Source organism: uncultured Mailhella sp., assembly GCF_944324995.1.
GTDB lineage: Bacteria > Desulfobacterota > Desulfovibrionia > Desulfovibrionales > Desulfovibrionaceae > Mailhella.
Map to the genome: position 1 here is coordinate 57,672 of NZ_CALUYL010000007.1, position 44,148 is coordinate 101,819.

Sequence of the window (44,148 nt, forward strand, 5' to 3'; positions counted from 1 at the left end):
CGGCCTGCCGTTCGCCCAGATCTGTCAGGACCTGAACTTCAATCTGGAGCCCATGTTCTACATTTTCTATCAGGGCACGGCGCAGCTGTGGTTCCCGTATGAAACGGCCGTGTATCTGGTGGCCTTTTCTCTCGGACTCATCCGTGTGAAGGACTTTGTCACCATCATGACCATCAAGTTCGTCATCAACGTGGCGTTTCTCGCTACTGCGGGCATGGCCTGGTGGACGGTCATAGGCATACTGTAGGAGGTAGTATGGCTGTTGTAGCGTTTTTCGGTCTCGGCAGCATGGGCCTGCCCATGGCGATCAATCTTCTGAACGCCGGTCATGAGGTGCGCGTCATGGTGCATCGCAATGCCGCCGGACCGGAAGAGGCCGCGAGGCACGGAGCCGTCATGAAGTCTTCCGTGAAAGACATGGTTTCGGGGGCGGATTTCGTCGTCAGCGTGGTTCCCGACGACAGGGCCGTGCTCGATATTTATGAAAACGAGGAATTCAGACAGTCCGTGAAGCGCGGATGCCTCGTGCTGGAGATGAGCTCCTGCACGCCCGGAGCCGTGCGCAGGGTTGAAGAACTGTGCCGCCCGCTGGGCGTGCGCGTTCTGGACGCGCCCATTACCGGAGCAAGACCGAAGGCCGTGGCCGGAACGCTGGTGGTGCTCGGCGCAGGCAAGGACGAGGACTTCGACGACGCCGCTCCCGTGCTTTCCGCCATGACGGAAAAGGTGTTCCGGCTGGGAGCCGTAGGCACGGGCAAGACCATCAAGGCCATGACCAATCTGCTGGGGGCCGTGAATCTGGCGGCCGTCGGGGAATTCTATCGTTTCGCGCGGGCGCTCGGGCTGGACATGCAGACCCTTGCGGAAGTGACGAAGGAAAGCGCCGGAGGCTCCACACAGTTTTCCCGCAATTTCGGACGCATGGTGCAGGGAGACTACGCGCCGGTCTTTACCCTCGGCCTCATGCTCAAGGACATGGAAATAGCCATGACATGCGCTTCGGAACATCCTGACCTGCACATGCCGCTTGCCGAATGCGCCACGGCGCTGTTCCGCAGCGCCTCGAACTATGCCGACGAAGACTGCAGCGGTATTGCCCGCGTCGATGCCCTGAAAGGATAACGACGCCGAGGCGCTTTGCGCCGCCTGCCGCCCGTCTCCATCTTATTCAGAGACGACGCGAGGCATTGCGAAGACCAAAGATCTCCTGCCGCAAGCACGATGGCTGCTGCGACGGGAGATCTTTTTGCGTCTTCGGGAGAGCGCGACGGAGGCCGTGCGCAAGGCGCGGGGCTGAACGCGAATCAGAGAGAAACGCTTCCAGATCCGTGAAGCGGCAGCCTGCCGCATCACACAGAACAGTGTTTTTTCGTAAGTGACGCCTCATGCTCCATCAGCGAAGGCTGCCGGACAGCACATCCATTACCCTGAGGCATGAGTCAGAATCACCCGCTGAGAAGGCGGTTGTCTGTTTCGGTCGCTTCCGCTTTAATATTTATTTAAAAAATTGCATATCTGCATAGGAACACCGTCTTCCATAATATGGAAATCATATTTTTGATAAAAAAAAGCATTCTTGCTTTCTTCCGGCATAACTTCCAGATAAAGATAATCCTGATATTTAGTTTTGATGCGTTTCATCATCTCACCCGCTATGCCCATACCCTGATGACTGGGACGCACAAGAACGTAATGGATATAGGCCACCATCTCGCTGTCATCAAGTACCCGTATGAGTCCAACGAGCTGACCGTTATCCCACGCGGTCAAGACCGTGGAAGAATTCATGAGCGCCTTATGAAGTCGAGAGGGATACTCGCCCGAGACCCAACCTACGGAAAGAAACAACGACTGGACGTCATTCTTAGAAAAATTTTTCTCTTCAGTGTACACGACAGCCATATCTTCATGCCCCGCCTTTAGGATTTCGATAGTCGCAACGCTGACACTGGGACAGCGCATAGGAAGTGTCCGTGAGATGATAGGCTCCAGCCCACTGGCAAATGCTTTGCAGTATGGGGATGACTGTGCGCCCTTTATCCGTAAGGCAATATTCCACCCGGGGAGGCACCTCCATATATTGCCTGCGTTCCACGATGCCGTCTTCCTGAAGTTCCTTCAACGCAGAAGCCAAGACAGCATCCGTGATATTGACCATCTCCTTACGCATCTCACTATAACGAAGCGTTTTATCCGCCAGCACGCAGATAATCCTGGACTTCCATTTCCCTCCAAAAATATCAAGGCCGTATTCCAACGGACAACGAATATCTTTAGGCAACTTGTGTTCGTACATGTTCAGCTCCTTGTCATGTCATAGGCACAGTAGAAAAGAAAAAGACCCAGCACCGCATTGATGGAACGGTAATGGATCTGATGCCGGCTCTGCATCCTGACGCCAAAGAACGCCCCGCAGGAACGTAGATGCGCTGCCGAGAACGACTACGGCTACGCGTGCAAAAAACAGTCCAGAAGCGGTGGAAAACATGGGAACAACATACGTAGCCGGAACAGTCAGCCCATCGAGATATATCTTCACATCGACCAGTGCAGCAAAGCCCTGTGAAAACCTTCGATTGCGTACTATTCGTTTCTGATGAAAGGCGACTGCGAAGCGCCCCCAGGCCAGCAGACACATGTACGCCCATCCTGCTGCATAATGAAGAACGGCGAGTGCAGGCTCAAGGCTCATCTCAAAAAACTGCACGAGCAGGATGCAACGCAACTGCACCAGAGCATAGCCGAAACCTATGCCCCAGAGCAACGGTTTCGCCTTATCTCAACCCAAAACCGCTGCCGCGTTGAACGCCAGCAGAACCTGGATCAACTCCAAGCAGACGGATACAGGATTTCTCTGTACCGCATACTTGGCAACAGAAGAGGAATAATCAGTCCTTACCAATCCTGGGACGGAGGTGAATGGCCTGTTTATGACATAGCCTCACACATCGGCCACAGCCACAGCAAATCTGTTCATCTACGACACTTTTCCAACCAGGCTTCATGGCGATGGCTTTCAGGGGACAACAGAGTATGCAGGCACCACACCCTACACATGTTTCCGTATCGATATATGCTGTACTCATTTTGTGCGTGGGGAAACCGAGGGATGCTGAAAAAGAGACATCTCCCGGTTTCCAAATAGCGGCTATCGGACTACCTCGGATCAGAGAACTTTCTTGTTGTCTGCCCCGGGGGTGGCAACGATAACCTTTTCAGGCACAATCTTCACCGCGCCCTTGGCTGTCACCGCACCGTGGAACATATCTTCGACCATGACCTTGAAGGCATCGACCACAGGACCTTCGCTCAGGTAGCTGGCCGTGCCCTTGATCTGATAGCCTTCCAGACTCTGGGGATCATATGCGGAGATGGCGATTTTCCCATTTTCGCAGATGTTCTTCAGCGTGGTCTCAAGGAACACGTCACCAACGACGAGGGTGCCGTCGTCCAACACATCCTTGAAAGCGACGGGAACCACATTCGGACAACCATCACCAAAGGTTGCCAAGTCCCACATATGTTCTTTCAGCATCTTCTTGACGGATTCGTTCAACATAAAAACCTCCTTATATTTTTGATTAAAAATGTATAGAAAATAAACTCAGCAGAAACAATATATAAATAAATTTATTAGTAACTAATAAATTTCATAGTAAAATACAAAAATATACTTAAAATGTAAAAAACTAATTAATATAATTTTATTAAATACCAATCACAAAGAACTTTCGCAGACATCTAATCCATGTACCAGCGAAAAAGTGCATTTTTCTGTTTACTGACAATAAAATATGGGATTATATACGTAAATCAACGTATATGGAGCATAACATTATAGCTTTTCTCATAAGAGGTTTCGACGGGGCACGGTGCTCAAATATTTCAGCAATGCCGACGTAGAGCCCGGACAAAGGAAATTGCTGGATGGCGAGAGTCATCGTGAACGGCAGGCAGACAGCCTGCAAAATGCTTCCGGCAGGGAAACTCATGGCCCGGAATGGCGGGCCGCAAAAGAATGGGAGAAAGAGCAAAAAAGGCTCGCACGGGAAGGGATGACGATCCCCACGGCATCAGAACTGCTTATGGCGCGGGGAGATAGTTGCCTTGCCCCTGTTCAGCGAACCATGAGCCGACAGCTCATGTGGAAAAGAAGCTGGCGACGAAGGACTTTTTCGCCTGCTGCGGCAAAAAGGGCATCCATGACATTGCGGAAATCACTTCGGCGAGAGCCTATGAGTTTCTTTCCAGAATCAAGGATGCGCGCGGGGCGAACGTCGCCAGCAGGTACCACAAGAATCTGCCGTCTGCATGGAACTGGGGGTTCAGACTTCTTTGAGGGATTTTTATGCAGGCGACGTTGCCGCCTTGAAGCCGAAGCCCTCTGCCGCAAGGCACGGCGAGCGCCATGTTTCCCGACGGAACGTGATGCCATCAAGGTGTTTCAGCAGGCGGAAAGGCAGGCCCTGCTCATGCTGCTGCCCCTGTACTTCACGGGAGGACGCAGAAGCGAAATCTTCCGGCTGACGTGGAGCGATGTGGACATTCAGAAAGAAAAAATCAGGCTGACCGAAACAAATCAGGCCATGGCATGGAACGGGTGCGCCGATTCCGAATGCGCCCGGAACTGGTCAAGGCGCTCAAGTGGGCGGCGGGACGCCCGCCCCTGCACGGTGGACAATGTGTTCATGCAGCTTCAGAACGACACGTTTCCGGGGCAACCGTTCACCCAGCGCATTCACTTCATGGAGATCCTCTGCCGGAAGGCCCATGTGAAGCCCTTCGGTTTTCACGCCATCCGGCACAAGAGCGCAGCCATCACGTTCGTGAGTTCAGGTCTGAATGCCGCCCAGGTTCTCATGAACATTATCGGGCGACCACCACGAATCGCCATACGAAAAGCGAGAGGCTGTACACGGACCAGAGAGAAACGCTTCCGGCTCTGGGAGACCGCAGCCTGCCGCATCACACAGAACAGTGTTTTTCGTAAGTGACGCCTCATGCTCCATCAGCGGGGGCTGCCGAACAGCACATCCATGACACTGAGGAATTAACAAAAAAAAACGCCTTGTGATCACTCACAAGGCGTTGATTTCATTTGGCGTCCCCAGGCGGATTTGAACCGCCGTTGACGGCGTGAAAGGCCGCTGTCCTGGGCCGGCTAGACGATGGGGACACGGTGTTTACCGTGGCTGGGCTACAAGGACTCGAACCTTGATTATCGGAGCCAGAATCCGACGTCCTGCCAATTGAACGATAGCCCATCGGTGAGAAAGAGAACTACCAGAATCGCCGGAGAAGTCAAGCGATTATTTCCGGAAATTTTAATTTTTTTTGTTTTTTCTGCTAACCGAGCCGTCTATGCGAGGAAAAACGTATGATAATCAAATGACATATCCACCATACGGCAATAACGGACACCAGCCCGATGAGCCATCCGACCACCACGTCGAACGGATAGTTCTTGCCCACGTACACCTGCGAAAAGCCCACGCAGAACGGCAGAAGGTACACCCAGGGGTTGGAACGGTAGAACAGCAGGGAAAGCACCACGGCCACGGCCATGCAGGCCGCAGACGGCGAAGACGGCATGGAGCCGCCGAGACCGGCGGTTTCGGTGGTGTTTTCGTCTATGACCAGCCACTGATCGGTTGCCGCATCATAATAATTGGTGTCCATGAGCACCTGACAGGGACGCTCACGGTCGATGGAAGACTTGAGCGCACTGGTGGTAAGGTCGGTCACGCCCACGGAAAGGCCCATGAGCAGCACAAGCATGAGCACGCGCCCCACCGGCTCCAGAGAACTGCGCCAGCAGTGCACGGCGTAGGCGATCACGCACACGAGCGCGCCCACCCACATGAGCCACACCTGAGAAAACAGGGGCATGAAGAAATTGAACACCGCATTATGAGCCGACACGTTGATGAGTTCAAACAGCGACTGATCGATAATCTGAAACATGGGAGCCTCTTGTATTCAGCAATAGTTCCTCAAAGTCACGGAAAGCCTGCCGGCAGCCGATACGCCGCAGGCGTTGGCGGGACGGTCCCGCAAAGTTCTGCCTACTCTATGCCGCCCCCGGCGTTTCCGTCAATCGTGTCGGCAGAGAGACGGTTCTGTTCCCACTGCCAGCGGGCGAGTCCGTTGAATATGTTCTTGCGCCGCACCTTGCTGCCCGCGCACATGGCGTCGAGCACGTCCATCATGTCGGCGCGCCGGGTCTTGCCCGCCGACGGGCAGGGATTAGAAAAGACCGGCAGTTCCCACTGCCTCGCCGCGCGCACGATTTCCGCCTTGGAGAGCAGCATGAGCGGGCGGATGACCTGAAGCGCGCCGCCGAAAAACGGCTCGTTCATGCTCATGCCCGCGACCTTGCCGGTCTGCACCAGATTCATGAGAAAATTGGTCACCAGATCGTCGTTGTTGTGCCCGAAGGCCAGATGGGTGAGGTGATATTCGCGGCACAGGGCGAAGAGACGCTTTCTGCGCAGCCTGGCGCAGTAGAAGCAGGCGGAGTTGCGCAGATTTTCGTCCGAGTGACCGCGGGGGCCGTAATCCGTGACTTCGAGATGCCCGGCAATGCCCTCCCTGGCCAGCCATTCGGCAAGCGGCGCGTGATTGGTCGGATCAAAGCCGGGATTGAGATGCAGCGCCATAATTTCAAAAGGAAAAGGCACGATGCGCTGCCTGATCTGCAGCACCTTGAGCAGCACGAAACTGTCCACGCCGCCCGATACGGCCACGCCCACGCGCGCGCCCGGATGCAGCATGCCCGTGGACTGCATGGCCTTGCCTGCGGCCTTCACGCACACCTGCTGCGCGTAACTGAGCTTGCTTATACGGCTCACCCCTGATCTCCTGTGCCGGGCTCTCCGCCCGCCTGTCTTGTGTTGCCGCGCGAAAACGCCGCGCAAATCTCGAAGGCCCACAGGGATACGCCAGACATCGCCTGCGGCCGACTCATGACGCACGGGCGGCCCTTCCCCTCGGAAAAAGCCGCCTCGACGCTCATGCGCGACGCCTTTGCGCATCGCCCGATATTTTTACTGAAGCATGTCCCTGTCGTCGTCCCACACGGCGCTCAGCAACGTGCGCACGCCGAATCCCGTTTCGCCCTTGGCGTTGATCGGGCTCTCGCCGTTGTCCGCAGCGGCCATGTCGATGTGCGCCCAGCACACTCCCTCGCGCACGAACTGCTGAAGAAACACGGCGGCGTTGATGGCTCCGCCTTCGCGACGGCCGGAATTTGCCATGTCGGCGCAGGAACTCTTGAGGCCCTCAAGTCCCATGGCCGTCCAGAGGGGCAGACGCCAGTTGCGTTCGCCAAGCGCCATGCCGGCCTTGTGCAGCAGATCGGCCAGATCGTCGTCCGAAGCGAAGAGTCCGGCCGAATCGGGGCCGAGCGCCACGGCGCAGGCTCCGGTGAGCGTGGCGATGTCCACCAGACGGAAGGGCTCGTATTTTTCCTGCGCCCAGGCCAGGGCGTCGGCGAGCACCAGTCGGCCTTCCGCGTCGGTGTTCACGATTTCCACGGACTTGCCGTTTTTGGCGACCACGATGTCGCCGGGGCGGGTGGCGTGTCCGCCGGGCATGTTCTCCGCGCAGGCCATGATGCCCACCACGGGACGCTTCGGCTCCAGCGAAGGCGCAAGCTGACCGAGAGCCTCCATGACGCCGAGCACCGCCGCCGCGCCGGACATGTCGCCCTTCATTTCCTCCATGCCCTTGGCGGGCTTGAGGCTGATGCCGCCGGAATCAAAGCAGAGGCCCTTGCCCACGAGCACCACGGGCTTCTGTCCTTCCGAACCGCGGGGCGCGTACTCCACCACCACCATGCGGGGCTCTTCGACCGAACCGCGGGCCACGGCCAGATAGGCGTTCATGCCTTCGGCGGCAAGTGCGTCGGGACCGAGCACGAGCGCCTTCATGCCGTACTTCGACGCCACGGCTTCGGCCTTCTGCGCAAAGGCCGAGGGAGTCATGACGTTGGCCGGATCGTTGGCCGCGTCGCGCGCAAGCATGACGCCCCGCGCTTCCGCCTCGGCCATTCTCGCCTGGGCGCGCACGTCGTTCTCCACGTATTCGCCTTCCAGCATCAGGGCCAGCCAGCGGGGATCGGCGTGCGGGCTCTTCTCGCTCTTCCAGCGGTCGTAGCGGTACAGCGCAAGATACGCGGCAATCACGGCCTCGCGCACCAGCGCATCGAAGCTCACGCCCAGCTTTTCGGCCACGCGGGCCAGCGAGGCGCCGTCAAGCCCCACGGTGGCGAGATCGTAGTCGCGGCAGCGGCGAACGGCCTTGCCCACGGCATAGCGGAACGCGGTCATGTCCGCCTTGTCGGCCTTGCCGAGTCCCACGCCGAGCACACGGGAAATCTCCATGGCCTGCGGCCCGTAGAACATGACGGACTCATCCCTGCCGCCGTGAAAATCGCGCCACGCGGGCGCGATGCTGAGCCAGACAGCACTCTGCGCAAGCGCAGCGCAGGCTTCTTCCACGCCTTCGCCTTCAAAAACAAACGTGACGACCACATCCGCCTTCCACTGGGAAGGACCGCCGGTCTGAAAACGAATATCCATACGTCACCTCAATCATCACTGTCGTTTCTTTTGCGGCGTGCCGCAACGCGGCTGCCGCTGCACACGCGGGCCGGGCCGCCCTTTCACCGAAGCGCCCCTGCCGACGGAAGCCGACGCACGCTGCATCCGTACTTCCGAAACCTCACGAAACATCGTCAAAACGCCCCGCACTCCGGGCCTGCGCGGCGAGGATTCGCCTTCCGCAGGGCCCGCCGCCAGAGGCGCACATCATCTGCGTTTTGTGCCCGTCTCCAGTCCCACGGCGCGGCGAAGCGCCGACACCTCGGCCTCAGAGAGCGGACGCACTCTTCCCGGAGCCAGACTTCCCAGTTCCAGCGGGCCTTCCTGCACTCTTTTCAGGCGCAGCACGGTGAAATCCACATCGCGGCACATGCGGCGAATCTGCCGGTTCAGGCCCTGATGCAGCACCATTTCCAAAAGCACGCCCCGCAGCGACGAAGGCAGCACCCGCACTTCCACGGGCGCGAGCCTGTCGCCTTCGGCAAGCGTCATGCCGCGGCGCATGAGAGAAAGCGCTTCCGCCACCGAGGCCTCGCCCCGTTCCGGACGCACAAGCACATGGTACACCTTGGAAAGATGCCAGCGCGGATGGGTCAGGCGGTGCGCCAGTTCTCCGTCGTCGGTGAGCAGAAGCAGCCCCTCGGAAAAAAAGTCGAGACGCCCCACGGGAAACAGCCGACGACGCCGCCACGGCTCGGGCACGAGATCGAGCACGGTTTCGCGTCCTTCCGGATCGCTCGCCGTGGACACGATGCGCACGGGCTTGTTGAGCATGAGCCAGCAGGGCTGCCGACTCTCCTCCTTCAGCCTCACGGGACGCCCGTCCACCGACACCTCGTCGCCGGGCTGCACCCGCACGCCGGGGCTGTCCGCCACAACGCCGTTCACGCGAACTCTTCCGGCAAAAACAAGCTCGTCGGCACTGCGGCGCGAGCATACTCCCGCGTCCGCGAGCGCCTTGTTCAGTCTGATGCCTTCCGCCACTCTCTCCTCCTGCGGGGCTCCGCCCCGAAAAAAGTCATCTTTCTCCACTGGCACATCGGGATAATGTGGGCTATCATACCATCCGTCAAGACCATTCGCCGCAGCGGATCCCTTTTTCCTTTTAATAAAGAAACAAGGCCAGAACCGAACTCATGCATCTGCCCCCAGCCCTTACTTCCGCGCTGTTCTCCCATCTGTACACCGCCATCTGCGCCACTCTCCGCATTCGCGAGGAAAACCGCGCGGAAGTGGACGCCGTTCACGCCAGCGGAGAACGACTCATCTTCTGCCTCTGGCACGATGAGCTGTTTTCCCTCATTCCCATGGCGCGTCAGCTTCGCGTGGTGTCCATCGTCAGTCCCAGCAGCGACGGCGACATGCTTGCCCGCATTCTTGCCTCCAACAACGTGGGAGCCGTGCGCGGCTCCAGCACCCGCGGCGGCGTGCGCGCGCTGCTCAGCCTCGCCCGCATGATGAAGCACGAACAGGTTCACGCCTGCATTACCGTGGACGGCCCCGCCGGTCCGCGCCACAAAAGCAAGGAAGGTCCGCTTTTTCTGGCCAACCGCACCAATGCGCGCATCATGCCGGTGCGCATCTACGTCAAACACGCCCTGCGCTGCCCCACCTGGGATAAATTTCAGATTCCGCTGCCCTTTTCGCGCGTGATCATACGTTTCGGCCGCGCGTGGGGAGAAGGCACGAAGGAAGTGCCGGACATCGAACACACCACGCTGGCGCGCGCCAGAGAACGTCTGGACAGGGAGCTCCACGAACTGGCCGTGGGACTCATTCCGGGAGTCACGGCATGACGGGCGGAGAGCGTCTGCGTTTTCACCTGCTCTGCGGAGCGGGCCATGTGCTGCGTCTTTTCGGCTTTCCCGGCACGGCCGTGCTCGGCAATCTCACGGGCCGCCTCATCTGGCGCTTTCTGCCTTCGCGCCGCAATCTTGCCGTGAACAACATCATGAAGCATCTCGGCATGTCCCGGGAAGAGGCGGAACAGACGGCCAAAGCCAGCTTCTGCCACACCGGCCGCGCCTTTCTGGAAATTCTTCTCACCGGCAAATTCGGCATGAATTCGCCGAGGCTGCGCATAGCCTCGCCCGAGCTTATGCAGAAACTGCGCGAATGCGACCGCCCCATTGTGGCGGCCACCGCGCATTTCGGCTCCTGGGAACTGCTCGCCTCCATGCTCGGACAGCTCTATGCGCCGCCGAGACCGCGCATGGTGGTGGTGCGCCGATACCGCGACGAAGCCGTGCAGGCCTTCATCGCCTCCTGCCGCGAGGCCACCGGGGCCGACATGATTGGTCACCGCAACGCGGCCATGAGCGTCATACGCGCGCTGCACAAAAAGGGCATCGTCGCCTTTCTCGTGGATCACAACACCTCGCCTTCGGAAGCGGAATTTCTGCCCTTTCTCAACGAAACCGCGGCCGTGAACATGGGCCCCGCGCTGCTGGCCGTGCGGGCCAAGGCGCTGGTGTGGCCCGTGGTGCTCGTGAGGGAGAAGGATCATTACGTCTTTCATCTCAAGGAGCCGCTCGACACCGCCACGCTGGAAGGCAGCCGCGACGAGCAGGTGAAGGCCGCCGCGCTGTTCTACACGCAGGCCATCGAGAGCTTCATACGCGAACGGCCGGAGCAGTGGTTCTGGATGCACGACCGCTGGAAGACCAAGGAAAAAACATCCGCCGCTTCTCACGACTCCGCGGCCGGACAGGCATAACCGAACGGCGTTCCGAATACGGAACGCCGTTTTTCATGCCCTGCGCCCGCCTGAGCGATGCGCGGAGCCCCACAAGAACGCCCCCGACCTCGCCCTGCTCACAACAAAAACAAAGTTGCGCCCCTGGCCGTTGCCTGCTGCTCCGCAAAACGCAATTTTCCCCCGGACTCGTTCTGCCGCGCAGAAGAAAGCTCAAGTCATGCCTGTCCTGCGCACAGTCTTGTGCCGTCCGCAAGGCGTTCCGGCTGCGGCCCGGGGTTCCTCTCACCAGCCGCCGCCGAGCGCCACGCAGACCTGCGCCACGGCGGAAAGCTGCGCCGCGCGGCCTGCGGCAAGCTGCATCTGCGACGCGTACAGCGTGCGCTCCGCTTCCAGCACGTCGAGGTAGGGAGAATACCCGGACTCATAGCGCACTCTGGCCAGCTCCGCGGCCTTTTCCATGCGCGCGGCGGCATCGGCAAGACTTTTCACGCTGTCCGCCGAGCCCTTCTGCGCGGCGAGCGCGGAACGGATGTCGCTGAACGCCTGCTGCACGGAAAGTTCGTAGGCCGCGGCCGCAGCCCGCACGGCGGCCTCCGCCTGACGCACGCCGCTCACGGTGCGGCCGAACGTGAATATCGGCAGCGACACGCCGCCGCCGAAATTCCATGTGCCCGCCGCGCCGGAAAACAGCCCGTCCAGCTCCGTGCTCGACGTGCCCAGGCTGCCCGTCAGGCTGATGGACGGAAAAAACGCGGCCCGCGCCTCGCCCACCTGAAAATGCGCGGCGCGAAGCGAGGCTTCGGCGGAACGGATGTCCGGCCTGCGGGTCAGAAGTTCCGAAGGCAGCCCCACGGGAAGCTGCGGCGCGGCGGGGAGCTCGGCAAGCGGCGTTCCCCTCTTCGCCCTGCCGGAAAAAATTTCTTCCGGCGTCGCGCCGGTAAGCAGCAGAAGCGCGCCCTCGGCCTGTTCCAGACGGGTTTTCGCCTGCGCCAGACTGTCCTTCAAGGAATCCACCTGCGTGCGCACGTTGAGGATGTCGAGCTCGCTGATGGCTCCTGCGGCGTACTGCTTTTCATAAAGCGCGGCGGAACTCTCCCGAACCTTCAGCGTGCGCTCGGTCAGATCCCGCTGCTCGCGGTAGTTCAGCATGTCGAAATAGGCCGAGCACACCTGCCCCGCCAGAGAAAGCTCCATGGCCTGCGCCGCGTCTTCCGCCGAAAGCAGATTCTCCCGCGCCGCGTCCGCCGCGTTGCGGTATCTGCCCCAGATGTCGAGCTCCCACGCGGCCTGCACCGCGCCGCTCCACAGAGAATCCACACGCGAGGGCGCAGACACGCTCCTTGCGCCCTGCCCGTCCAGAGCGTCCACGCGATTCTCCAGCGCCCCGAGCTCGCGCACAAGTCCGTAGGAAGCCGACGTGTCCAGACTCGCCCTGGCCCGCTCGCCGCTCCCCTGCGCCGAAATCTGCGGAAAAAGCCCGGCCCGGGCCACCCCGAGCGCGGCGCGGGCGCTGTCCACCCGGGCCAGACTCTGCTCCAGATTCCTGTTCTGTGCGAGCGCCCGAGACACAAGATCGTTCAGCGCCTCGTCGTTGAAGCGCCGCCACCACTCCCGCGAAAGCTCGCCCGGCTCGGGTTTCGACTCGTCCCGCCCCCAGGAGGACGGCAGATCCTGTTCCGGCCGATGATACTCCGGCGCAAAGGAACATCCCGAAAAGAACAACGCCGCCATCAGCAGCGAAAGCATGATCCGCATGACGTTTCCTCCCTGGCGGGCGCGGTCCGCCTGTGAATCGTTCCTCAACACGGGGGACGCGACCTGCGCCGCCATCCCCGCTCTCCGACAGAATCGGCCGCCGAAGCCGACGTTTCCGGCGCGCCTCACCGGGCCTCCGATTTGAACATGCCGGAAATCTTTTCCGAAATGCGCATGACCAGCACGAAGAAATACGGCACGAGCAGCGGAGCCAGCACCGTGGCCGCCAGCATGCCGCACACCACGCTCACGCCGATGGATACGCGGCTTGCCGCACCCGCGCCGGAACTGAAGGCCAGAGGCAGACAGCCCAGAATGAAGGCGATGGACGTCATGATGATGGGCCGGAAACGGAGTTTTGCGGCCTCCACTGCGGCCTCTTCCAGGTCGCGCCCCTGATCGCGCAGCTCCACCGCGAACTCGATGATGAGAATGGCGTTCTTGCAGGCCAGGCCGAGCAGCGTGATGATGGCCACCTGCGTGTAGATGTCGTTGCTGAGTCCCACGAGCCAGTTGCCCAGAATGGCGCCGAACACCGCAAAGGGCACGGCCGAAATCACGGCCAGCGGCAGCGTCCAGCGTTCATACTGCGCAGCAAGAATGAGAAAGATCATGAGCAGGCTCAGGCCGAGCACGCCGAAATCCGTGCCGCCGGTTTCCACTTCCTGATACGTCACGCCAGACCAGGCGTAGGAATAGCCCTGCGGGAGCGAGGCCGCCGCCTTTTCCAGCGCCGCGATGGCCTGCCCGGAACTTGCGCCCGATGCGGGATTGCCCGTGATCTTGGCGGACAGAAGTCCGTTGAAGTGCGAAACCGTGGACGGCCCGCTGCTGGTTTTCACCGTCACCAGCGAGGTGAGCGGAATCTGACTGCCGTCCGACGCGGTCACGTAGAGCGAACGCATGCTGTCCGGCAGGCTGCGGTACGGGGCGTCGGCCTGCATCATGACCTTGAAGGTGCGGCCCGACAGGTTGAAGTCGTTGATGTAGGTGGAACCGAGGGTTGCGCCGAGCATGTTGTACACCTGCCCGCAGTCCGCGCCGGACATGACGGCCTTTTCCCTGTCCAGATGCACGAAAAGGCGCGGCGAATCCACGCTGAAGGCGCTGTTCACGCCCGCAAGTTCCGGCATTTTCGAGGCTTCCGCGGCAAAGCGGTCGGCCACGGCGGCAAGCTGCGCCGGCGTGCCCGAGGTGGTTTGAATTTCCATGTCGAAACCGCCGGTATTGCTCATGCCCATGATGGGCGGCGGATTGAAGGGCAGCACCAGACCGCGGCTCTCGCGCAGACCGAGCGCGTAGATTTCGCGCAGCGTGTCGGCAACGCCGAGTCCCGGCTTTTCGCGCTCGTTCCAGGGCTTCAGCTGAATGAACAGCGTGCCCGCGCTCGCATCCAGCGTGCTGTTCACAAGATCGTAGCCGGACAGACTCAAAACGTGCGCCACGGCGGGCAGCTTCCGCACGGCCTCGCTCACGCTGGTGACAAGCTCGCGCGTTTTGGGCAGCGCCGAACCTTCGGGCAGGGAAATGGTACACATGAGCGAGCCCTGATCCTCTTCCGGCACCAGCGTGGTGGGCACCCGCGTGAACAGCCACGCCGTGCCGAGACAAAGCACCACAAGAATGCTGCAGGAAATCAGCCCGTGCCTCAGAAAGAACAGCACAAGATGCGAAAATCCCTCGGTGACGGCGTCAAAGAAGCGGTTGAACCAGCGAAACGGCGCCCACGGCTCCCGGCGTTCCTTTTTCAGAAGCTGGAGGCACAGCGCGGGCGTGAGCGTGAGGGCCACCACGCCGGAAATCACCACGGCAATGGCGATGGTCACGGCGAACTGCCGGTACATGACGCCCGCCAGACCGCCGAGAAATCCCACGGGAATGAACACCGAACAGAGCACGAACACGATGGCGACCACGGCCGAGGTCACTTCGTTCATGGCCACGGCCGTGGCTCCCGCCACGTCGAGCCCCTCGGTGCGCAGCACGCGCTCCACGTTTTCCAGCACCACGATGGCGTCGTCCACCACCATGCCGATGGCCAGAACCAGCGCAAAGAGCGTGAGCGTGTTGATGGAGAAATCCAGAAGATACACGCCCGCAAACGTGCCCACCAGCGCGATGGGCACGGCCAGACAGGGAATGAGCGTGGCCCGCCAGTCCTGCAGAAAAAGATACACCACGGCGAACACGAGCAGCATGGCTTCCAGCAGCGTGCGCACCACCTCTTCCACGGAAAGGCGCACGAAAATGGTGGTGTCGTAGGGAACCACGTAGCCGAGCCCCTCGGGAAAATACCTCGACTGCTCCTCCATGTAGGCGGCCACGCGTTCGGCGGTGTTCAGCGCGTTGCTGCCCGGCGCCAGGAATATGGCCAGCGGGATGGCGGTGGCTCCGTCGATGGCGCAGGCAAAGTTGTAGCTTTCCGCGCCGAGCTCCACGCGGCCCACGTCGCGCAGACGCAGCACGCCGCCTTCCGGCGAGGCGCGGAGTATGATGTCGCCGAACTGCTCCGCCGTCACCAGACGCCCCTCGCCCTGAATCTGCCACGTCATGGTCAGCGCGTCGGAGCCGGGCTGACTGCCCACGCTGCCCAGCGAATACTGCGCGTTCTGATCGCTCACGGCCTGCGAAATGTCGCTCGTGCTCACGCCGAGCTCCGCCATGCGCGGCGGATCAAGCCATATGCGCATGGCGTGATCGCGGCTGCCTATGATCTGCGCCTGTCCCACGCCGGGCACGCGCTTGAGTCCGTCGAGCAGGTTCACGAGCGCGTAGTTGCTGAGATAGGTGGCGTCGTACATGCCGCCCTTGGAATACAGCGCCACGATTTCCAGAATGGCGGGAGAAAAGGTGTCCACGGTGACGCCGTACTGCCGCACGATTTCCGGCAGCATGGGCGTGGCCGCCTGCACGCGGTTGTTCACGTTCACCTGCGCCACGTCGGGATCCGTGCCCACGGCGAAGGTGACGGAAATCTGCATGGAGCCGCTGGAAGAGCTCACCGAGCTCATGTAGATCATGTCGGACACGCCGTTGATCTGCTCCTCGATGGGCGTGGCCACGGTCTGGGCGATGACCTCGGGACTCGCGCCGGGATACTGCGCGTTCACCGTGATGGTGGGCGGAATGAGATCGGGATACTGCGCCACGGGCAGCGCCCGGATGGACAGAAGTCCGGCCAGCACGATGAACACGGAAAGCACCATGGAAAGCACGGGCCTGCGCAGGAAAAAGCCCGCGCGGGAAGAAACCGGCGCGGCTCCGGACACGGGCGAAGAAGCGGAAACCTTGCTTTTGTTCTGCGAATCGTCACTCATGGCCTGCCTCCCTCACGGGAGCAGGAGCGTCTTCCACGCCGCCTCCCGTGGCGGCGGGCTGCGAGGATTCCGGCGTGTCGAGCGGATCGGGTTCCGGGCGCTGGATCATGAGCTCGGCGTGCACGGCGCTGCCCGGCGTCACCTTGTTCTGACCCTGCACCACGATGCGCTGCCCGGGTTTGAGCCCCTCTTCCAGAAGGAAGAAGCCGCCGAAGGCCGGGCCCAGCGTCACGGGAGCAAGCGAGGCTCTGTCGGCCTCGTCCAGCACATAGACGGCCGTGCCCTTTTCCGTCTGCATGAGCGCCTCCTGCGGAATCATGAGCGCGCCGACCAGTCGAGCCCCGCCCACGCGCACAAGCACGAACTGCCCGGGCAGGAGCTTGCCTTCGGGATTGGGAAAACGGGCCTTCGCCCGCACCGCGCTCGTGGAGGAGTCCACCTGCGTGTCGAGAAAGATCACCGAGCCCTGCCGGTCGTAGGACACGCCTTCCAGAAGACGCAGATCCGCGCTCGAACCTTCGCCGTAGCTCACCGCCCTGCCCTGCGATTCCATGTCGCGCATGGAAAAAAGTTCCACGCTCGGCACGGAGAATTCCACGTCCATGGGATCGCTCTGATTGAGGTAGGTCAGCGTGCTGTCCGTGCCCACCAGATTGCCCGTGCGGGTGACTTCGCGGCTCGTGTAGCCGGAAAAGGGCGCCGTCACGCGGCAGTAGCCGAGGCGGATGCGCGCGTCGTTCACCGCGGCCTGCGCCGATTCGCGCCGGCCCTGCGCGCCGCGCCAGGCCGCGTAGGCGCTGTCGCGCTCCTGACGGCTCACGGCGTTGGAGGCGTAGAGCTTCTGCACGCGGTCGTATTCCTTGCGGGCGTTGTCGAGCGTGCTTGCGGCGTCGGCAAGCTGTCCTTCCGCCTGAAGCAGCGCGGCCCGGTAGGGAGCTTCGTCTATCTCGAAAAGCACGCTTCCCTGCTTCACGAACGCGCCTTCCTGAAACAGCCGCTTCTCAAGAATGCCCGACACCTGCGGTTTCACCGCGGCGGAACGGCTGCCCGTGGTCTGTCCCATGAATGTGGCGTAGAGGGGCACGTCCATGCGTTCGAGTTTCACCGCCTTCACGAGCGGCGGCGGAAGGCTCGCCCCGGCGGACGACTTTTTGCCGTCCTCATCGCAGGCGACAAGAGAAAGACACAGCAGCGCAGCGCCGCAGGCTCGCAGGATATTCATGAGCTCTCCTCCTGACTGTGAACGTTCCGCCCGGCGCTTCCGCGGGCAGCGCCCTTTTCGACGCGATCGGAAGGGCGCATTGACAAAAGCCCGGACGAACGTAGATTATGGCAATCTCCTTTCTCTTAATACGGCGATGAAAAGCACGCCATGAGGTTCTGTATGAGTCCTTTTATTCTTCGCGGTTTCCTTATCGGCAGTTCCGTCGGCATCTTTGCCGTGCTCCTCGGATTCGTGAACACGGCGGAAGGCATCGTGTTCGGCTCCACCATGGGACTGCTTGCCGGACTCACCTCCGGAAAACTTTATGAAAAAAGAATGCAGGACAAACGGAATCAGAAGAAATAACGCGCGCAGTCCTCAGCCGGACGCCGGACTTTTGCGGCATCCGCGCACGAGGCACGCCGCATGCACGGCGCACCCCGCATTGTCTGCAACGAAGCGGAGGTGCTTTGCGCCTGCACTCCTGTGCAAACACGACAAAAGGGCGGCGGAGCCGAAACTCCGTCGCCCTTTCCTGTTTTTTCATGACCTTGCCGCCCATTGCTGCGGCTCAAAAATTTCCCCTCAGCACAAGCGAGGGCACGAAAGACTCTTTGCCGGAACCTCAGCGCACGGGAGAGGCCTTGAGCGAATGCTTCAGGGCCTTGTCTATCTTCACGTCCACGAACTGCCCGGGACGCCCTTCGCCTTCGGGCATGCTCACGTTCACCATGTCGCCCCAGGGATCGCGGCCCTGCCACTCGTTGCCGCCCTCTTCCTGCCGATGGCTCGGCCCTTCGAGCAGCACGTCGGTCTCAAGTCCCACGCGGGTGTGCAGCCACGCTTCGGCGCGCTCGTTCTGAAGGCTCTGGAGCCGGTCAAGTCTCTCAAGCTGCACTTCGTGCGGAATCTTGAACGGCATGGCCGACGCGCGCGTGCCCGGCCTGTCGGAATAGCAGAAGGAAAAGCTCGACATAAAGCCGCAGCTGTCTATGGCTTTCAGCGTGTCTTCAAATTCCTCCTCCGTTTCGGAAGGGAAGCCCACGATGAGATCCGTAGAAAGCGCAATGTCGGGTCTTGCCTTTCGCAGCGCCTCCACCACGGAAAGATAGCGCTCCATGTCGTAGCCGCGGCCCATCTTTTTCAGCATGGAGTCGGAACCGGACTGAAGAGGCAGATGCAGCCTCGGGCAAAGCTGCGGAAGTTCGGCGAACATATCAATGGTTTCCTGAGAAAAATCGCGCGGATGCGCCGACACGAAACGAATGCGCCGCAGCCCCGGAATGGCCGCCACCTGACGCAGCAGCTCGGGGAAGCTGGTGCCGTCGCCGCTCTTGTCGTTGCCGAACACGTTGACGTTCTGACCGAGCAGCGTGATGTCGCCTGCGCCGCGCGCCACCCAGGCGCGGCATTCATCGAGCACGGCCTTCGTGGAGCGCGACTTGCGGGGGCCGCGCGTGTAGGGCACGATGCAGTAGGCGCAGAAGTTGTCGCAGCCCTGCATGATGTTCACGTAGGCCACGGGCGTGACGCCGTCCTGTTCAGGGCGACCCGCCGCGTCCACAAGGCAGGGATCGCGATCGGGAAACACGTCGGTGAAGTCCAGAAAAGAAAGTTTCAGCCTGGGCTCGTTCAGCAGACGCACGAAGGCTCCGGGCACGGAGGCCACGCCGTCGCTGCCCGCCACCAGACGCACCTGCGGATGACGGCGCATGAGCTCTTCGCCGAGCTGCTGGGCCACGCATCCGGCCACGCCCACCACGGCGCGCGGATTGGCCCGCTGCACGCGGCCGAGCGCGCTGTACACCTTCTGTTCCGGCTTCTCGCGCACGGAACAGGTGTTGAGAAACACCACGTCGGCCTCCTCCAGCGGCTTTTCCTCAAAGCCGAGCCGCATGAGCGCGCGCTCCACCCACTGGGAATCGTTGACGTTCATCTGACAGCCGAACGTAATGCAGTGAAATCCGGGCTTGCCCATCCTTGTCTCCTGAAAAACCGCTCCGGAAGGAACGTTCGCTTTTCGGACGGCGCTCCTTCCGACTCAGCCGTCCTCATTGATTCCAAACACAGATCCCGGCCCGACATTCCAGCCGCCCGCGTTGCCGCATCCTGAGAGAACGCCTCTTTGCGCCCTGCCGCAGGCCGTCGCGGCCGACATGAGAATCCGAGCGCTCCCGAGCAATATGCAGAGCTTCCCCGGCCCGGGCCGAGGCGGCCCCCCCGCCCTTCGCCGCCCACAAGGCAGGCAACGCGCGCCTTCGCTACATGCCGAAAAAGCGGCGTGCGTTGTCGCCCGCAAGCGTCCAGAGTTCCGCCGTACTCATGCCGAGCTCTCCGGCCAGACATTCCGCCGTGAACACGCAAAGCGCCGGTTCATTGGTCTTGCCGCGCCACGGCACGGGCGCCAGATAGGGACAGTCCGTTTCCAGCATGATCCGCTCCGGCAGCACGGCGTGCAGCGCCTCGCGCACCTCGCCGTTGGCCTTGAACGTGGACGCCCCGCCGAAGGCGATGTGCCATCCGCGATCCATGATCTGCTTCGCCCTCGCCGCGTCGCCGCCGAAACAGTGCCACAGCAGCGGTCTGCCCGGCATGTCCTCGTCGTCGAGAATGGCGAACATCTTGTCCCACGCGTCGCGGGCATGAATGACCACAGGCTTGTCCAGTTCCTTCGCCAGCCGGAGCTGTCTGCGGAACCACGGCTCCTGAAGCGCGGACGGAGAATAGCCTTCCTCGTAATGATAATCCAGCCCTATTTCCCCGATCGCCCGCACCAGCGGATCGTTTTTCACCGCATCAACAAGGTGTTCCCATTCCTCCTCGTCGGCGGCGAGCACGTCTTCGGGATGCAGACCGCGGGCAAAGCAGATGTCCGGGGCCTTCGGCAACGCGGCTGCGGCGTCGAGAATCGCGCTGCGGTTCGCCGCGTAGCGCTCGTGCTGAAGAAACATGTGAACAATGAGCGATACGCCGGAAGAGGCGGCGCGCTCCAGCATGCCGGAAAGATCGGGCAGAAGGCGCTCGTCGTCGAGATGCGCGTGACTGTCCGCGCCGGTGAAGGGCAGGCCGAGGCTCTGCGGCAGCGGCCTGTTCTTGGGTGAAGACATGGCTTATTCCTGTGTCCGGGCCGCGAGTTTGCGCTCCACGTCGCGCCACACGGCTTCGGGGTCGATGTTCTTCATGCAGGCAAAATGCCCCTTCGGGCACGTCTTGTGTCCGTGCAGTCCGCAGGGGCGGCAGGACAGCTCCGTCTCAATGACGGTGCTCTCCCTTCCGCGCGGCGCAAAGCCGAGCGCCTGCACCGTGGGGCCGAACAGCGCCGTCACCGGCGTGTGCTGCGCCCAGGCAAGATGCATGGGGCCGGAATCGTTGGTCACGTAGTCGTCCAGACGGCCCAGCACGGCGGCCAGAGAAAGCAGCGACGTTTTGCCCGAAAGATCGAGAAAACGGGGCTCGTCCCCGCGAACGCCCGCAAGACTGCGTACCTTCGTGGCGGTTTCCTCTTCGCCGGGGCCCGCCAGAAGCACGACGTTCACGTTCCGCTCCAGCGCCCGGCGCAGGATAAAGGCAAAGCCTTCCGGAGTCCAGCGCTTGGTCGGCCACACCGAACCGGGATGCAGGCCTATGGTTCGGCCCTCGGGCAGCGGCGAAAGCAGCGCCCTTGCCTCTTCCACGGCGCGGGGCGGCAGCGAAAGCTCGGGCCAGCGCAGCGTTTCGTCGTCCAGCACGGCGCGGGGCACGTCCAGAGCTTCCGCGAGAAGCAGCAGACGCTCTATCTCCTGAAGTTCATGGAAACGGCGGCCGACGCGGCGCGTAAAGACGAAGCGGGAAAGCGCGGCCTCGGCATAGCCCACACGCACCGGCGCGCGGCCGGCCCACGCCATGTACGAACTGCGAAGGCTGAGATGCGCATCCACCCAGATGTCGTAGGCGCGCTCCGCAATGCCGCGGCCCTCACGAAACATCGCGGCCAGTCCCTTGTCCTTTCCGCGCTTGTCGCAGGAGAACACGCGGGAAATCTCGGGCTGCGCCTCGTACAGGGAGGCCAAGCCGCCGCGCACGTAGAAATCCAGCTCCGCGTCGGGCCATGCGGCCTTGAGCACGCGGATGAGCGGCAGCGTGAGAACGGAATCTCCGAGAAACGCGGTGTTCCAGACGGCGATGCGCATGACGACCTCAGCAGATGCGGGGCAGCTGCGCCCCTTCCAGCATGGAAAGAAGTCTTGAGCCGCCCATGAAGGTGCGCAGCTGCACGCAGGGCTTTTCCGCAGCCGTAATGCGGCCGATGATCGCGGCCTCGGCGCCGAATTCGCACGACTTCATCACGTCGAGCGCCGCCTGCGCCTTTTCCCCGGGCAGAATGCAGATGAGCTTGCCCTCGTTGGCAAGATAGAGCGGGTCCAGACCAAGCACGTCGCAGCCTGCACGCACGCACTCATGCACGGGCACGGCGCTCTCCTCCACCACGCAGCCCACGCCGGACTGCTCGGCTATTTCGTTGAGCGTGGTGGCAAGGCCGCCGCGCGTGGGATCGCGCAGCACGTGAATGTCGCCCACTTCCGTGATGAGCCGCTCCACCATGCGATTCAGTGGCGCGCTGTCGCTCGCTGCGTCCGCAGCAAAGGAAAGGCCGTCGCGCCTTGCCATGACGGTGAGCCCATGATCGCCCATGGAGCCGCTCACGAGCACGGCGTCGCCGGGGCGGGCCGCATGTCCGGAAGGCGCAGGCGAGGCGATCACTTCCCCCACGCCCGCCGTGGTGATGAACATCTTGTCGCACGCGCCCCTGGGCACCACCTTGGTGTCGCCGGTCACGATGTCCACACCGGCCTTCTTCGCGGCGCGGGCCATGTCTTCCACCACACGCTCAAGCACGTCGAGCTCCAGCCCTTCCTCTATGATGAAGGCGCAGGAAAGATACCGGGGACGCGCGCCCAGCATGGACACGTCGTTCACCGTGCCGTGTACCGCCAGAGAGCCGATACTGCCGCCCGGGAAAAACAGCGGCGTCACGGTGTAGCCGTCGGTGCTCATGGCCACGGGCCCCTTCAGATCAAGCAGGGCCGCATCGTCCATGCGGCGCAGAATGCCGTTGTCGAAATGCCGGAGAAAAACATCGGCAATAAGCCGCTGCGACGCTCTGCCGCCGCTTCCGCTGTCGAGAAGAATCTTCATGGCTGGCCCTTGGAAAAACAAAGAAAATTCAGGCCCGAAAGGCCCGGACCTTCCGCCCCGAACGCGCGGCGGAAAGTCACATGCAGGGCGCAACCCTAGCACAAATCCGGGCAAAGGGAAACGCCCGGGCCCCCGCCCTTCTCGGGAGGGAGTCCGGGCGTCGCACGAACCTGGAGCAATGTCGAATAAACGGAGCGGCCTTTCCGAGGCGCTCCGAATGGGGCGGGATGTCGAAGAACGACGTTCCTTACAGACGCGAAGCGTACACGGCAGCGATCTGCTCTTCCGAGAGCGGCACATAGTTGTTGCGCAGAAGTCTCTGCTGCGTGGCAAGCACGCTGGCGGCAAATGCGGGAACTTCGTTTTCCGTCATGCCGTATTCGTGCAGACGCTTCAGCGGAAGAATGGCCGACAGCAGATCGCCAAGCCTGTCGAACGCTTCGTCCTTTCCGCAGTCGAGCAGCGACGCCAGAAACGCTTCCAGCTCCGCAAGACGGCCGTCGTTTCTGACTGCGCGGTAAGCCTTCAGCACCGCCACGAACACCGAATAGTTGGACTCGCCGTGCGGCACGTGATAGGTGCCGCCGAGCGGATAGCTCAGCGCATGCACGGCGGCGCATCCTGCCGTGCCGAAGGCCAGTCCCGCAAAGTTGCTGGCAATGAGAAAGTCCTTCATGAGTGACTCGCGGGCCTGCGGGCCGTCGCGGCGGATGACCTGATAACCGCGCAGAATCATTTCCATGGCCTTCACGCTGAAAATGTGGGTGTAGGGCGTGGCGCGGGGAGAAAGCGCCGACTCCACGGCATGCACCAGGGCGTCGATGGAACTGGTGGCGAACACGCCGTAAGGCAGACTGGAAAGCAGCTCGGGCACAAGCACGGCCTTCGAGGCGAACATGGCGGGAGACACCAGGCCCATCTTGGTGCCCAGCGTCGTTCTGTTGAGAATGGAAATATTGGTCACTTCGCTGCCCGTTCCGCAGGTTGTGGGCAGAATGATCAGTTCGCGCCGCGCGGAAAGATTGGCCATGTCGCGGTACAGATCGTCCACACGGGCGCCTTCCGGAGCCACGGCCAGCACCTTGGCGATGTCGATGATGGTGCCCCCGCCCACGGCAATGACGCGGCGGCAGCTTTTGCCTTCTATGCTCTCAAGAATGGCGTTCACCATGACGTCGGAAGGTTCGCCTGCTCCGAACGCCTCCTGATACACGACCGACGCCGGCAGATTCATGGAGCCGAAAAAGGGCTCGTAGATGTACTTGTTGGTCAGGATGATATCGTCGGCCGAAATGCGGAACTGTTCCGCGAATTCACGGCAGGTGTCGAAGTAATGAAGTTCCGGTTTGAACTGTAGCTGCAGCATGATTTCCTCCTGCGTTGATATGCAAACCATGCCCCGTGTTTTGCACGTTCCGTGCCATATGAAATTTTATTTTATTTTTCAGCGTATTAGTACAAACAAGCCTTGAGAGCTTCTCCCTCATTTGCATATTCGCAAAACATTGCCGCCGACGCCCGGGCCGCCGGAACGGCGCATTTGCAAAAGGATCAGTGAATTTCCACGGACAGCCCCTCTTCCTGAAAGATGTCCACAATGGCTTCCAGTCTTTCCTGCGGCAAAGCCAGTTGTCCGTAGCTGAAAGGCAGTCCCATCTGGGCGTACTTGTCCTGACAGATCGGGGAAAACACCTCAAGAATGTGAAAGAACGAGCCGGTGCGCTTCACGATGCGGGCGATGTTGCGCATGGTGGTGTCGTCGTCGTTGAAGTCGGGAACAATCAGGGTGCGGCTGTTGATTTCCAGCTGCGGAAATTCCGCCACGATGCGCTCGAAGTTGCAGAGAATGCGGGAATTGTCCACGCCTGTTCCCCTGCGGTGGGCCAGAGGATCGCTGTGCTGAATGCTGAAAAACAGCAGGTCCGTTTCCCGCAGGGCGGCGATGGTGTGCGGGGCGTCCAGATCAAAGAAGCCGCAGGTTTCCATGGCGGTATGCAGTCCCTCGGCGTGTGCAAGGCGCATGAGCGCTGCCGCTTCCTGCGGATGCATCATGGGCTCGCCCCCGGAAAGCGTAATGCCGCCTCCGTTCATGACGTAGTCCTTGTCCTTGAGCACGTCCTCCATGATTTCCTCCGGGCTCATGAGGCGGCTGCTCATGAACAGCGCTCCGGACGGGCAGCGGGAAACGCATTCTCCGCAGTTGACGCAGCGGTCGCGGGCCACGCGTATGGCGTTCTTGCTGCTGTAGATGGCGGAAGTCGAACAGGAATCCAGGCAGTGACCACACAGGGACTGACCTATGCACTTTTCCGTATTGCAAACGAGCACGGGACGGTTCAGGCGGCATTCCGGGTTGCAGCACCAGAAGCAGCGCAGCGGGCATCCGGCAAAGAAAATCGTGGTGCGCAGTCCGTGTCCCGGACAGGGGGAAAAATGCTGGATTCCGCTGACGAGGCAGCGCAAGGATTCATGGGACATATTTTTTCTCCTGCGCAGCATGTTTCTGCACCAGATGATATTTGACGAGCTTGCGCCAGAGCGTGGAAAAATGAACGTCGAGCGCTTCCGAAACCGCCTGGATGGACCCGTAACGCTCCATGGCCCGCTCAAGATAGCTCTTTTCAAAGGCGGCCAGGGCATCCTTGAGCGAGAGCCTGCCCTCTTCTATCTCCGGCAGCGCCGGAAGCCGGGCCGAAGACCCGGCGGGCTGCGTGATGTCCGGCAGGGACACATGTTCCACCCGCGCCTGCTCCGTCAGCTGGTATTCCTGCTGCAGTCTGGCGGGCAGATCGTGCAGCCCCAGCGTATCGCCTTCGCTCATCACGAGCAGCCATTCCATGATGTTGATGAGCTCCCGCATGTTGCCCCGGAACGGATACCGCAAAAGCCAGTGCAAAAGCTCGGGAGACATCTTCTTGGAGGCGCTGTTCTGCGTATTGTACTGCTCGATGAGCTGATCGATCATGGCCCGCACGTCTTCCGGCCGTTCGCGCAGGGGCGGAATGGCCAGAGGAATGACGTTGAGTCGATAAAACAGATCCCGCCGGAAATTCCCCTTTTCCACCTCCTCGGCCAGATTCTTGTTGGTGGCGGCAAGAATGCGGATGTCCACCGACGTCCTCCTGGTGCCGCCCACTCGGATGAAGGATTTTTTTTCAAATACTTCCAGGAGCTTTGACTGAAGACTGTATTGCAACTCGCCGATTTCGTCCAGAAAAAGCGTGCCCTTGTCCGCTGTTTCGATAAGGCCCATCTTGCCGTGGGCGCTTGCGCCGGTGAACGCACCTTTCTCGTAGCCGAAGAGTTCGCTTTCCAGAAGCTGTTCGGGAATGGCTCCGCAGTTGATGACCACGAAGGGACGGGAACTGCGGCTGCTGTTGTTGTGAATGAGCGAGGCAAGCATGGTCTTGCCCACGCCGGATTCTCCGGTAATGAGCACGCACGAGCTGGTCTTGCTCACCTTGAGCGCCTGCTGCACCACCTGATTCATGACGGAGCTGTGGATGGTAAAGCCCGAGGCGTTGCACAGTCTCTGCAGTTCGGCCGAAGGCAGGCTGGGCTTGGGCGCGGCGGAAACCGACGTCTTCGTTTCCGGCTCCGCGGGGGAGGGAGCCGGATGCTTGAGCTGGAGCATCACGCGGAACAGATTGCCCGAATCGTCGAACGAAGGCGTGGCGCAGCCCTGAAAGACCTGTCCCGTAGGAAGCGCGACCGGCATGGTCACACGCTTTCTGGACTCGCTCGCCTGCTTGAAGAGCGAAACCAGATTGCGGGGAGAGCGCTGAATATCCTCGATGTGCCGGCCCACCAGTCCCTGACGGCCCAGCAGTATGAGCTTTTCATAGGCGGAGTTGACGTGGCGAACCTCGCCGCGGCGGTTCAGCGAGAGAAAGACGTCCTCGAACTGATCGACCACGGTTTCAAATTCGCGCACGATGTTCTGATACTCGGGAAACTCATGCACCACGGCGTTGAAATTGTTGATATCCTGCATCATGGTGATGACGCCAGCCGTTCCGCCGTTGTGCCTGACGGGCATGCGGCTCACCAGCACGGTGGCCATGGGCAGTCGCAGCAGGGAACAGACCTGCGGAATGCCCGTGGCCAGCACTTTCTTCACTTCCACCCAGTCGTGCGGACTGAAATCCGCGAGAGGAAATCCCGCTCTGGGAATGCTGCTGCCCTGATGCAGCAGCTGCGCCGCCTGATTGACGTGATAAAGAACGCCTTCGGCGTCAACAAGCAGCACGCCCACGGAAAGAGCCTCGGTAAAGGTCCGTATTCCCTCAAGGGGAAGGAAGGACAGCGAGGATACAGGGAGCTTTTCTTCTCTGATGGATTTCGTCATGGCAACGCCGCCTGCTATCGGGCGCTCTGGAGCGGACATTTGTAGGTGAATGCCGCTGAGGGAAAGGAGTATCCCTGAGCGTTGAAGCTCGGAATATTGAGAAACAAACTATTGTATTCATAAGGGGAGTTGCGCAACAACGTCAATTCTGCGGGGCTTAGAACCTGAAAGCGCAAAAACCAGTGCGACTGCCTGCACCATGTCTGAATCACGGAAACGAGCGTGTCGAGTCCGGCGGAACCGCACACCTGGCCGGGCAGCAGGGTGGCAAACATGACCCTCGCGCCCAGAGACGGAATGTCGGGATTCTGCGCCGCCACCTCCGAACTCAGCGCCACGGTCGGCCCCATGCTGCTCACAATGTGGGACGGCGTCACGCCGAAAGAGAAATTAGTTCCCGCGAAACGACCGTCGGCCGTGGCCCCGGAAACCCGTCCCATGGCAATGTGGGCCTTCACGGGCACATAGAATATTTCTCCGCGGCCGCCGTAGCTGTTCACCTCGCTGCGGGCGCGGACAAGAAGAAAGCGGTCAATATTCCGTCCAATTTCGTCCACCCAGTCAATGCCGTTGCCGTATTTCGGACAGTTCAGGCAAAGCTGGCGCACGTCTTCGTATCCTTCGAAATTGGCGGCCAGCATTTTCAGCATGCGCGGGAGGGAAAAAAGCCTTTTCTCAAACACCAGCGTGCGGAGAGCGGCCAGCGAATCCACCACCGTGGCAAAGCCTATCACGCCGAGGAATCCGCCGATGCTGCGTCCTTCCGGCACCACGCCCACGGACATGTCCACGCCGTGCTTCATGCACAGGTCGTGCAGGCTGGAAAGCAGCGGCGAGGCCATGTGCAGCGGGCGCAGCCTCTCAAGAATGGCCTGCTGCTGAAAGGCCAGATCGAGAATGTGCAGAAGCTGCGCGCGGAACCGCTTCATGAGCTCGTCGAAGCTGCGTATGTCGGCGGCGGAGCCCGTGGCAAGTCCCGTGCGACGGTTCGGACTCGGCGAACAGAATCCGTCGTTCAGGGCCATTTCGAGCACCGCAGGCAGATTCAGCCAGGCGGCCCCGACGAAATAGGTGTCCCGATTGATGAGTCTCGCCTCGGAGTAGCCGCTGCCGCAGTAGTCGCGCGCCTCTTCCGCCGTGGCGCCGTTGGCCTGCTGTCTGGCGATGATGGTTTCGTCGTTGAACAGCACCGGACTGCTGCCCTTCTTCTGCGTGGCCCGGCACACTTCGCGGATGAAGTCCGGCGGCGTGTTCCTGTGAATGCGCACCCCGAGATACGGATAGTCGAGGGGAAACTCCGACGCCGAGCGCAGGATGAGAAACGAAAGTTCGTTGGTGGCGTCTCCGCCGCCGGCGAGCTGACCGCCCAGCGTGGTCAGCTCCCAGTGCGCGAGATCCTCGTAGATCTTGGCGCCCGTGGGCGACGGCTTGAGACGCACGAACTGGGCGATGTGACACCACAGATCGTCGAGATACTCCCGCGCCTTCTGTTCCGTGAGCATGCCGGAACCGACGTCCTGCCGGTACAACGGCAAAAGATACTGATCCATGCGGCCGTTGCTCACGTTGCCGCCGAACTCCGCCTCCATGCGGGAAACCATCTGCGTAAACCACTGAGCCTGAAGCGCGTCGATGAAGGTTTGGGCCGGTTCCCACGGCACGCGGCGGCAGCGTTCGGCCAGCTCCAGACGGTTCTTCTGCTGATCTTCCGTATTCGCGGTCAGGGCCTGTTCCTCGGCCAGCACGGCAAAGCGTTCGGCAAACAGACGTATGCCCCGGCAGATTTCCATGACCGCCGTGTAGAAATCGCGCTGCGAATCCGAGGCGCACTGCGCTCTCAGGCGTTCGGCGTCCTCGGCGATGCCCCGGAATCCGCGACGGATGACCTTGCCGTAATCCAGAGCCCACTGCAGGGAATGGCGCACCGTGGCCGTTTCCTGCACGATGAAGGCCGGATGCGCGGGGTCGTCGTCAACGTACAGCAGATTTCTAAGCTCTTCGGGCAGCTCGGCGTAGAAATGCTCCTGATAGGTGCGGCCGTGCCAGTACGGCATCACCTTGTCGCGCACGAGATCCATGTCGCCTTCGGAAAGGAAGAAGTCTTCCGGCGCAAAGTTCTTGCCTTCCACGAAGGCGTTGTCGAGCTCGGGATAAAAAATGCCGTAGCGGCCGGGACCGAAGGAGCCGGCCAGCAGCTCATCGGAGGTCAGATCCACCGGAACATGCTCGAGCACGTGGGTGAGCGCGCGGGCCCAGCGCAACGGCAGGGGCTGTCCTTCCGTGCTCTGCATGGATTCGGTGAAGTACAGCGCCCTGTCCATGAGCAGACGGGGCCGGAAAGAGGAGATGCGGCTGATGCGCCTGCGCAGATGAGAAGGCCGCCTGTACGACGCGGTATTCTGTCCCTGATCCATAACTCCCCCGAGGTAGAAAATTATAGCGAAGACACGCAGTTTTGCAAAGCGGCAAACGCTTCCTTGGAAAGCTGAACGTCACCCATGGGATAGGGGCGTCCGAGCGAGGCGTACTTGGAGCGCCCCATGCTGTGATAGGGCAGCAGCTCGTATTCCGCGCCCAGAGAGCGGGCCAGCTCGGCCGTAGCCTTCAGATTGTCTTCGGAATCGTTGACGCCGGGAATGACGGGCGTGCGTATTCTCAGCGGAAGATGAGGAAATTCCCGTCGAAGCGCCTGGAGATTGGAAAGAATGAGCCGGTTGGAAACGCCGGTGACACGCCGATGCACGTCGTCGTCCAGATGCTTGACGTCCATGAGCAGATGACCGATGAGCGGTATGGCCGAAAGGAACACGTCCTCGGGCGCGTAGCCGCTGGTTTCCATGGCCACGTCGATTCTTCTCCGCCTAGCTTCCGCGCACAGATCGTGCAGAAACTCGGGCTGCATGAGCGGCTCGCCGCCGCTGACGGTCAGGCCGCCGCCGGACCGGGTGTAGAACAGCGCGTCCTGCTCCACGACCTTCATCACTTCGGCCACGGTGTAGGACCTGCCGTAGAACACCAGCGCCTTGTCCGGACAGACTTTGGCGCAGTCCGGACACTCGCCGTGGCACAGATCGCGCCGTATTTCCAGCCTGCGTTCCTCGTTCAGACTGAGCACTCCGCGGGAACAGCGGGCCACGCAGCGGCCGCAGCCGAAGCATTTTTCGGGATTGTACCCGTGTTCCGGCAGCGGCGACTGAGATTCCGGATTGCAGCACCACCGGCAGCGCAAAGGACAGCCCTTGAAAAACACCAGGGTGCGGATGCCCGGGCCGTCATGAATGGAAAACTTCTGAATGTTGAAAACCGTTCCAAGCGTGGGGCTCATGACGTCTCCTGAAAAAATACGGCCCGGAGCTTCCGCTCCGGGCCGGTCGGAAAGGAAGGCTACATCTTGTCGTGTTCCGTTCTGGCGATCAGATCGTTCTGCAGATCACGGGACAGTTCGGTGAAGTAGGCGCTGTAGCCGGCAATGCGGACGATGAGCCCCTTGTACAGCTCGGGATGCTGCTGCGCCTGAATGAGCGTCTCACGATTGATGACGTTGAACTGCACGTGCCACAGACGAAGGTCGCAGAACACGCGGATGAAGTCCACAAGCTTGCGGGTGCCGCTTTCGCCCTCAAGGCACTTGGGCGAGAACTTCACGTTGAGCAGACGCGCGGCGCGCTGGCTCATGTTGTAGTTCTTGGTGTTGAAGTTGGAACGCAGAACGGCGGTGGGGCCGTTGATGTCCGCACCGTGCGAGGCGGAGGAGCCGTCGGAGAGCGGCGTCCAGGCCTTGCGTCCGTTGGGAGTGGCGGAAACCACGCGTCCGAACGGCACGTGCGAAGTGAAGGGAACCATGCGGAAATCGCAGCGGATGCCCAGTCTGGACGCATACCTGGCGCTGAATTCCTGAGCAAGGCGGTCTATTTCCAGACCGATGCTGTCGGCGTACTCGTCATCGTTGCCGTACTTGGGCGCGTTGGCCAGAATGGCCTGCACGTCTTCCTTGCCCACGAAGTCGCAGGCGAGCGCGTCCAGCACTTCCTGCATGGAGAGCGTGCCGTCCTCGTACACCACCTTCTTGATGGCGGCGAGAGAGTCGATGGCCGTGCTGTAGCCGAGGCATTCAAAGTAGCCGAGGTTCAGACCGCCCTCGTACTGATGATCCTGATGCAGATCCACGCAGTCGCGCATGGCGAGCACGTGCAGGGAATCGGAAACAGGCGTGGCGAAATGTTCCGCGCGGGTCTTGATGATGTGGTACTGCTGCAGGAACGCGTGACGGATGATGAACATCTGCTGCTTCACATACGCGTTCCAGAACTTCTCCCAGGTGTCGAAGGTGAGCACGTCGCCGGTTTCCAGAGTGAGCAGCTCGTCGCCGTACTTCTTCATGCGGCCGTTGTACAGGGTGAGCTCCACCGCCGCGCCGAGGCTGAACTGCGCGTGTCCGCTGGTGTAGGTGTCCACGCGGGGCATGCGGATTTCCGCGCAGCCCGACGCGGCGTAGTCGAAGATATCCGCCAGGGGCGCGCCCTTGGCCAGATGCAGAGGAATGATTTCCTCGTCGTTCAGCAGCTTGGGGAAGCCGCAGCCCTGCTTGATGGTTTCGGCCACCTCGTAGAGATAGCGTTCGGGGCAGCGGGCATGGATGCGGGCCGCAAGGTCGGGATAGTGCAGAGGGCATTCCCGCTTGGAGCGGAGCACCACGTAGGTGAGCTCGTTGGTGGCGTCGCGGCCGTCTCTGGTCTGGCCGCCGATGGTCACGGCCTCCCAGTGCGAATAGCCTTCGTGCGTGGCCTTGTTGTAGGGAGTGATGGCCAGATCGAGACACTGGGCCATGTTCACCCACATGCACTGCAGAAGTTCCACGGCCCTGTCTTCGTCGAGGCGGCCTTCGCGCACGTCCTTCTCGTAGTACGGCCAGAAAAGCTGATCCATGCGGCCGTTGGTGGGGTTCGAGCTGATCTTCTGCTCAAGGCGGGCAAAGGCCTGCACGAACCAGTGGGACTGGAGCGCCTCATAAAAGGTGCGGGGCGGATTTTCGGGAACCCAGTCGCAGTTTGCGGCGATCTGCAGGAGCTCTTCGCGGCGCTTGGGATCCTTTTCCGCGGCCGCAAGCTCGCGGGCCTTGGCCGCGTAGCGGTGCGCCCAGGCGATGATGCCGTCGCTCACGAGCACCATGGCTTCCAGATAGGGCCGCTTTTCGCACTGGTCCAGCGGATCGTCGGGATCAAGCGCGGCCAGTTTGGCGAGCGCCTCTTCCTTGATGCCCTTGTAGCCGAGCTTGAACAGGCGCTCGTAGTCGAGACACCACTGGAGGCTGGAACGGTTGGATGCCGTTTCGCAGCAGATGTAACGGGACTGATAGCCGCCTTCGTCGGCATAGGCCAGGCGATGGGAGTCCTTGGGCAGACGCTTGTTCAGATCCTGATGGAAAGTCTTGTCCTTCCAATAGGGAGTGATGAGGTCTTCCACCACCTTGGCGTCTTCGGCGGTTACCTCGAAGGGCGAAGCCGGGTCTTCAGGCAGTTCCTTCAGCGCGGAAGCCTGATAGTCGCCGTCGAGTTCGGGATAGAGAATGCCGTAGCGGGAACCCTGATGGCCCATGCGGCCCACGATGAGCTGATCGTCGTCGATATAGACGGTCATGTTCTCGCCCATGTGCTTGAGCGCCTTGGCCCAGCGCAGCACCAGCATTTCCCCTTCGGTTTCCTTCATGGATTCCGTGAACAGGCGGGCGCGTTCCACGTCGATGAACGGCTTTTTCCCGTCGAACACGCTTATCAGCTTGTAGAGTCGGGGATGCTTGAGTTCGTTGGGATCCTTCTTGCCCGCGATGCGGTCGAGAATGGTCTGTTCCTGGCCGGAATACGCCAGATTTTCACAGCAGGACATGGCTATGCTCCTCAAAAGTTGGCTCGTTCTTCGTTGAAATTTTCCATGATGACAGGACACGGCAAAAAGCGATTCTTTGTTGTCCGGAGCTTCGGCGCGCTCTCTGCGCAACGCCGGAAGACTCCGTCAAAGGCCGAGGAATTCCCGGCCGTTGGCGACGGAAATCCGTTCCATGACCTCGGGGCTGAAGGGCAGCGCGCGGAACGCCTCGACGGCGCGGGTCACATTGACGAAAGGATTGGCGCTGGCAAACAGCACCTTGCGGGAAATGACCGACGCTGCGGCGTCGATGAGCGTCTGCGACTGCGGCTTGCCCACGCAGGTGGAGAAATCCAGATACACGTTGGCGTTGCGCTGCGTCACGGCCACGGCTTCGAGCATCCACGGATATCCGCCGTGACTGATGAGTATGCGCAGGTCGGGAAAGTCGCGGGCCACGTTGTCGATGTACACGGGATGCATGGGATCCATGGACACGCCGGGCATGAACGGAGACAGCCCGGCCGTGATGATGACGGGCACGTTCAGCTCGCAGCACACCGTGTAGAGAGGATAGTAAAGAGCATCGTCGGAACGCAGATGCGCCATGCAGGGCTCAATGGACGCCCCGCGCATGCCGTCCTTCTCCACAGCGCGGCGGAACTCGCGCACGGCGTCCATCTTCTTGTGCGGATCGAATCCGTAAAAGCCGATGAACAGGTCGGGATAGGCCTTCATGCACTCCAGCACCAGATCGTTGGACGGCGGGTAGTTATACGTGCTCTCGCAGTCGCGGCCGGTGTACACCGCCTTTTCCACGCCGAGGCTCCGCAGTTCCTCCACGCAGGCCTCAAGGCTCTTGTCCGGCGTGGAGGCAAAGGGAGTACGCTTGATGTAGTCTCTGTACACGGGATGTTTGATGAAACTGTCCAGAGACTCCCTAGTCGATGGTCTGTAACGAAAATCTATGATGGACATGACGTTGCCTCACTTTTTCCTCCTCACCTATCAAGAATCATGCCAACATGATTTTCTTTAGAAAAAACAGCTCGTTGTGAAATCACAGCACAATCACCGTCACGCAGCACTCTCATTTCTCAAGAAAAGAGACGGCGGGGAGCTTCGTCGAATATTCAAGATAACTATTTGATATTTATCTCTTTAAAGGACAAATTTCTCTTTTCCTCACAAGCGTTGTCGTCCCATCTTGCCGACTTGCACGATTGCAAATCGTACGCCGGAGAACCAAAGTTCGGTCGCCTCCCTTTGCCGCACAACGGAAAACAGCCTCTTTTGCGCAAATGAAAACAGAGCATTTGCCGACGCTTCACTCTCCCTGCTTCCGCAGAACGCCGCCCGTCCGAAACCACGCGTCTCCCCTCTCTCACTCGTCGCAACGCGCAAAAATCACACGCCGAGTCTGAAAAAAACGCATCGCTTCGCCCGCCGTTCATTTTTGCAAATCTCCGTCGAGCGTCTGCCGTCGTTCCGAAATCGGAACGCCGTCTTCTCCGCTTTTCCGCACCGCATCCTCCGAAAAATTCCCCGGATCCGGTGTTGTTTTTGCAAATGCGCAAGCCGGAACGCCCTTTCCGCCCGTCTCATCCTTTCTTTTTGCGCGCTTTTTCATTTGCACTTTGGAAAACATGGCGAACATCACGCGCCGAGCGCTGAGAAAAGCTCTTCTATCCCTTGAAAAGTAATGCATATTTTTTATTTGGCATGATATTTGCTTGAGAATTCACAAATACCATGTTCAACCTCTTCGGGGTCACGGATATGAATGCAGTCCTTAAAGAAAAACTCGCCGTCTCCGGCAACGGGGAATACGCCGCGCTGCTTCTGGTCACCGTGCTGACGTTCATGGGATTCTATTGCCCGCAGCCTCTTCTGGCCACCGTGGCAACGGAAGCTCACGTGTCCCAGCCGGTCGCCAGTCTCATGATGACGGTGACCATTCTCCCCTTTGCCGTTGCTCCCTTCCTTTACGGGAAGCTGCTTCACTTCCTCACCCTGACTCGCCTGCTGATGCTGGCGCTTATCGGAGCGGGCGCATCGCTCTGCCTTGCCGGACTCTCCGGCAGCTTTGCCCCTGCGCTGCTCTTCCGCACCATTCAAGGCATTCTGCTGCCCGCCATTCTTCTCTGTCTGACCACCCGGCTCGGGGTCATGTACTCCGGCCGGACGCTCCAGACCAGAATGGCCACCTACGCCGCCATGACCATGGTCGGAGCCTACGGCGGACGCATTCTTGCAGGCGTTCTGTGTTCCGCGTTTTCCACCGGCGTCACGCTCGTGGCGTTCGGCGTCATGCAGCTTCTGGCCGTGCTGCCCGCATTGTTCATCGCCGACGCGGAAAAAATCGGAAGTCACGAATTTACGCCTTCCGCCGTGCTCGACTTTCTCTGCGACAAACAGCTGCTGCCCGTGCTGCTTATAGGCCCCGTGTGTATTTTCGGTTATTCCGCGGTGCTCAACTTTCTCCCCTTCCATCTCCGCCATCTCGACAGCGCCATTTCCGAAAGCACCGTGGGACTCGTGTACATCTGCGGCATCGTCAGCGCCTGCGTAACCATGGGAAGCCGCCCTCTGCTCAAGATTCTGCGGGGCGAATGGAATCTTCTTCTCGCCGCCACGGTCGTGTTCTTTCTCTTCCTGCCCCTGTTCGCCGCTCCGAGCATGGTCGCTTCCTGCGCGGCCATGCTGGGCGCGAGCGTAGGCTTTGCCGTCATCTACGGAAACTCCCCCGGCATGGTGAACAGAGCCTCGGCCTACGACAAGGGCATGACCAACAGCATGTATCTCTGCATCTACTACCTGTGCAGCGCCCTCGGTTCCGTCATTCCCGTCATGGTGTACGACTCCTTCGGCTCCATAGCCTTCATTCTTCTCGAAATCGGCATCATGGCTGCAGACGCCGCCCTCATTCTCTTTGCAAGAAACAGGATCACCCTGAAATAATTCCCCGGCATAAAAAGGAGAGGACCATGTCCAGATACATTTTCACCAACGGAAACATCCTCACCATGGATGACGCCGTTCCCTTTGCGGAAGCCGTTGCCGTCGACGGCGGACTGATCGCGGGCGCGGGCTCGCTGGCCGACATGAAATCCGCCATGCCCGACGCGCAGATACGCGATCTTCAGGGGCACACCCTGCTTCCCGGCTTCATCGACGGCCACAGTCACTTTCCCTCCGGCGGCATGAACCGTCTGTTCGGCGCGGATCTGGCCGTGACCACCATGACGGAACTGCTGAACAGGCTGCGGAAAAAAGCTGCGGAAGATCGCCCCAACGAATGGATCATCGGGCACAGCTTCGACGAGCAGTTCATGGAAGGCAAACGCTTTCCCACCGCCCGGGAACTGGACGAAGCATCCACGCAGTATCCCATTTTCATGCGCCATGTGAGCGGACACACCGGCTACGTGAACTCCCGCGCGCTGGCCCTGGCCGGCATCACCCGCGACACGCCCGATCCCGCCGGCGGCATCATCGGCCGCTATCCCGACGGCACGCCCAACGGCGTTCTGGAAGGCATTCCCGCGCAGACGCTTGTGCGCCGTCTCATTCCGCCCTACTCGCGCGAAGAGATGAAGCAGGCGCTGCTTGCCGAAAGCCGCGTGTACACGGCTGCCGGCATCACCACGGCGCAGGGCGGCCCGGCCTTCTCGCCCATGGACGCGGAAATGGGCTATGAAGTGACCAAACTTTTCCTCGACTGCGCCCGCGACGGCTCCCTGCCTCTGCGCGCCGTGCTCTTCGTGCGCGCCAACTGTCTGGAAAAGCTGGATCCCTACCCCGTATGCCGGGCAGGAACCGATCTTTCAGGCTGCGGCATGGTCACCCTCGGCGCGGCCAAGCTGTGGGCCGACGGCGATCCGCGCGCCCACACCGGCTATTTCAGCCGCCCCTATGCCCTGAAACGCGAAGGCGAAGGAGACTTCTACGGAGAGTATCTCTACACGCCCGAAGCCCTCACGCGACTCATTCTGCCCATGCACCTCAGAGGCTGGCAGATAGCCATCCACGCCAACGGCGACGCCGGCATAGAAACCGTGCTCACCGCCTACGAAAACCTTCAGCGCCTGGCCCCCCGCCCCGACGCCCGGCATCTCATCATCCATTCCCAGTACGCCACGCAGAAACAGCTCATGCGCATGGTCATGGCGGGCGTGTATCCCTGCTTCTTCACCGCGCCTCTCTACTACTGGGATCACATTCACGAACAGGAAGTCGGCAGGGAACGCGTAGAAAACTTCTGTCCGCTGGGCGATGCCGCCCGCCTGGGACTTCGCTTCAACCTTCATACCGACAGCCCCATCCTGCCCGTTGATCCGCTGGTGCAGGTAGGACTTGCCGTCACGCGCACCTCCCGTGCCGGAACCGTGCGCGGACGTCATCAGGCGCTCAGTCCGTGGCGCGCTCTCAAGGCCGTCACCATAGACGCCGCCTTCCTCAACTTTGAAGAACACTGCAAAGGCTCCATCAGACCCGGCAAGTATGCCGACTTTGTCGTTCTTGACCGCAATCCTCTGAGCGTGCCCGGCGAAGAGATCAAGGACATCAAGGTGCTGACAACCATTGTCGGCGGTCGTGACGCATATCAGGGCTGACAGCCCTCAACCTTACCCATCCAAGGAGTTACCATGAACCGGAACAAGGACGTCGAATCTCAGGACATCAAACAGCGCATGCAGGTTTCCCGCAGAGACTTCATGAAAATTTCCAGCATGTTCGGTGTCACCTCCACCGTTCTGGCCGCCGCGGCCATGGCCGGCGTCATCACGGCTCCCCGCCTGGCGAAGGCCGCCAACAGCGTCTATGAAAAGCGCTTCAAGACTCCCGCCAAGTACAATCTGAAGTTCGGCGGCGCCGACAAGGACGCCAGAATGCTGCTCATGAACCGCATCGGCTTCCTCGACTTCTGCCGCGATCTGGAAGAACGTTCCGACGGCGCCATCCGCATCGAATACATCGGCGCAAACCAGATCTCCACGGAAGCCAACGGCGTGTCCAAGTGTCAGCAGGGCATCATCGACATCTTCGGCGGCGCCACGCAGAACGCTTCCGGCTCCGCCCCCTACTACAACGTGCTCGACTTTGCCTACATGTTCCCGAGCCGCGCCTCCATCTATCATTTCCTCTACTCTCCCGCCAGCAACCGTCTGCTGCGCGAGCCTCTCCGCAAGCGTCACGGCATTCACTTCCTGTTCTCCGGCGTGGAAATGCGCAACCTGTTCATGGGCCTCAAGTTCAAGGACGCTCCCCTCATCACCTCCATCGATCAGCTGCAGGGCACCAAGAACCGCTCCACCGGCACGCAGCTCGGCATCATCACCATGAAGCTGCTCGGCCTCAACCCCGTGCCCGTGGCCTGGGAAGAAACCTACGACGCCCTGCGTCAGGGCCTCATCGACGGTCAGGAAAGCATCGCCAACGCCATTCCCATGGCCAACATGGTGGGCGTCACCTCCCAGATGGTGGGACTGGAATTCTTCCCCGGCACCATGCACACCGCCATGTCCGCCAAGGTCTTCGACAAGCTGGACGCACAGTCTCAGGAAATGGTCATGGAATCGGCCTACTATACGCAGTCCTACATCCAGGGCCTCAACGAAGCCACCATGGTGAACTTCACGGGCGCCACCATGCCCCCTGTGGAAGGCACGGAATTCGCCAAGGGCGGCGTGCGCGTTTCCCTCTTCAGCGCCGAAGAAAAAAAGAAGTGCGAAGACATGGCCTCGCCCAAGACCAACCCCAAGCCCTGGGAAACCTGGCGCGAACGCCTCAACAAGATGGCCGGAGACATCGACGTCTATACGGAAATCTACAATGTTGCGCATGAAATTCCCGTCGATATGCGCGCCGACACGGTGGAACCCCGCCGCTGGTGGAAGAACTAGTCCCTAAGACGCGGCCTTCCCGCCCGCCGGGAAGGCCGCCACGGAGAACAAAGAGCGTATGAACATCAAACGCGTGCTCAAATATCTGGATGACAACATCGAACGGATCATCATCATTATTTCCTACTTCATGATGGCCGCCATCATCTTCGAGGAAGTCATCAAACGTTTTCTTTTCAATTCCCAGGCCGCCTGGAGCGTGCAGATTCCCATTTATCTCTTCCTCATTCTCGCGTGGATAGGCGCCTCCTACAATGCCAAGGTGCGTTCCCATCTGCGTTTTGAGGCCCTGCGCGCCTCCATGGGGCCGAGAATGAAATATCTGTGTGAAATCATAGACTATCTCGCATGGGTTGTTCTTTCCGTCGTGGTCATCTGGGTGACTATTGAACAGGTGCAGATCAACCGCGACAACTTTTCCATGGTGCTGGGCACGGAAATCATGACCTGGTACTTCATCGCCGTCACGCCGCTCGGCTGGGCGCTGATTCTCTTCCGCGTCACCCAGAATCTCATTCAGGACACGCGGAACTTCCTTTCCGCAATACGCTCGCAAAAAAGCCGCAAGGCCACTGTTTAGGGGGACATCATGATTGCGCTCATCAGCCTTGCCTGTGTGCTTCTCTTTCTCATCGGCTCCCCCGTGCTGCTGGTCATCGGCCTCTGGTCCGTCGGCGTGAGCCTCGTCATCGACATGCCGCTTTCCAACTTCGGCGTCACGCTGTTTGAGGGGCTCAACGCCTTCGCTCTGCTCGCCATGCCTCTGTTCATTCTCACCGGCGACCTCATCAACGCCGCAGGCATCGCCCGCAAGCTCACCGCCTTCGCCCACGCCTGCCTCGGCTGGATGCGCGGCGGCTTCGGCATGGCCACCCTCGGCGCGTGCGGCGCCTTTGCCGCTATTTCCGGCTCCAACGCCGCCACCGCCGCCACCATCGGCGCCATCATGTATCCGCAGATGAAGGACGACGGCTACAACAAGGAATTCTCCGCCGTCACCATCGCCGCCGGCGGCACCGTGGGCATCATCATTCCGCCCTCCATCCTGTTCATCACCTACGGATTTCTGACCAACCTTTCCATCAACGATCTGTTCACCGCGGGCGTCGTGCCCGGTCTGCTCATGATCTTCGGCATGATGGCCGTGTGCTTCTTCATGTCGTGGAAGCACAAGTGGGGAACCCTGATCTCCTTCAGCCCCGCCCGCGTGGTCAAAACCGGCTGCCAGGCCTATCTCGGCTTCATCGCCATCTTCGTCATCATGTACGGCATTTCCAGCGGCGCTTTCTCTCCCACCGAATCGGCCGCCATGTGCGTGGGCTTCTGCTTCTTCGCCGGCCTGCTCATCACCCGCGAACTCAGTCTGCGTCAGCTGCCGGAAGTGCTGTTCAACTCCGGCAAGATGGTAGGCATGGTCGCTCCCCTCGTGGCCGTTTCCATGGCCATGCAGCAGGTGCTCTCCGCTCTCGGCATCGCCAGGGTCATGAACGACGTGTTCGGAGGCATGGGCTACATGGGCGTTCTGCTCTGCTCCATGGGCATCATCTTCATCGCGGGCATGGTGCTCGAATCGGTGCCCGTGGTAACCATCTTCGCTCCCATTCTGGCCCCCGTGGCCGCGGCCGCGGGCATCAATCCCATCCAGTTCGCCATGGTCGTTCTTGTGGGCACGGCCATCGGATTCATCACGCCTCCCTTCGGTCTGAACCTCTTCGTGGTCAGCACCGTCACGGACATTCCCTACAACCGATTGCTGAAATACGTGCCGCACTACCTGTTTGCCCTGCTCGCGGTATGGTTCAGCATTGCCTTCATCCCCTCGCTCTCCCTGTTCTTGCTGTAGCCTTTCCTCAAATCTGAACGCAAAAGGCGGAACGACCAGCTCGCTCCGCCTTTTTTGCGCATGACAGGGCGCGACGACTCAACGATCCAGACTTCCGGCCTCGCTCGACATTGCCCACCCGCTCATGCCTTCCTGCACGACAAAGGGGCGACGCCCTGCGGCATCGCCCCCTGTTTTCTATTCAAACAAAATTTCTACATTTTGCCCTTCAGAAGATCGGCAATCTGGGTCACGTCCTTGTCGCCGCGACCGGAGAGGCAGACCATGATGATCTTGTCCTTGTCCAGGGTGGGAGCCAGGCGCATGGCGTGGGCCAGAGCGTGCGAGGATTCCAGCGCGGGAATGATGCCTTCCTTGCGCGACAGCGTGAGGAACGCATTCACGGCCTCTTCGTCGGTCACGGTCACGTATTCGGCGCGGCCGGAGTCCTTGAGCTGGCAGTGTTCCGGGCCCACGCCGGGGTAGTCGAGGCCCGCGGAGATGGAATACACGGGAGCCACGCCGCCGTTCTCATCCTGAAGCAGGTAGCCGTTGAAGCCGTGCAGGATGCCGGGCTTGCCCTTGCAGAGGCTCGCCGCGTGCTGGCCGTAGCCCATGCCCTTGCCTCCGGGTTCCACGCCCACGAGCTTGACTTCCGCGTCGTCGAGGAAGCCCGCGAACATGCCGATGGAGTTGGAGCCTCCGCCCACGCACGCCACGGCGTAGTCGGGAAGCCGCCCAATCTGCTCAATGCTCTGGGCGCGCGCCTCGCGGCCGATGATGGACTGGAAATGACGCACCATGACGGGGTAGGGATGCGGACCCACGGCGGAACCGAGCACATAGAACATGCTCGGATCGTTGACGAAGCAGTCGAGAGCCTCGTCCACGGCCTCCTTGAGGGTGCGCTGACCGCTCATGGCCGCGCGCACTTCGGCGCCCATCATGCGCATGCGGAACACGTTGAGGGCCTGCCGATGCATGTCCTCCTCGCCCATGTACACGACGCACTCCATGCCGAAGAGCGCGGCCGTGGCGGCCGTGGCCACGCCGTGCTGACCGGCGCCGGTTTCCGCCACCAGGCGTTTTTTGCCCATGCGCCTGGCGAGCAGCACCTGACCGAGGGTGTTGTTGATCTTGTGCGCGCCGAGATGGTTCAGGTCTTCGCGCTTCAGATAGATCTGCGCGCCGCCGAGTTCGCGGCTCAGATTGCGGCAGTGGAAGATGGGGGAAGGACGCCCGCAGTAGTGGGTGAACAGATCGGCCAGCTCGGCCTTAAATTCGGGATCGTCGCGATATTTAATGAAGGCGTCGTTGACTTCGTCCAGCACCTTCTTGAGGGACTCGGGAACGAACTGGCCGCCGTAGGGGCCGAAGAAACCGGTTTCAAACGCCTGGGCACAAGTCTTGCTGGATTCGGAAACGCTCATGACTTACTCCTTCTGTCGTGGAGTACGGCCTTCCTCTTCCGGCTGTAAAAAAACCGCGGCCGTTACTCCGACCGCGGTTCTAATATTTTTGCTTCTGATAATACTCCAGAACCCGGCCCCTTTAGCAGGGCCACCACCACATGCAGGTAAAAGTTCTGGAAGCGTTCGTGTTCATGGGTTCATCCTTAGCGAAAAAACGCGTCTGCGTCAAGGGGGCGTCGACGCTTCTTCACGCAAACGAGTTCTCTACGCGCCGCGGTAGCGATACCAGGCCGCGCAGCTTCCCTCGGTGGAAACCATGCACGGGCCGGTGGGATTCTGCGGCGTACAAGCCTTGCCGAACAGCGGACACTGATCCGGCGAGAGCGCCCCGCGAAGGATGTCGCCGCAGCGGCAGCCGGGAATGTGCCCCGTTTCGCCGAGTTCGATGCCGAGTCGTTCCAGGGCGTTGAAGTCGCGCCACTCGTCGCGCAGGGCGAGGCCGCTTTTCGGAATGTCGCCGAGACCGCGCCAGCGGGCGTCCGCCACGCGGAACACCGTGTCCATGACGCGCCTTGCCTGCGGACTGCCTTCGGGGCTCACGGCGCGCACGTAGGTGTTGCCCACTTCCGGGCGGCCGCGGCGCAGCATGTCGAGCATGAGGCAGAGCGCGGAAAGAATGTCGGCAGGCTCGAATCCGCCCACCACGGAAGGTCTGCCGAACTCCTTCGCCAGAAATTCAAAAGGCGCAAGTCCCAGCACCACGGCCACATGACCGGGCAGAAGAAAGGCGTCGATGCGGCGCGCGTCGTCCTTTTCCAGCAGAGCGCGCATGGCCGGAGGCACCAGCTTGTTGCACGGAATGATGCAGAAATTGGAAAGCCCCATGCTTCGGGCGCTCATCAGCGCTCCGGCAATGACGGGAGCCGTGGTTTCAAAGCCCACGGCCGGAAACACCACCGTGTCGCCGGGATGATCGGCCGCAAGCTTCACGGCGTCGAGCGGCGAATAGACCACCTGCACGCGCGCGCCTTCGGCCATGGCGTGCTTGAGGGAACGGCCGTCGGGCCCGGGCACGCGCAGAAGATCGCCGAACGTGGACACGATGACGTTCGGCTTTTCCGCGGCGCGGATGAAGGCCGCCACCTCGGAATCGTGCGTGACGCAGACCGGACAGCCCGGCCCGGAAAGATGCTCCAGACCTGCGGGCAGCAGGGAACGGAGACCGCTGCGGAAAATGGACACCGTATGCGTGCCGCACACTTCCATGAAGCGCACGCCTCTGCCCAGAGCGTCGAGCTCTTCCGAGAGCCGGTCAAGCAGGGCGCGGCACAGCGCCGGATCGTGAAACGAGGAAGAAATGTCCATGCGGCCTCCTGAAAACTTCATTTCTCTCTGGGGTAAACGCGAGCGTCCGCCCTGTCAACGGGACAACGCGTTGCGCCAGCGCTCCATGCTGCGCCGCAGAAACGCACGGCGCCGAAAAAAGGCTGCACGCCCGCAGGTTCCCTCCGAAAACCCCGCGCGCAGAGGGCAGGTCGCTCCACCCTCCTCCCAACGCGCCGCCTGCATGCCGCACAATTCGCCGACGCTGCCGCCCCGCGCGATGCAGCCCCAGGGACGTCGCCGAACGACACGACGCGGGGGATGGCCGCCCTTCCCCGGCGGCAACGGCAAAGTCCGAAGCTCTGACGCCACATCGTTTTCCAGACCCGGAAAACGAATGAGGCACCGCCCCTCCGCTCCGACGAAACGGCAAACGAAGTCGCCTCCGCCTTCAATCATGCAAGGCGCGCGAAAGACCACTCCCTTGCCCGAGCCCGCTAAAAATCATGAAGGCGCGCCCCATCCCTCCGGCAACGCGATTCGTCGCTTTTGGGAACGCCCCCGGCGAGACGCGCATCCGCCCCGCCCCCTTGCCGACGACTGCTTTGCCGAGAACGCGCGGCGCAGAAAAGTTCGGAGAAAATTCCTTGACAAATTAATCATTCAAAGATATTTGATATCGTTCTTTGGCCTAACTTTGTGTTTTTATTTTGGAGGAACACA

At 60.9% G+C, this 44,148-nt stretch carries 36 protein-coding genes and 2 tRNA genes (1 of these 38 cut by a window edge); 11 read left to right on the forward strand and 27 right to left on the reverse strand.

Going from position 1 to position 44,148, the window contains the following annotated elements:
- Both Q0K02_RS04725 and Q0K02_RS04730 read left to right on the forward strand, forming a co-directional pair.
- On the forward strand, positions 1–247 hold the 3' portion of the coding sequence (locus Q0K02_RS04725) for an SLC13 family permease (protein ID WP_294485520.1). The gene continues 1,133 nt to the left of window position 1, outside the view; the window shows 247 of its 1,380 coding nt (coding positions 1,134–1,380); the start codon falls outside the window, past its left edge; its stop codon occupies positions 245–247.
- A gap of 8 nt (positions 248–255) precedes the next feature.
- Entirely contained in the window at positions 256–1,122 is an 867-nt protein-coding gene (locus tag Q0K02_RS04730) for an NAD(P)-dependent oxidoreductase (RefSeq protein WP_294485521.1), read from the forward strand.
- Positions 1,123–1,488: 366 nt separating this feature from the next.
- On the opposite strand, the gene Q0K02_RS04735 is transcribed toward Q0K02_RS04730, so the two are convergent.
- The 4 genes from Q0K02_RS04735 to Q0K02_RS04750 all read right to left on the reverse strand — a co-directional run bounded on the left by Q0K02_RS04735 (position 1,489) and on the right by Q0K02_RS04750 (position 3,559).
- Positions 1,489–1,962, reverse strand: coding sequence for a GNAT family N-acetyltransferase (locus Q0K02_RS04735; protein WP_363315662.1), 474 nt, complete (start codon positions 1,960–1,962; stop codon positions 1,489–1,491).
- Positions 1,907–2,296 carry a helix-turn-helix domain-containing protein gene (locus tag Q0K02_RS04740; protein ID WP_294485524.1) on the reverse strand — a complete coding sequence of 130 codons (390 nt, stop codon included), beginning with the start codon at positions 2,294–2,296 and terminating at the stop codon, positions 1,907–1,909. The genes Q0K02_RS04735 and Q0K02_RS04740 overlap by 56 nt, the downstream gene beginning before the upstream one ends.
- Before the next feature lie 18 nt (positions 2,297–2,314).
- Positions 2,315–2,764 carry a hypothetical protein gene (locus Q0K02_RS04745; protein ID WP_294485526.1) on the reverse strand — a complete coding sequence of 150 codons (450 nt, stop codon included), beginning with the start codon at positions 2,762–2,764 and terminating at the stop codon, positions 2,315–2,317.
- Between the two features lie 402 nt (positions 2,765–3,166).
- Positions 3,167–3,559 carry a pyridoxamine 5'-phosphate oxidase family protein gene (locus Q0K02_RS04750; RefSeq protein WP_294485528.1) on the reverse strand — a complete coding sequence of 131 codons (393 nt, stop codon included), beginning with the start codon at positions 3,557–3,559 and terminating at the stop codon, positions 3,167–3,169.
- Between the two features lie 313 nt (positions 3,560–3,872).
- Here Q0K02_RS04750 and Q0K02_RS04755 point away from each other — a divergent pair, with 313 nt between their 5' ends.
- The gene (locus tag Q0K02_RS04755) at positions 3,873–4,994 is read left to right on the forward strand and encodes a tyrosine-type recombinase/integrase (protein WP_294485530.1); all 1,122 of its coding nucleotides are present in this window, start codon (positions 3,873–3,875) and stop codon (positions 4,992–4,994) included.
- 105 nt (positions 4,995–5,099) lie between these two features.
- On the opposite strand, the gene Q0K02_RS04760 is transcribed toward Q0K02_RS04755, so the two are convergent.
- From Q0K02_RS04760 to Q0K02_RS04785, 6 genes are all read right to left on the reverse strand, one after another.
- Positions 5,100–5,176 (reverse strand) — tRNA-Glu (locus Q0K02_RS04760).
- Positions 5,177–5,189: 13 nt separating this feature from the next.
- Positions 5,190–5,264, reverse strand: a tRNA-Gln gene (locus tag Q0K02_RS04765).
- An 82-nt stretch (positions 5,265–5,346) separates the two neighbouring features.
- Complete coding sequence (locus tag Q0K02_RS04770; protein WP_294485532.1) at positions 5,347–5,964, reverse strand: phosphatase PAP2 family protein; 618 nt, start codon at positions 5,962–5,964, stop codon at positions 5,347–5,349.
- A gap of 101 nt (positions 5,965–6,065) precedes the next feature.
- A complete protein-coding gene (locus tag Q0K02_RS04775) occupies positions 6,066–6,851 on the reverse strand; it encodes a tRNA 2-thiocytidine biosynthesis TtcA family protein (RefSeq protein WP_294485533.1) in 786 nt (261 codons plus the stop codon).
- A 195-nt stretch (positions 6,852–7,046) separates the two neighbouring features.
- A complete protein-coding gene (locus Q0K02_RS04780; protein WP_294485535.1) occupies positions 7,047–8,582 on the reverse strand; it encodes a leucyl aminopeptidase in 1,536 nt (511 codons plus the stop codon).
- Between the two features lie 228 nt (positions 8,583–8,810).
- Entirely contained in the window at positions 8,811–9,587 is a 777-nt protein-coding gene (locus tag Q0K02_RS04785; protein WP_294485536.1) for a pseudouridine synthase, read from the reverse strand.
- 152 nt (positions 9,588–9,739) lie between these two features.
- Between Q0K02_RS04785 and Q0K02_RS04790 the strand changes: the two genes are divergently transcribed.
- Together Q0K02_RS04790 and Q0K02_RS04795 are read left to right on the forward strand one after the other, a co-directional pair.
- Positions 9,740–10,399, forward strand: a complete 660-nt coding sequence (locus tag Q0K02_RS04790) for a lysophospholipid acyltransferase family protein (RefSeq protein ID WP_294485538.1) — start codon at positions 9,740–9,742, stop codon at positions 10,397–10,399.
- A complete protein-coding gene (locus Q0K02_RS04795; RefSeq protein WP_294485540.1) occupies positions 10,396–11,319 on the forward strand; it encodes an acyltransferase in 924 nt (307 codons plus the stop codon). Before Q0K02_RS04790 ends, Q0K02_RS04795 begins: the two co-directional genes overlap by 4 nt.
- Positions 11,320–11,583: 264 nt before the next feature.
- Here Q0K02_RS04795 and Q0K02_RS04800 read toward each other — a convergent pair whose 3' ends face one another.
- The 3 genes from Q0K02_RS04800 to Q0K02_RS04810 all read right to left on the reverse strand — a co-directional run bounded on the left by Q0K02_RS04800 (position 11,584) and on the right by Q0K02_RS04810 (position 17,595).
- On the reverse strand, positions 11,584–13,056 hold the full coding sequence (locus Q0K02_RS04800; RefSeq protein ID WP_294485542.1) for an efflux transporter outer membrane subunit: 1,473 nt from the start codon (positions 13,054–13,056) through the stop codon (positions 11,584–11,586).
- Between the two features lie 125 nt (positions 13,057–13,181).
- The gene (locus Q0K02_RS04805; protein WP_294485543.1) at positions 13,182–16,373 is read right to left on the reverse strand and encodes a multidrug efflux RND transporter permease subunit; all 3,192 of its coding nucleotides are present in this window, start codon (positions 16,371–16,373) and stop codon (positions 13,182–13,184) included.
- Complete coding sequence (locus Q0K02_RS04810) at positions 16,366–17,595, reverse strand: efflux RND transporter periplasmic adaptor subunit (protein WP_294485545.1); 1,230 nt, start codon at positions 17,593–17,595, stop codon at positions 16,366–16,368. The genes Q0K02_RS04805 and Q0K02_RS04810 overlap by 8 nt, the downstream gene beginning before the upstream one ends.
- A gap of 162 nt (positions 17,596–17,757) precedes the next feature.
- On the opposite strand from Q0K02_RS04810, the gene Q0K02_RS04815 reads away from it, so the two are divergent.
- Positions 17,758–17,943, forward strand: a complete 186-nt coding sequence (locus Q0K02_RS04815; RefSeq protein ID WP_294485547.1) for a hypothetical protein — start codon at positions 17,758–17,760, stop codon at positions 17,941–17,943.
- Between the two features lie 259 nt (positions 17,944–18,202).
- On the opposite strand, the gene miaB is transcribed toward Q0K02_RS04815, so the two are convergent.
- The 12 genes from miaB to Q0K02_RS04875 form a co-directional block, all read right to left on the reverse strand.
- Positions 18,203–19,555, reverse strand: a complete 1,353-nt coding sequence (gene miaB / locus Q0K02_RS04820; RefSeq protein WP_294485549.1) for a tRNA (N6-isopentenyl adenosine(37)-C2)-methylthiotransferase MiaB — start codon at positions 19,553–19,555, stop codon at positions 18,203–18,205.
- 283 nt (positions 19,556–19,838) lie between these two features.
- Complete coding sequence (locus tag Q0K02_RS04825; protein ID WP_294485551.1) at positions 19,839–20,684, reverse strand: TatD family hydrolase; 846 nt, start codon at positions 20,682–20,684, stop codon at positions 19,839–19,841.
- Positions 20,685–20,687: 3 nt separating this feature from the next.
- Positions 20,688–21,746 carry a glycosyltransferase family 9 protein gene (locus Q0K02_RS04830; protein ID WP_294485553.1) on the reverse strand — a complete coding sequence of 353 codons (1,059 nt, stop codon included), beginning with the start codon at positions 21,744–21,746 and terminating at the stop codon, positions 20,688–20,690.
- A 7-nt stretch (positions 21,747–21,753) separates the two neighbouring features.
- Entirely contained in the window at positions 21,754–22,752 is a 999-nt protein-coding gene (gene hypE / locus Q0K02_RS04835; protein ID WP_294485555.1) for a hydrogenase expression/formation protein HypE, read from the reverse strand.
- 247 nt (positions 22,753–22,999) lie between these two features.
- Positions 23,000–24,118: a 4-hydroxybutyrate dehydrogenase gene (locus Q0K02_RS04840; RefSeq protein WP_294485556.1), complete on the reverse strand. Its 1,119-nt coding sequence runs from the start codon at positions 24,116–24,118 to the stop codon at positions 23,000–23,002.
- A 185-nt stretch (positions 24,119–24,303) separates the two neighbouring features.
- Positions 24,304–25,230 carry a glycyl-radical enzyme activating protein gene (locus Q0K02_RS04845; protein WP_294485558.1) on the reverse strand — a complete coding sequence of 309 codons (927 nt, stop codon included), beginning with the start codon at positions 25,228–25,230 and terminating at the stop codon, positions 24,304–24,306.
- Complete coding sequence (locus Q0K02_RS04850; protein ID WP_294485560.1) at positions 25,220–27,100, reverse strand: sigma 54-interacting transcriptional regulator; 1,881 nt, start codon at positions 27,098–27,100, stop codon at positions 25,220–25,222. The genes Q0K02_RS04845 and Q0K02_RS04850 overlap by 11 nt, the downstream gene beginning before the upstream one ends.
- 14 nt (positions 27,101–27,114) lie before the next feature.
- Positions 27,115–29,514, reverse strand: coding sequence for a pyruvate formate lyase family protein (locus Q0K02_RS04855; protein WP_294485562.1), 2,400 nt, complete (start codon positions 29,512–29,514; stop codon positions 27,115–27,117).
- A gap of 20 nt (positions 29,515–29,534) precedes the next feature.
- Positions 29,535–30,425 (reverse strand): glycyl-radical enzyme activating protein, encoded by an 891-nt coding sequence (locus Q0K02_RS04860; RefSeq protein WP_294485564.1) that lies wholly within the window; start codon positions 30,423–30,425, stop codon positions 29,535–29,537.
- A 59-nt stretch (positions 30,426–30,484) separates the two neighbouring features.
- Entirely contained in the window at positions 30,485–32,983 is a 2,499-nt protein-coding gene (locus Q0K02_RS04865) for a pyruvate formate lyase family protein (protein ID WP_294485566.1), read from the reverse strand.
- Between the two features lie 126 nt (positions 32,984–33,109).
- Positions 33,110–33,940: an amidohydrolase family protein gene (locus tag Q0K02_RS04870; protein ID WP_294485568.1), complete on the reverse strand. Its 831-nt coding sequence runs from the start codon at positions 33,938–33,940 to the stop codon at positions 33,110–33,112.
- 472 nt (positions 33,941–34,412) lie between these two features.
- Positions 34,413–34,610: a hypothetical protein gene (locus tag Q0K02_RS04875; protein ID WP_294485570.1), complete on the reverse strand. Its 198-nt coding sequence runs from the start codon at positions 34,608–34,610 to the stop codon at positions 34,413–34,415.
- Between the two features lie 131 nt (positions 34,611–34,741).
- On the opposite strand from Q0K02_RS04875, the gene Q0K02_RS04880 reads away from it, so the two are divergent.
- From Q0K02_RS04880 to Q0K02_RS04900, 5 genes are read left to right on the forward strand one after another with little or no spacing between them, the layout of a single operon-like run.
- Complete coding sequence (locus Q0K02_RS04880) at positions 34,742–35,923, forward strand: MFS transporter (RefSeq protein WP_294485572.1); 1,182 nt, start codon at positions 34,742–34,744, stop codon at positions 35,921–35,923.
- Positions 35,924–35,949: 26 nt separating this feature from the next.
- Positions 35,950–37,578 (forward strand): amidohydrolase, encoded by a 1,629-nt coding sequence (locus Q0K02_RS04885; protein ID WP_294485574.1) that lies wholly within the window; start codon positions 35,950–35,952, stop codon positions 37,576–37,578.
- Between the two features lie 33 nt (positions 37,579–37,611).
- Positions 37,612–38,868: a TRAP transporter substrate-binding protein gene (locus tag Q0K02_RS04890; protein ID WP_294485576.1), complete on the forward strand. Its 1,257-nt coding sequence runs from the start codon at positions 37,612–37,614 to the stop codon at positions 38,866–38,868.
- 58 nt (positions 38,869–38,926) lie between these two features.
- Positions 38,927–39,448 (forward strand): TRAP transporter small permease subunit, encoded by a 522-nt coding sequence (locus tag Q0K02_RS04895; RefSeq protein WP_294485578.1) that lies wholly within the window; start codon positions 38,927–38,929, stop codon positions 39,446–39,448.
- A gap of 9 nt (positions 39,449–39,457) precedes the next feature.
- Positions 39,458–40,711 (forward strand): TRAP transporter large permease, encoded by a 1,254-nt coding sequence (locus Q0K02_RS04900; RefSeq protein ID WP_294485579.1) that lies wholly within the window; start codon positions 39,458–39,460, stop codon positions 40,709–40,711.
- Between the two features lie 194 nt (positions 40,712–40,905).
- Here Q0K02_RS04900 and trpB read toward each other — a convergent pair whose 3' ends face one another.
- The gene (gene trpB / locus Q0K02_RS04905; protein WP_294485581.1) at positions 40,906–42,120 is read right to left on the reverse strand and encodes a tryptophan synthase subunit beta; all 1,215 of its coding nucleotides are present in this window, start codon (positions 42,118–42,120) and stop codon (positions 40,906–40,908) included.
- 246 nt (positions 42,121–42,366) lie between these two features.
- Entirely contained in the window at positions 42,367–43,467 is a 1,101-nt protein-coding gene (hypD, locus tag Q0K02_RS04910; protein ID WP_294485583.1) for a hydrogenase formation protein HypD, read from the reverse strand.
- Positions 43,468–44,148 lie beyond the last annotated feature (681 nt).

Excerpts from the sequence above, each read along its gene's own strand:
- Q0K02_RS04850 (WP_294485560.1), bottom strand. The coding sequence starts at position 27,100 with ATGACGAAATCCATCAGAGAAGAAAAGCTCCCTGTATCCTCGCTGTCC.
- Q0K02_RS04890 (WP_294485576.1), top strand. The coding sequence starts at position 37,612 with ATGAACCGGAACAAGGACGTCGAATCTCAGGACATCAAACAGCGCATG.
- miaB (WP_294485549.1), bottom strand. The coding sequence starts at position 19,555 with ATGGGCAAGCCCGGATTTCACTGCATTACGTTCGGCTGTCAGATGAAC.
- Q0K02_RS04895 (WP_294485578.1), top strand. The coding sequence starts at position 38,927 with ATGAACATCAAACGCGTGCTCAAATATCTGGATGACAACATCGAACGG.
- Q0K02_RS04815 (WP_294485547.1), top strand. The coding sequence starts at position 17,758 with ATGAGTCCTTTTATTCTTCGCGGTTTCCTTATCGGCAGTTCCGTCGGC.
- Q0K02_RS04740 (WP_294485524.1), bottom strand. The coding sequence starts at position 2,296 with ATGTACGAACACAAGTTGCCTAAAGATATTCGTTGTCCGTTGGAATAC.
- hypD (WP_294485583.1), bottom strand. The coding sequence starts at position 43,467 with ATGGACATTTCTTCCTCGTTTCACGATCCGGCGCTGTGCCGCGCCCTG.
- Q0K02_RS04900 (WP_294485579.1), top strand. The coding sequence starts at position 39,458 with ATGATTGCGCTCATCAGCCTTGCCTGTGTGCTTCTCTTTCTCATCGGC.
- Q0K02_RS04830 (WP_294485553.1), bottom strand. The coding sequence starts at position 21,746 with ATGCGCATCGCCGTCTGGAACACCGCGTTTCTCGGAGATTCCGTTCTC.
- Q0K02_RS04875 (WP_294485570.1), bottom strand. The coding sequence starts at position 34,610 with ATGTTTTCCAAAGTGCAAATGAAAAAGCGCGCAAAAAGAAAGGATGAG.
- Q0K02_RS04750 (WP_294485528.1), bottom strand. The coding sequence starts at position 3,559 with ATGTTGAACGAATCCGTCAAGAAGATGCTGAAAGAACATATGTGGGAC.
- Q0K02_RS04735 (WP_363315662.1), bottom strand. The coding sequence starts at position 1,962 with ATGCGCTGTCCCAGTGTCAGCGTTGCGACTATCGAAATCCTAAAGGCG.
- hypE (WP_294485555.1), bottom strand. The coding sequence starts at position 22,752 with ATGAAGATTCTTCTCGACAGCGGAAGCGGCGGCAGAGCGTCGCAGCGG.
- Q0K02_RS04880 (WP_294485572.1), top strand. The coding sequence starts at position 34,742 with ATGAATGCAGTCCTTAAAGAAAAACTCGCCGTCTCCGGCAACGGGGAA.
- Q0K02_RS04805 (WP_294485543.1), bottom strand. The coding sequence starts at position 16,373 with ATGAGTGACGATTCGCAGAACAAAAGCAAGGTTTCCGCTTCTTCGCCC.
- Q0K02_RS04770 (WP_294485532.1), bottom strand. The coding sequence starts at position 5,964 with ATGTTTCAGATTATCGATCAGTCGCTGTTTGAACTCATCAACGTGTCG.
- Q0K02_RS04840 (WP_294485556.1), bottom strand. The coding sequence starts at position 24,118 with ATGCTGCAGCTACAGTTCAAACCGGAACTTCATTACTTCGACACCTGC.
- Q0K02_RS04810 (WP_294485545.1), bottom strand. The coding sequence starts at position 17,595 with ATGAATATCCTGCGAGCCTGCGGCGCTGCGCTGCTGTGTCTTTCTCTT.
- Q0K02_RS04730 (WP_294485521.1), top strand. The coding sequence starts at position 256 with ATGGCTGTTGTAGCGTTTTTCGGTCTCGGCAGCATGGGCCTGCCCATG.
- Q0K02_RS04780 (WP_294485535.1), bottom strand. The coding sequence starts at position 8,582 with ATGGATATTCGTTTTCAGACCGGCGGTCCTTCCCAGTGGAAGGCGGAT.
- trpB (WP_294485581.1), bottom strand. The coding sequence starts at position 42,120 with ATGAGCGTTTCCGAATCCAGCAAGACTTGTGCCCAGGCGTTTGAAACC.
- Q0K02_RS04855 (WP_294485562.1), bottom strand. The coding sequence starts at position 29,514 with ATGGATCAGGGACAGAATACCGCGTCGTACAGGCGGCCTTCTCATCTG.
- Q0K02_RS04795 (WP_294485540.1), top strand. The coding sequence starts at position 10,396 with ATGACGGGCGGAGAGCGTCTGCGTTTTCACCTGCTCTGCGGAGCGGGC.
- Q0K02_RS04870 (WP_294485568.1), bottom strand. The coding sequence starts at position 33,940 with ATGTCCATCATAGATTTTCGTTACAGACCATCGACTAGGGAGTCTCTG.
- Q0K02_RS04790 (WP_294485538.1), top strand. The coding sequence starts at position 9,740 with ATGCATCTGCCCCCAGCCCTTACTTCCGCGCTGTTCTCCCATCTGTAC.
- Q0K02_RS04800 (WP_294485542.1), bottom strand. The coding sequence starts at position 13,056 with ATGCGGATCATGCTTTCGCTGCTGATGGCGGCGTTGTTCTTTTCGGGA.
- Q0K02_RS04825 (WP_294485551.1), bottom strand. The coding sequence starts at position 20,684 with ATGTCTTCACCCAAGAACAGGCCGCTGCCGCAGAGCCTCGGCCTGCCC.
- Q0K02_RS04885 (WP_294485574.1), top strand. The coding sequence starts at position 35,950 with ATGTCCAGATACATTTTCACCAACGGAAACATCCTCACCATGGATGAC.
- Q0K02_RS04860 (WP_294485564.1), bottom strand. The coding sequence starts at position 30,425 with ATGAGCCCCACGCTTGGAACGGTTTTCAACATTCAGAAGTTTTCCATT.
- Q0K02_RS04865 (WP_294485566.1), bottom strand. The coding sequence starts at position 32,983 with ATGTCCTGCTGTGAAAATCTGGCGTATTCCGGCCAGGAACAGACCATT.
- Q0K02_RS04845 (WP_294485558.1), bottom strand. The coding sequence starts at position 25,230 with ATGTCCCATGAATCCTTGCGCTGCCTCGTCAGCGGAATCCAGCATTTT.